Below are 41,583 nucleotides of genomic sequence, written 5' to 3' on the forward strand. Positions count from 1 at the left end.
GGCACGGAGGCGTAGGAAATCAGAATCTCCGGGATGAGACATACGATCGCAAGATAGATCGCGCCAACCACTGTGACGCGCGACAGCACATAGTCGATGTACTCCGCCGTGCGCTCGCCAGGCCGAATGCCCGGGATGAAGCCACCATGCTTCTTCAGGTTGTCGGCGGTCTCGGTCGGGTTGAACACGATCGCCGTGTAGAAGAAGGCGAAGAACACGATCAGGGCGAGGTAGAGAATCAGGAACAGCGGCCGGCCGTGGCTGAGCTGGGTGGTGATCCACTGCATCCATTCCGGGCCCTTGCCGGCATTGAAGTTCGCGACCGTGGTCGGCAGCAGCAGCAGCGAGGACGCGAAGATCGGCGGGATCACGCCGGAGGTGTTGAGCTTGAGCGGCAGATGCGAGGACTGGCCCTCGAACATCTTGTTGCCGACCTGGCGCTTCGGATACTGGATCAGGAGCCGGCGTTGCGCGCGCTCCATGAAGACAATGAAGGCGATCACGGCAACCGCCATCACGATCACGACCAGGATCAGGCCGGTCGACATCGCGCCCTGGCGGCCGAGTTCGAGCATGTTGGCGAGCGCCGCCGGCAGTTCCGCGACGATGCCGGACAGGATGATCAGCGAGATGCCGTTGCCGATGCCGCGCGAGGTGATCTGCTCACCCAGCCACATCAGGAACATGGTGCCGCCGGTCAGCGTGATCGCGGTCGAGAGACGGAAGAACATGCCGGGGTCGGTGACGACGTTACCGGCGCCCTCGAGGCCCACCGCGATGCCGTAAGACTGGAACAGGGCCAGGATCACGGTGAGGTAGCGGGTGTACTGGTTCAGCGTCTTGCGGCCGGCCTCGCCTTCCTTCTTCAGCGCCTCGAGTTGCGGCGAGACGGTGGTCAGGAGCTGGATGATGATCGATGCCGAGATGTACGGCATGATGTTCAGCGCGAAGATCGCCATGCGGTGGATGCCGCCGCCGGCGAACATATTGAACATGCCGAGGATGCCGCCGGCCTGGGAGCGGAACACCTGCTCCCACACGTTGGGGTCGATGCCGGGTAGCGGGATGTAAGTGCCGAGCCGATAAACAAGCAGCGCACCCAGCGTGAACCAGATGCGCTTCTTCAGCTCTTCGGCCTTGCCGAGCGCTGCGAAATTGAGGTTGGACGCGAGTTGTTCCGCTGCTGAGACCATGTTTCGGCTTTCTCCCGGAGCCCCCGCCGACGTCCCCCACGGGATCATCGGCGGACACCGGACATTATTTGGTGCTCGGCTTCGATAAGTCCAACGTTCTCTGCCGTCCCTGCCTGCGCGAGCCAGGCAATGACGCAGATGTTACGCCGCCTCGCCTTCGTCCTTCTTGGCGGGCGCCAGGATCTTCACCGTGCCGCCGGCCTTCTCCACCGCGGCGACCGCGGACTTGGAGGCGCCATGCACCTCGATGTTGAGCTTGGCCGTGAGCTCGCCGCGGCCGAGCAGCCGCACGCCGTCCTTGGCGCGGCGCAGCACGCCCGACTTCACCAGCGCTTCCGCGTTCACGACCGCTCCGGCGTCGAGCTGCTTGGCGTCGACCGCCTGCTGCAATCGGTCGAGATTAACTTCCGCGAAATCGAGCCTGAAGATGTTGTTGAACCCGCGCTTGGGCAGGCGGCGATGCAGCGGCATCTGGCCGCCTTCAAAGCCCTTGATGCGCACGCCGGTACGCGCGGTCTGGCCCTTGCCGCCACGGCCGCCGGTCTTGCCCTTGCCCGAACCGATACCGCGGCCGATGCGCATGCGCTTCTTGCGCGAACCGGGATTGTCGGCGATCTCGCTGAGCTTCATCGCCCTTCTCCTTGTCTGTCTTAACCCTCGCCGACGACGCGGACGAGGTGTTGAACCTTGCTGATCATGCCGCGAACCTCAGGAGTGTCCTGATGCTCGGCAACCCGGCCGATCTTGTTGAGCTTGAGGCCGATCAGCGTCGAACGCTGCGAATGATGGCGGCGAATCGGACTGCCGATCTGCTCGACCTTGATCGTCTTTGCGGCCTGGGCCATCTCTTAAAACTCCAGATAGCGCGCTGGCTTAGCGCGAGTTATTCAGCCACCACTTCGGCATCGCCACCGACGCGGCGGGCCTGCAGGGTGGACACCTTGATGTTGCGGCGCGCAGCGACCGAACGCGGCGAATCCTGGTTCTTCAGCGCGTCGAAGGTGGCGCGAACCATGTTGTAGGGATTCGACGAGCCGATCGACTTCGCAACCACGTCCTGGATGCCGAGCGTCTCGAACACCGCACGCATCGGGCCGCCGGCGATGATGCCGGTACCGGCCGGCGCGGCACGCAGGTAGACGCGGCCGGCGCCGTGACGGCCGGCGATGTCGTGATGCAGTGTGCGGCCTTCGCGCAGCGCCACGCGGGTCAGGTTGCGCTTGGCGGATTCGGTCGCCTTGCGGATCGCTTCCGGCACTTCGCGCGCCTTGCCGTGGCCGAAACCGACCCGGCCCTTCTGGTCGCCGATCACGACCAGCGCCGCAAAGCCGAAGCGCTTGCCGCCCTTCACGACCTTTGCCACGCGATTGATGTGCACGAGCTTGTCGACGAACTCGCTGTCGCGCTCCTCGCGCTCCCTGCTCCGTTCGCGTCCGCCGCGTTCGCGTTCTGCCATGGTGTTTTCCAATCTCTAGAAAGGCTTATGCCTCAGTCCTAATATCCGCTCGAAACTTGCTCAGAAGCTCAGTCCGCCTTCGCGGGCCGCATCGGCAAGCGCCTTGACGCGCCCGTGATAGAGATAGGCGCCGCGGTCGAACACGACTTCCTTGACGCCCTTCTGCGTGGCGCGCTCGGCGAGCAGCTTGCCGACGGCCTTGGCTGCATCGATATTCGCACCCGTGTTGCCGCCATCGCGCATCGACTTCTCGAGCGACGAGGCCGACGCCAGCGTCTCGCCCTTCTGATCGTCGATCACCTGGGCGTAGATGTGCTTGGACGAGCGGAACACCGACAGACGCGGACGTCCGCCCCCGGAACGGCGCAGCGCCAAGCGTACGCGTTGCTTGCGCCGGGCATTGGTAACCTTCAGTGACATGACCGGCTCCGTTACTTCTTCTTGCCTTCCTTGCGGAAGATGAATTCGTTGGCGTACTTCACGCCCTTGCCCTTGTAGGGCTCCGGCGGACGATAGGCGCGGATCTCGGCCGCAACCTGCCCCACGCGCTGCGAATCGATGCCCGAGACCGTGATTTCGGTCGGCTTCGGCACCGCGATCGAGATGCCCTCCGGGATCGGGTAGATGACATCGTGGCTGTAGCCGAGCGCGAGCTGCAGGTTCTTGCCCTGCATCGCGGCGCGGTAGCCGACGCCCGTGATCTCGAGCTTCTTCTCAAAGCCCTTGGTGACGCCTTCGACCAGGTTGGCGACCTGAGCACGCGCGGTGCCGTACATCGCCTGCGCGCGGTTGGTGTCCACCCGCGGAGCGACCTTGACCTGGCCGTTCTCGAACTTCACCTCGACGTCGTTATGCACGACGAACTGAAGCTGGCCCTTCGGCCCCTTCACCTTCACCGTCTGCCCGTCGACAGTCGCCGTCACACCAGACGGGATCGCCACAGGCCTCTTGCCAATACGTGACATGGCTCAATCCTTCCTCAGAACACCGTGAAGAGAACTTCGCCGCCCACGTTCGCGTCGCGCGCTTCGTGGTCAGCCATGATTCCCTTCGGCGTCGACAAAACGGAGATGCCGAGACCGTTGTTCACGCGCGGCAGGTTCTTCACCGACGTGTAGACCCGGCGGCCCGGCTTCGACACGCGCTCGATCTCGCGGATGACCGGCTCGCCGTCGAAATATTTCAACTCGATCTCGAGCTCGCTGCGGCCGGACGAATGCTCGACGCTGGCGTAACCGCGGATATAACCTTCCGCCTTCAGCACCTCGAGCACGTTCTGGCGCATCTTCGAGCCCGGGCTCGAGACCTTCGACTTCGAGCGCATCTGCGCGTTGCGGATGCGGGTGATGAGATCAGAGATCGGATCGTGCGTTGACATCTTCCGACCCTCCTTACCAGCTCGACTTCACGAGGCCCGGGATCAGGCCCTTGGAGCCGAGCTCGCGCAGCGCGATGCGGGACAACTTGTTCTTGCGATAGTTCGAGCGCGGGCGGCCCGTCAGCTCGCAACGATTCCGGATCCGGGTCGCCGACGAGTTGCGCGGCATTTCCGCAAGCTTCAAGGTCGCCGCGAAACGCTCTTCCATCGGCTTGGTCTTGTCGGCGATGATCGCCTTCAACCGGGCGCGGCTCGCGGCGGCGTTCTTGGCCATCCGCTTGCGCCGGTTGTTCTTCTCGACTGCACTCTTCTTTGCCATGCGTGGCTCCTTACGTTTCCGCGTTTGAGAGGCTGTTCGTCAGCGTCTCACTGCCGGAACGGGAAATTGAAAGCGGTCAACAAGGCGCGAGCCTCGTCGTCGGTCTTGGCCGTGGTACACACGGTGATGTCCATGCCCCGCGCTTCCGAGACCTTGTCGAAGTCGATCTCGGGGAAAATGATGTGCTCCTTGATGCCGAGCGAATAGTTGCCGCGGCCATCGAAGCTCTTCGGGTTCAGCCCGCGGAAGTCGCGCACGCGCGGCAGCGCGACGGTGACCAGGCGATCGATGAACTCGTACATGCGCGCCTTGCGGAGCGTGACCTTGCAGCCGATCGGCTGGTTCTCGCGCAGCTTGAAGGTCGCGATCGCAACCCGCGAATAGGTCACGATCGCCTTCTGGCCGGCAATCTGCGTCAGCTCGGCGGCAGCGGTCTCGGCCTTCTTGCGGTCGTTGACGGAATCGCCGACGCCCATGTTGAGCACGACCTTGTCCAGCCGTGGCACCTGCATCGCGTTCTCGTAACCGAACTTCTCGGTCAGCAGGCCGCGAATCTTCCTGTCATATTCCGTGCGCAAGCGCGGCACATAAGCGGTCTCAGCCATCGATCTCTGCTCCCGAGCTCTTGGCAATGCGAACCTTCTTGCCATCAGCCTGAATCTTGAACCCGATGCGGGTCGGCTTTCCGTCCTTGCCGACATACGCGACGTTGGAGAGGTGGACCGGCGCCTCCTTGGAGATGATGCCGCCCTCCTGGTTCTGGGTCTGCTTCTGGTGACGCTTCACCATGTTGACGCCGCGCACCAGCGCCGTGTTTTCGGCCGGACGCACTTCGAACACTTCGCCGGTGCGGCCCTTGTCGCGGCCGGTCAGCACGATGACCCTGTCACCTTTCCGGATCTTGGCAGCCATCACAGCACCTCCGGCGCAAGCGAGATGATCTTCATGTGGTTCTTGGCGCGCAGCTCGCGCGGCACCGGCCCGAAGATACGGGTGCCGACCGGCTCGGACTGGTTGTTGACCAGCACGGCGGCATTGCGGTCGAAGCGGATGACCGAGCCGTCGGGGCGGCGAATGTCCTTGCGGACCCGCACCACGACCGCCTTCATGACGTCGCCCTTCTTCACCTTGCCACGCGGAATGGCTTCCTTGATCGACACAACGATAATGTCGCCCACGGTGGCATAGCGGCGCTTGGAGCCTCCAAGCACCTTGATGCACATGACACGGCGTGCGCCTGAATTATCGGCCACGTCGAGGTTGGTCTGCATCTGAATCATTGATGCACCTCGTCCTCTTTCTGCGCTTCACTTGCGCTCAAAATTTTCCTGACATTCTCCGGCTTCGAAGCCGAATGCGCGTCAGGCCGTTTGCTTCTGCTCGCCCCGGATCACGATCCAGCGCTTCAACTTCGAGATCGGCTTCGATTCCTCGATCCACACCGTGTCGCCCGGCTTGAACTGGTCGCTCTCGTCGTGCGCGTGATAGTTCTTCGAACGGCGGATCGTCTTCTTGTAGATCGGATGGGTGAAGCGGCGATCGACGCGCACCACCACCGTCTTGGCTTGCTTGTCGCTGACGACCACGCCCTGCAGCGTACGTTTCGGCATGTCCGGCCTCTTACTTCTTCTTCGCGCGCTGCTGCGCGGCGATGGTCTTGATACGGGCGATGTCGCGGCGCGCTTCCTTCAGCCGCGAGGTGTTCTCGAGCTGACCGGTGGCGCGCTGGAAGCGCAGGTTGAACCGCTCCTTCTTCAGATTGAGGATCGCGTCCTCCATCTGGTCGGCGCTCATCGCGCGGATATCCTCGACTTTCATCTGGGCCATCTCGGTTACTCCGCGATGCGCGCGACGAAGCGCGTCTTGATCGGCAGCTTGGCGGCGGCCAAGGTCAGCGCCTCGCGCGCGACCTGGTTGGTGACGCCGTCGATCTCGAACAGCACACGACCGGGCTTGACGCGGGCCACCCACAATTCCGGCGCGCCCTTGCCGGAGCCCATGCGCACTTCGGCGGGCTTCTTCGACACCGGCAAATCAGGGAACACGCGGATCCAGACGCGGCCGGCGCGCTTCATGTGGCGGGTCAGCGCGCGGCGAGCGGCCTCGATCTGGCGCGCGGTGACGCGTTCCGGCTCGAGCGCCTTCAGGCCGAACTGGCCGAAGGACAACGTCGCGCCCGAAGTCGCAACGCCGTGGATGCGGCCCTTATGCGCCTTCCGGAACTTCGTTTTCTTTGGTTGCATCATGGCGTTAAGCCCTCAAACTCTCATTTGCCGTTAGGCGGCGTCGCGACGGGACCGCGGGCTATCGCCCTCGGCCATCCGCTTGTCCTGGGCCATCGGATCATGCTCGAGGATTTCGCCCTTGAAGATCCAGACCTTGACGCCGCAGGTGCCGAAGGTGGTGAACGCGGTGGCAACGCCGTAGTCGACGTCGGCGCGCAGCGTGTGCAGCGGCACCCGGCCCTCGCGGTACCATTCCATGCGCGCGATTTCAGCGCCGCCCAACCGACCCGAGCAGTTGATACGGATGCCCTCGGCGCCAAGACGCATCGCCGACTGCACCGCCCGCTTCATGGCGCGGCGGAACGCAACGCGGCGCTCGAGCTGCTGCGCGATCGATTCAGCGACCAGCGTCGCATCGAGCTCCGGCTTGCGGATTTCGACGATGTTGATGACGACGTCGGAAGCCGTGATGTCGGCAACCTTCTTGCGCAGCTTGTCGATGTCGGCGCCCTTCTTGCCGATCACGACGCCCGGCCGCGCCGAGTGGATCGTCACCCGGCACTTCTTGTGCGGACGCTCGATCACGATGCGCGCCACTGCGGCCTGCTTGAGCTCCTTGTGCAGGATCTCGCGGATCTTGACGTCCTCATGCAGCAGCTTGCCGTATTCGGCCTTGCCGGCAAACCAACGCGAATCCCAGGTCCGGTTGATGCCGAGACGCAGCCCGATCGGATTGATCTTTTGACCCATCTTATTCTCCTGCGCTTCTTCTTTAAGCGCTCGCCTCGGCCTCGACCTCACGAACCACGATCGTGAGATGCGAGAACGGTTTGTAGACACGGCCCGAGCGGCCACGGCCGCGCGGGGCAAAACGCTTCATGACGAGGCCATTGCCGACATGCGCCTCGGCGACGACGAGATCGTCGACTTCGAGGTCATGATTGTTCTCAGCATTGGCAATCGCCGATTCCAGGCACTTCTTGACGTCGACCGCGATCCGCTTGCGCGAGAACTGCAGGTCGGCGAGTGCAGCCGAAGCCTTGCGGCCACGGATCATCTGCGCGACAAGGTTCAGCTTCTGCGGGCTGACGCGCAGCATCCGGGCGACGGCCTTGGCCTCATTGTCCGCGAGGACACGTTCGCGCTTTGGTTTGCTCATCGCTTAATCCTCAAGCCCTCTTGGCTTTCTTGTCGCCAGAGTGGCCGTGGAAGGTACGTGTCGGCGAGAACTCGCCGAACTTGTGACCCACCATTTCCTCGTTCACCGAAACCGGTACGTGCTTCTGACCGTTGTAGACGCCGAAGGTCAGGCCCACGAACTGCGGCAGGATGGTCGAGCGGCGACTCCAGATCTTGATAACGTCGTGACGGCCGGACGCGCGCGCGGCATCTGCCTTCTTGAGCAGCGATGCCTCGACGAACGGGCCTTTCCAGACTGAACGAACCATGTCCGGCGTTCCTTACTTCTTCCGCTTGTGGCGGCTTAGGAGAATGAATTTGTTGGTCGACTTGTTCGAGCGCGTCTTCTTGCCCTTGGTCGGCTTGCCCCACGGTGTCACCGGGTGGCGGCCGCCCGAGGTGCGGCCTTCACCGCCGCCATGCGGGTGGTCGATCGGGTTCATGACGACACCGCGGTTGTGCGGGCGCCAGCCGAGCCAGCGGGTGCGGCCGGCCTTGCCGATCGAGATGTTCATGTGATCGGGATTCGACACCGCGCCGATCGCGCCGCGGCAACGGCCGTGCACCAGGCGCTGCTCGCCCGAGTTCAGGCGGATGATGACGTAGTCCTGGTCGCGGCCGACGATCTGGGCATAGGTGCCGGCGGAGCGCGCAAGCTGACCACCCTTGCCGATCTTCAGCTCGATGTTGTGGACGATCGTGCCGACCGGCATGTTGCCGAGCGGCATCACGTTGCCCGGCTTGACGTCGACATAGCTGCCGGCCACCACCGTGTCGCCTGCGGCGAGCCGCTGCGGCGCCAGGATGTAGGCCTGCTCGCCGTCCTGATACTTGATCAGCGCGATGAAGGCGGTGCGGTTCGGGTCATATTCCAGCCGCTCGACGATCGCCGGCACATCCACCTTGTCGCGGCGGAAGTCGACATTGCGATAGGCCTTCTTGTGGCCGCCGCCGCGGAAGCGCACGGTGATGCGGCCGGTATTGTTGCGGCCACCGTTCGATTGCTTGCCCTCGGTGAGCGCCTTGACCGGCTTGCCCTTGTAGAGCGCCGAACGATCGACCATCACCAGCTGGCGCTGGCCCGGCGTCGTTGGATTGTAGGTTTTCAATGCCATCGTCGTTACGCCCTTATAGTCCGGTAGTCACGTCGATGCGGTGGCCCTCTTCCAGGGTCACGATCGCGCGCTTGGTGTCCGACTGCGAACCGAAATTGCCGCGGAACACCTTGGTCTTGCCTTTGCGCACCAGTGTGTTCACGCTCTTGACCTTGACGTCGAAGAGCTTCTCGACCGCTTCCTTGATCTGCGGCTTGGTGGCCTTGGAGGCGACCTTGAACAGCACCTTGTTGTGCTCGGAGGCGAGCGTCGCCTTTTCGGTCACAACGGGCGCGACGATGACGTCGTAGTGGCGCGGATCGATATTCTTCATTTGAAGCGCGCCTCCAGCGCATCGACGGCCGCCTTGGTCAGGACCAGCTTCTGGCGGCGCAGGATGTCGTAGACGTTGATACCCTGGATCGGCAGCACGTCGATATTCGGAATGTTGCGGGCCGCGGTCGCGAAACCGTTGTTGAGCTCGGCGCCGTCGATGATCAGCGCATTGGTGAGCCCGAGGCCGGAGAAGTGACCGACCAGCGCCTTGGTCTTGGCTTCCTTGATATCAGCGCTGTCGAGCACGACCAGGCCGCCGTCCTTGGCCTTGGCCGACAAAGCATGCTTGAGCGCCAGCGCACGCACCTTCTTCGGCAGGTCGGTCGCATGCGAGCGAACCACCGGACCGAAGGCGCGGCCGCCACCACGGAACTGCGGCACGCGCGCCGAGCCGTGACGGGCACCGCCGGTGCCCTTCTGCTTGTACATCTTCTTGCCGGTGCGCCAGATCTCGGCGCGACCCTTGGCCTTGTGCGTGCCGGCCTGGCGCTTGTTGAGCTGCCACTGCACGCAGCGCTGAATGATGTCGGCGCGTGGCTCGAGGCCGAAAATGGCGTCGGAAAGCTGGACCGAGCCGGCTTCCTTGCCCTCAAGGGTGGTGACTTTCAGTTCCATCTCACGCACCCTCCTGCTCGGCCGGCGCCTCGGCAGCCTGCTCGCCCGCAACCTTGAACTTGCCGGGCTTCGGAGCTTCCTTCGGCAGCGGCTTCTTGATGGCGTCGCGCACCCTGATCCAGCCGCCCTTGGAGCCGGGAACGGCGCCTTCGACCAGGATCAGGCCACGCTCGACATCGGTCTGGACGACGCGAAGGTTGAGCGTGGTGATGCGATCGACACCCATGTGGCCGGGCATCTTCTTGTTCTTCCAGGTCTTGCCGGGATCCTGACGGCCGCCGGTCGAACCGATCGAACGGTGCGAGATCGACACGCCGTGGGTGGCGCGCAGACCGCCGAAATTCCAGCGCTTCATGCCGCCGGCAAAGCCCTTACCGATCGAGGTGCCGGTAACGTCGACGAACTGACCGACCACGAAGTGATCGGCCTGGATCTCGGCGCCGACCGGAATCAGCGCATCCTCGGAGACGCGGAATTCCGCGACCTTGCGCTTCGGCTCGACCTTGGCGACGGCGAACTGGCCGCGCTCGGCCTTCGGCATGTATACGGTCTTGCGCGAGCCCGAGCCGAGCTGCAGCGCAACATAACCGTTCGTTTCAGTGGTGCGGTGGCCCAGCACCTGGCAGTTGCCGAGCTTCAGCACGGTCACGGGGATATGTTCGCCGGCCTCTGTAAAGACCCGCGTCATCCCGACCTTTTGTGCGATCACTCCGGAGCGCATCGGCGTGGTTCCTGTTCTCTTTCGTCCACTCGCGCGGACTTCAATCCAAAAAACTTAGAGCTTGATCTCGACGTCGACACCGGCGGCCAGATCGAGCTTCATGAGAGCATCGACGGTCTGCGGGGTCGGATCGACGATGTCGAGAAGGCGCTTGTGGGTGCGCATCTCGAACTGTTCGCGGCTCTTCTTGTCGACGTGCGGCGAACGGTTGACGGTGAACTTCTCGATGCGGGTCGGCAGCGGAATAGGACCGCGAACCTGGGCACCGGTGCGTTTCGCCGTGTTCACGATCTCGCGGGTCGACGTATCGAGAATACGATGGTCGAACGCCTTGAGACGGATGCGGATATTCTGGCCGTTCATTGCCGTACTTTCTTTGGTGAGTGGCGAGTAGCGAGTAGCGAATAGAAATTCCTATTCGCCACTCGCCATTCCCTATTCGCTTCTTACTCGAGGATCGAGGCGACGACGCCGGCGCCGACGGTGCGGCCACCCTCGCGGATGGCGAAGCGCAGCTTTTCCTCCATCGCGATCGGCACGATCAGGTGCACTTCCATCGCGATGTTGTCGCCCGGCATCACCATCTCGGTGCCCTCAGGCAGATGCACGACACCGGTCACGTCGGTGGTGCGGAAGTAGAACTGCGGGCGGTAGTTGGTGAAGAACGGGGTGTGACGGCCGCCCTCTTCCTTGGTGAGGATGTACGCTTCGGCCTTGAACTTGGTGTGCGGCTTGACCGAACCCGGCTTGCACAGCACCTGGCCACGCTCGACTTCCTCGCGCTTGGTACCGCGGAGCAGCGCACCGATGTTGTCGCCTGCCTGGCCCTGATCGAGCAGCTTGCGGAACATTTCGACGCCGGTGACGGTGGTCTTCTGAGTGTCGCGCAGACCGACGATCTCGATTTCGTCGCCGACCTTGACGATCCCGCGCTCGACACGGCCGGTCACCACGGTGCCGCGGCCCGAGATCGAGAACACGTCTTCGACCGGCATCAGGAAGGGCTGGTCGATCGGACGCTCCGGCTGCGGAATGTACTCGTCGACATTGCGCATCAGCTCGAGAACCGCGTCATGGCCGAGCTTCTTGTCGCTGTCTTCGAGAGCGGCCAGCGCCGAACCCTTGACGATCGGGATCTTGTCGCCGGGGAAGTCGTACTTCGAGAGCAGCTCGCGCACTTCGAGCTCGACGAGCTCGAGCAGCTCCGGATCGTCGACCATGTCGCACTTGTTGAGGAACACGACGAGCGCGGGAACGCCGACCTGGCGGGCGAGCAGGATGTGCTCGCGGGTCTGCGGCATCGGGCCGTCGGCAGCCGACACGACGAGGATCGCACCGTCCATCTGAGCGGCGCCGGTGATCATGTTCTTCACGTAGTCGGCGTGGCCGGGGCAGTCGACGTGGGCGTAGTGGCGGTTCTTGGTCTCGTACTCGACGTGAGCGGTCGAGATCGTGATGCCGCGCGCCTTCTCTTCCGGGGCCTTGTCGATCTGGTCGTAGGCGGTGAACGTCGCACCGCCGGTTTCCGCCAGGATCTTGGTGATCGCGGCGGTCAGCGAGGTCTTGCCATGGTCGACGTGACCGATGGTGCCGATGTTGCAGTGCGGTTTGTTACGCTCAAATTTTGCTTTGGCCATTTGACTCTCCGTTCAATCGTTAGCTGCCAACCAACGATAATCAGGCAAACTTCTTCTGGACTTCAGCCGACACGTTCGCCGGCGCTTCGGCGTAGTGATCGAACTGCATGGTGAAGGTCGCGCGACCCTGGCTCATCGAGCGCAGGTTGTTCACGTAACCGAACATGTTCATGAGCGGCACCATCGCGTTGATGACGTTGGCATTGCCGCGCATGTCTTGGCCCTGGATCTGGCCGCGCCGGGAGTTCAGGTCGCCGATGACGGACCCGGTGTAGTCTTCCGGCGTCACCACCTCGACCTTCATGATCGGCTCGAGCAGGACGGACTTGCCCATCTGCAGCGCTTCGCGGAAGCAGGCGCGCGTTGCGATTTCGAAGGCCAGTGCCGACGAGTCGACGTCGTGATACTTGCCGTCGATGAGCTGCACCTTGACGTCGACAATCGGGAAGCCCGCGACGACGCCCGAGCCCAGCACGCTCTCGAGACCCTTCTCGACGCCGGGGATGTATTCCTTCGGCACCGCGCCACCGACGATCTTCGATTCGAACTCGTAGCCCTTGCCGGCCTCGTTCGGCTCGACGATCAGCGTCACGGCCGCGAACTGGCCGGTGCCGCCGGTCTGCTTCTTGTGGGTGTAGCTGTGCTCGACCCGCTTGGTCACGCGCTCACGGAACGCCACCTGCGGCGCACCGATGTTGGCGTCGACCTTGTAGGTGCGCTTCAGGATGTCGACCTTGATGTCGAGATGCAGTTCGCCCATGCCCTTCAGGATGGTCTGACCGGACTCGTGGTCGGTCGTCACCCGGAACGACGGATCCTCAGCGGCGAGCTTCGCGAGCGCGACGCCTAGCTTTTCCTGGTCGGCCTTCGACTTCGGCTCGATCGCGATCTCGATCACCGGGTCCGGGAATTCCATCTTTTCCAGGATCACCGGCTTGTTGGGATCGCACAGCGTGTCACCGGTGCGCGCTTCCTTGAGGCCCGCCAGCGCGACGATGTCGCCGGCATAGGCTTCCTTGATGTCCTCGCGGTTGTTCGCATGCATCAGCAACATGCGCCCGATCCGCTCCTTCTTCTCGCGGGTCGAGTTCACCACGCCGGTGCCGCTCTGCAGGATGCCCGAATAGATGCGGCAGAAGGTGATAGTGCCGACGAACGGGTCGTCCATGATCTTGAACGCGAGCAGCGCCAGCGGCTCCTTGTCGTCCGCCTTGCGCACGACTTCGTTGCCGTCCTCGTCGGTGCCCTTGATCGCGGGCACGTCGATCGGCGACGGCAGGTAGTCGACGACGGCGTCAAGCAGCGGCTGCACGCCCTTGTTCTTGAACGCGGAGCCGCACAGCACGGGATAGAACGCGCCGGTCAGCACCGCCTTGCGGATCAGCCGCTTCAGCGTCGCCTCATCCGGCTCGTTGCCATCGAGGAAGGCGGCCAATGCGTCGTCGTCGAGCTCGACGGCGGCTTCCACCATCTTCTCGCGGTATTCCTTGGCCTGGTCGACGAGGTCTTCCGGAATGTCGACATAGTCGAACTTCGCACCGAGGGATTCATCGTTCCAGACGATGCCCTTCATCTTCACGAGATCGACGAGACCCTTGAAGTTGTTCTCGGCGCCGATCGGAAGCTGGATCGCGATCGGCTTGGCACCGAGGCGGTCGACGATGTCGGACAGGCACTTGAAGAAGTCGGCGCCGGTCTTGTCCATCTTGTTGGCGAAGACGATGCGCGGAACCTTGTACTTATCACCCTGGCGCCAGACGGTCTCGGTCTGCGGCTCGACGCCCTGGTTGGAGTCGAGCACGCACACAGCGCCGTCGAGCACACGCAAGCTGCGCTCAACTTCAATGGTGAAGTCGACGTGGCCGGGGGTGTCGATGATGTTCAGCCGCTTACCGTTCCAGAACGCGGTGGTCGCAGCCGAGGTGATGGTGATGCCACGCTCCTGCTCCTGCTCCATCCAGTCCATCGTCGCGGCACCTTCGTGCACTTCGCCGATCTTGTGGCTCTTGCCGGTGTAATAGAGGATGCGCTCGGTCGTCGTGGTCTTGCCGGCGTCGATATGCGCCATGATACCGAAGTTGCGATAGTCCTCGATGGCATGTTGGCGGGGCATGGGGCTGTTCCTTAAATTCCGTAATTCGCCTTACCAGCGATAGTGCGAGAAGGCGCGGTTGGCTTCCGCCATCCGGTGCACGTCTTCACGCTTCTTGACGGCGTTCCCCCGGTTGTTCGACGCATCAAGCAGCTCCGCCGAGAGCCGCTCCGTCATGGTCTTCTCGTTGCGCTCGCGCGCGGCCGAAATCAGCCAGCGGATGCCGAGCGCCTGCCGGCGCACCGAGCGGACTTCCACCGGCACCTGATAGGTCGCACCACCGACGCGACGGGAACGCACCTCAATGGTCGGCATGACGTTCTCGAGCGCCTGCTCGAACACGCCGAGCGGATTCTGCTTGGTCTTGGCCTCGATCATGGTGAGCGCGCCATAGACGATGTTCTCGGCGACCGACTTCTTGCCGGCGTACATGACCGAGTTCATGAACTTTGTGATGATGATGTTTCCGAACTTCGGGTCCGGAAGCACTTCACGCTTTTCTGCAGAGTGACGACGCGACATCTTGCCTGTTCCCGCTTACTTCGGACGCTTGGCGCCGTACTTCGAACGACGCTGCTTACGGTTCTTGACGCCCTGGGTATCCAGCACGCCGCGGAGGATGTGGTAGCGCACGCCCGGCAAGTCCTTGACGCGGCCGCCGCGGATCATGACCACCGAGTGCTCCTGAAGGTTATGACCCTCGCCGGGGATGTAGCCGATCACCTCGAACCCGTTGGTCAGGCGCACCTTGGCGACCTTGCGAAGCGCCGAATTCGGCTTCTTCGGAGTCGTCGTGTAGACGCGCGTGCACACGCCGCGCTTCTGCGGCGACTGCTGCAGCGCCGGCACTTTCTTGCGCGACTTCTGCACTTCCCGTGGTTTTGCGATCAGCTGGTTGATCGTCGGCATGTCAGCCTTCACCCTTCAAGTTCGCGCGGAACCTCACTGGCTCCGCAAATTCTTCACGGGAACGAGCCGCCCGTCCGGCCGCCTCACACGAAAACCATTCGCGCAAAACGAAATCGCGCCTACCACTCGTTGCTGAGCGGAAAGCGCTTGACGCCACAGAGGACCGCGATCACGACCGATCAGCGTTCGCTGTCCGGTTGAGAACCGAGGTCATGCATCCGAGTTCACTCTCAAGAGAACGCGCTCAAGAGAACAAAGATCGCCCTGGCATTGCCTAGCTATCATCGACAGCGTTTGAGCGGCATTCGTCGAGGTTGGTGCCCGCCTCAGTCCCAGTGGGTCTGATAGGGTGTTCCGTTCCGACGCTGGCGTAGCTCACCGCCTGTCGTTAAGTTCGCGCCTTGTATAAGCGGTAGATAGTGAAGTCAAGCAAAACGACAATACGAGAAACGCCTCTGCCGCATATGGATTTGGCACTTTCGCGCGCTCAGCGCGAGTGAAAATGCAGGGCTCGGCGCCCTTCCTCCGGGCGAGTCGGCCGACTTTTTTACCCGGACATAAATATCCTGAAGCAGCTCTTGCGCGGCTCTCATCCAGAGATATCGCGCAAAATAAGCCTTTGTTTGCCATTGCGGGCGCAAAGAACCCGCTTGGAGACCGGGATTTCCCATGCGCTATACCGACATCGCGATCATCGGCGGGGGACTGGCCGGCTCCACGGCAGCCTCCATGCTCGGCCGTGCCGGCATTCCGACCATCCTGATCGACCCGCACGACGTCTATCCGTTCGATTTCCGCGTCGAGAAGCTGGGCGGCGGCGGGCAGATCGAGCGATTCGCGCGGACCGGATTGGCGGAGGCGGTGCTTTCGCGCGCGACTCACGCACGCGAAAACTGGATCGCCCGCTTCGGCCGACTGCTCGACAGGGCGCCGATCGACCAATACGGCATCATGTATGACGAGCTCGTCAACGCGATTCGGGCTGAGATCGCCGCCCCCGCCGAGTTCATCTACGACAAGGTCACCAATGTTGCGATCAGCGCCGAGCGGCAGGAGGTGACGCTCGGCGGCGGCGAGACGGTTTCGGCCCGGCTGGTCGTGCTTGCCAACGGGCTGAATGTCGGGCTGCGCCGCATGATCGGCATCGAACGACAGATTACCAGCCCCTGCCATTCAATCTCGCTCGGTTTCGATCTCGTCCCCGTCGGCCGGCCGGCGTTCCCCTTCCCGGCCTTGACCTATTTCTCGGAGCGGCCCAGCGACCGCATTCCCTATCTGACGCTGTTTCCGGTCGAGGAGCGCCGGATGCGTGCCAATCTGTTCGTCTATCGTGAGGCCGATGATCCCTGGCTGCGCGAGATGCGGGTGAGCCCGGTCAGAACCCTCAATGCCGCGCTGCCCAGACTTTCCCGGATCACCGGCGAGTTCGCCGTTGCCGGCGTTATCAAGGTGCGTCCGGCCGATCTTTCTGTCAGTACCAATTATCGGCGGCCGGGCATCGTCCTAGTCGGCGATGCCTTCTCGGTCACCTGCCCGGTCACCGGTACCGGCACCGACAAGGTGTTCACGGACGTCGCCCAGCTCTGCAATGTCCATATCCCGGCGTGGCTTGCCAGCGAAGGCATGGGCGTGGACAAGATCGCCGCGTACTACGACGATCCCGTCAAGAAGGCTTGCGACGCCTGGTCAATGGCCAAGGCCTTCGACTTCCGCCGGGTGTCGACGGACACCAGCCTTTACTGGCGTGCGCAGCGCGGCGGCCGCTTCCTGTCGTGGCTTGGCCGAGGCGCCCTGCGGCGGCTTGCTGGCGGAGGACGCCGGACGACGCTGCCGGAGGCGCTGCCGCAGACGCCGTAGGAAATGGTAGCCGAGCAGCCGGCCCGCTTCCATCCGGTAGCCCAGCGACTTCGTTCCGCTGACATCGAAGATCAGATCGAGCATGGTGCGGCGGCCGGCCCATAGCTGGGCCATGAAACTGTCTTCGGCGGCGCAGGAATTGATCGCCTCGATCTCGGGCTCCGCGAGCAACTGATCGGTCATCTTGTCGACGAGCAGATGCCCGGGCGAATATCGCGCGAACTGCGCATCGTATGCTGTCTTCCAGGTGTAGGCGGTCGAGCCGCCATACATCAGCACCTGCGCGGCCGCCACCTCGCCGTTCACCTGCAGCAAGGCGACGGAGCAAGCCTGACGGTCGGCCAGATTCTGCACCAACTGTCTGGTGAAGGCGGCATCGCGGACGTCCGACAGCAGCGCCGTGCCCCGCTCGCCCTTCCAACTTGCCTTTTCCATCGTCAGAAATGTCTCGAACGCCTGGCGGACCGCGCCGGGCGACCGATCGTTGACGATATCGACGGCGCCAAGCGCTGACAATCTGTTCCAGTCCTGACGCAGTTTTTTCCGCGTCGAGCCGCTACGCTTCACGCCGAATTCCGTCGTCACGAAAGGTCGGCTGCTCGTTGCAACGAGCAACGGTTCGATGCCACGCGCGCCCAGCCATTTCGACATGGCGGCATAGCTCGGGCATTCCCCGTCGAGCGACGTGAGGCTGAGGACATCAGGCAGCAGCGGGTCTTGTTCGATGGCGGCGAGGAACGCGGGAACGACCTGATCGGCGAAAGCCGGATCGACGACGGGGCTGGAGAGAAAAGCGTACTCGTAGGGCAGCGCTTCCGATACCTTTGGCCACAGCCGCACCGCCTGCCGCACCTGCAACGCCCAGATGCCCACGAGCCTGCGCCGCGCAGCGCCCTGCTCCCAGGCCAGCAACACGCGTATCTTGGCAAAGTCGGTCGCAACGACCGCCGCAAGCGCGGCCGGATTCATGAACACGTTCGACGACGCACGCCGCACCAGCTCGTCCCATTGCAGGGCGATGTCCAGCCTGGGTGAATCAATCGTTACCGTGATCATCGAAATTCGCGCTCTTCAACCGCGCCGATCGTGGTTGCGGGAGATTGCTTTTCGATTAAGCGGACGCGGGACTGACTGGATTGTGAAGCACCAATTCAGGGTTCCTTTGCGATTCTCGGCCATGCATGGAGCCTTGCGATCAGAGGCAAGACGCATGCGCTACACGGATGTTGCCATCATCGGCGGCGGGCTCGCCGGTTCGACCGCCGCGGCGATGCTCGGACGCGCGGGCATCTCGGCGTGCCTGATCGACCCGCACCTGAACTACCCGCCCGAGCTGCGCTGCGAGAAGCTCGGCGGAGACCAACTCGAGCTGTTGCGCAAGACCGGCCTCGCCGAAGAGACGCTGCGCGCCACGACGCTGGATGGCCAGGTGTGGGAGGCGCGGTTCGGCTATGTCGTCGCCAAGAAGCCCAGCGATCAGCACGGCATCCTCTACGACACGCTGGTCAACACCATGCGCGCGCAGATTCCCGGTGATGTCGAGATCATCCATGCCAAGGCCTACGCTGTTTCGAACAGCGCCGACCGGCAGAAGATCGTGCTATCGAACAACCAGGAGATCTCGGCACGGCTCGTCGTGCTCGCCAACGGCCTGAACACCGGCCTGCGCCACACGCTCGGCATGCAGCGCCGCATCACCAGCGCGTGCCATTCGATCACGCTAGGCTTCGATGTCGTGCCGGCCGGCCGCGTGATGTTCGATTTTCCAGCGCTGACCTATTGGCCGGGCCGGCCGAGCGCGCGCATGGCCTATCTTACATTGTTCCCGATCGGCGGAACGATGCGCGCCAATCTCATGGTCTACCGCGACATGACCGACCCATGGCTGCAGCAGTTCAGGGAGTCGCCGGAAGCAACCATGCTCAGCACAATGCCAGGGCTTGCGCGCATGACCGGAGGCTTCATGGTCTCCGGGCCGATCAGGATCAGGCCCGCCGATCTCTACGTCACCGAAGGATATTTGCAGCCCGGCATCGTCCTGGTCGGCGACGCGTTCTCCACCTCCTGCCCCGCCGCCGGCACCGGTAGCGACAAGGTCTTCACCGACGTCGAGCGACTGTGCAACGTCCACATCCCGGCGTGGCTTTCGAGCGACGGCATGGACGTGCGGAAGATCCAGGCGTTCTACGACGATCCGGTCAAGCAGGCCTGCGAGGCACGATCGCTTGCCAAGGCCTACCACCTTCGCTCGCTGTCGATCGACCATGGCCTGACCTGGCGCGCCGGACGCTGGGGCCGCTTCGTGGTCCGCTTCGCGCAAGGCGTCCGCTATTCCACCGCCGGCGCGTTTCGCCCAGCGCGGCAAGGCCGGATCGCGACGTCAAGCTGAGCGATCACTCCTCGTCGTCGTCTTCATCGTCGTCGTCGGCCTGCGCGGCGGCATTGTGCGCGACATGGCCCTGATCGTCCCAGAGCTTGCGGTAGATGCCGTTTGCGGCGAGCAGCTCGGCATGGGTGCCGCGCTCGATCGCCTTGCCGCCGGAGATCACGATGATCTCGTCCATGTCGACCACCGACGTCAGCCGGTGCGTCGACCAGATCATAGTGCGGCCCGCGGCGACCCTGAACAGCGTACGGTTGATCGCGGCCTCCGTGGTCTGGTCGAGGGCCGAGGTGGCTTCGTCGAGCAGCAGCACGGACGGATTGCGGATGATGGCGCGCGCGATCGCGATGCGCTGGCGCTGGCCGCCCGACAGGGTGTCGCCGCGCTCGCCGACCACGGTGTCGTATTTCTGTGGCAGGCTCATGATGAAGCGATGGATCTCGGCCTTGCGCGCGGCGTCCACGACTTCCTCGTCGCTTGCACCTTCCTTGCCGAGGCGGATGTTCTCCCGGATCGACATGTTGAACAGCATGTTCTCCTGGAACACGACCGCCATGCTCCGCCTGAGCGATTCGCGCGTCACCTTGCGGATATCGACGCCGTCGATGGTGACGCGGCCCTCGTCGGGCACGTAAAGCCGCAGGATCAGATTGAGCAGCGTGCTCTTGCCCGAGCCAGAGGGGCCGACGATCGCGATGCGCTGGCCGACCTTGAGCTTGAGGCTGAAATTATCCAGCAGCGGCTCCTGACTGCCCTCGTACTGGAAGGTCACGCGCTCGAAGGTGATGTCATTGGTGATGCGCGGCAGGTCCGGCGCGCCCGGCCGGTCGGCGCCGCGCGTCGGCTCGTCCAGGAGTTCCTGGATGTGCTGCACCGCCGCCGCCGACTGGATCGACACCGGGATGAAGTGCATCAGGTGCGCGATGTTGTAGGACACCTCCCAGAATGCGCTTTCGAAGGTGACGAAGGTGCCGATGGTGATCTGGCCCTTGGTGGCGAGATAGGCGCCGATCGCGAGCACCACGAGGTGCAACAGCAGCACCGCGATGGTGACGGTGCGCTCCACCATGGTCGACAGGAACATGGCGGAGGCCGCCTTCCGCCGCACGTCGTTGTTGCGCATCGTGAACCAGCCGAGCGCGCGGCGCTGCAGGTTGAACGCCTTCACCACGGCCTGGGCCGCGACATTCTCCTGCACGGTGCCGAGCAGCGCGGCCTCGTTCAGCTTCTGCTCGTAATTGGCCTGCACCGCTTTCGGGGTCAGGATCCGCGGCCCGATCAGGGTGATCGGAAACACGAGTAGCGCGACCACGGCGAGCTGCCAGCTCAGGAACAGCATCAGGATGATGCCGGCAATGAGCTCCAGGAACGGCAAGGCGGCGCTGTTGGCGAAGCTCTTGACCGAGCCCTCGAAGGCCGAAAGATCGATCGAGAACCGTGACAGAATCTCGCCGCGCTTGGTGCGGGCGAAATAGGCCGACGGCAGGTTCTGGACGTGCTCGAACAGTTTGGTCCGCGCGTCGGAAATGATGCAGGCGGCAAGCCGCGCGTCCCAGCGTTCGTACCAGACCGCGATGATGGAGGTGATGATCCCGGCGGCGGCGAGCACGCCGAGGATCTTGTAGAGCGCCTGAAAATCTTCCTCGCCGAGGGCATCGTCGATCAGGAACTTCAGGCTGAGCGGCATGATGACGTTGAACAACGTCTCGACCACAAGGCCGAAGCTGACGAAGACCAGCATCTGCTTGTAGTTGGCGAGATACGGCTTGACGAAGCCGTAGATCGTGGCGAGCGCGCCGGCGGCTTCCTTGGCGGTGAAGACGACGAGGTCCTCGTCCTCATCATCGTCATCGAGCTCGACTTCGTTCTCGTCGTCGGCTTCGTCATCATCATCGGGAGGCGGTGATGTCGACGAAGGCTTCCCGCCGGGCCTAGACGCAGCGGAATCGGCATTCGCCCCGAGCTTCTTTTTCAGCTCGAGTTCATCCGTCGCAACCGGATTGTGACCGTCAGATGATGGGGGCTTCGATGCCATGAAACCAACCGATACTGCACGGCCGGCATGACCGCAAATCGAGCGCGACAGCGCGATACGCGCTATGCCAACGATTCTATGCGATCAGCAAGGATTGGGCAAAGCAATTGAACCGGCCGATTGCGCCGGCCAAGCTTTGGGTCAATCCTTGGGTCAATCCTCGTCCTCGACCTTGTCGAAGAACGAATAGCGCAACGCGTCGGAGTCGCCGTACCAGTGGCCGGGCCCCTTGTTGGCGGCGCGCGCCGCGGTCCACAGCGCCTCGGTGCAGTCGCGACGGTGGGCGGCGAGATCAAAACCGTTGCCAAAGAACAGTTCCGACCATTCCCACCAGGTGGCGAGCTTCTTGACGCCACGCAACAGATCGTAGCGGTCGATCAAGCCGGGCGCGAGATCCGAGGTCACCGAGCCGAACACGAGGCCGGTCTTGACCACGCGATGCAGTGCGCGCGCCGCGCGCACCACCTGCTTTCCGCCGAGATGGCAGAGGCTGGTCTCGAACACGAAGTCGAATTCGTTGTCCTCGAACGGCAGGTCGACGACCGAGCCGAGCTTGTTGTACTTCTGCAGCGCCTTCGGCGTCTTGCCGTGGATGAAGCGGTTGTTCTCGACACCCCAGGCGTCAACCCCGCGCTCGCGCAGCGCGCCGACCAGTTCGCCGCTGGCCGAGCCCGCCACCAGGAGCTTGTAGCCCTTGGCCTCGCCCCAGACGAGCTGGATCATCTCCATCAGCAGCGCGGGATCGGTGAAGTGGCGCCACGCCTCGCTGTACGGACCCTGCCCGCGATAATTCTCGAAATAATCGCGGTCGATCTTGTCCGACAGCGGCCGCTCGGCCTGGGCGCGGGCATGGCGCAGCCGGATCATCTCGGTCAGGATGATGTCGGTCGCGGCATCGGAGGAATCGAGCAGGCCGTTCAGGGTGGAATCGAACAGATAGTCGCCGACCACGACGATGCCGGGATGGTCCTTCGGCTCGGGACGATGGTTGGTCATGACGTCGCGCGCCGGCAGGCCGCCGGGCAGCGCGTTCACCGAGCTCAGCCAGCGGTGGATCTTGCCCTCGAGGAAATGCTCGCGCGCATTGCCGAGGGAAGCCGGCAGCGACTTCAACGCAGCATCGATCAGTTCCTGGTCGGTCAGATTGGCAAAGGCCAGCGCGTCCGAACCCGCAATCAGCCAGTTCAGGACGCCGTGCCTGCCAACGTCGTGGCGCGAGCCTTCGTTGTAGACGCAGCAGCCGCCGAACGCATCCGACATGAACCAGGAGCCCGGGATCTTCTCGCCCCAGAACGGCTCGTCGAACAGGATCGAGACGCGCAGGTAGTGCGCCGGGCGGTCGAAATAGGAGATGTGCTTGACCATCGACTGGCGCAACTCCTCGCCGTCCCAGCCGAGCGTGGCGAGCCAGGAATGCGGCAGGCAGACCAGCACGAGGTCGAAGTCACGCGTCTCCGGCCCCTTCCCGTTCATCATGTTGAGGCGGTAGCGGCCGTTGCCGGCCTTGCCGACTTTCAGCACCCGGTGATTGAGCTGGATGTCGGCATCGACTTCCGAGCGCAGGCATTCGACGAGCTGCTCATTGCCGTTCTGGATCGAGTACAGGCCGATATAGCCGTCGATATCCATCACGAAATTCTTCAGCGCATTGAGCCCGTTGGTGTTGTGGCTCTCGGTCGCGATGTCGGAGCGCGCCATCACCTTGAAGAAGCGCTTGGCGGTCGGGTCCTCGACCTCCTCGTCGAGCAACTGCTCGCAGGTCTTGTGGGCCCAGGGATGCTCGTTGTCGTGCGCGCCGACGCCTTCGTAGTATTCGGCCGGCGAGATCATCTCGGTGCAGCGCTTGCGGAACGCTTCGATCGCCTCGGCGGTCTTCGCGCCGTATTTGCGGCGCATGCCCGGCACGTCGTTCAGGAACTCGCCGTCGAGCTGGACCTGCTCGGCATCCATCGGAATGGTCTGCAGGCCGAAATGCTGAATTAGTTCGCGCAGCGGATCCGGGCCCGTCATCGAATAATCGTAGATCTCGGCCACGCCGGCCTCGTAGGTCGCGGGTGCGGTATCGAATTTGCGCGTGACGATCTTGCCGCCGAGCCGGTCCGACGCCTCGTAAATGGTGACGCGGCAGAGGTCGCCGAGCTTCCTCTTCAGGTACCAGGCGCTCATCAGCCCGCCGGGGCCGCCGCCAACGATTGCGAGATCAAGCATGGGGATTCCGTTCTTCCGGGCGGGCGAAGCACCCGGCCGCGGCCGCTCTTAGCAGAAGCGCTTTTCTGTCTGAAGGAAAGATGAACAAAGCGCGTTCCTGCAGCGCAGCACAAGAGGAGAGCAGCAAAAAGGCCGGCAAAAAGCCGGCCTTTTCGTGAGTACCGTAGTTTTGCGGGGTGTTACTCCGCAGGCGGCAGCGCCAGCGGCTCCGCTTCGGGCGCGGACGGCACGATCGCCGCCTGCTTCTCGCGCTCGTCGAGGATCAGCTTGTCGCGCTTCATGGCGACTTCGCGGATCCGAGCCATCGAGGCGCCCGTGCCTGCCGGGATCAGCCGGCCGACAATGACGTTCTCCTTGAGGCCTTCCAGCGGGTCCACCTTGCCGTTGACGGCGGCTTCGGTGAGCACGCGGGTGGTCTCCTGGAACGAGGCCGCCGAGAAGAACGAGCGGGTCTGCAGGCTCGCCTTGGTGATGCCGAGCAGCACCGGGGTTCCGGTCGCGGGCTTCTTGCCCTCTTCCTTGGCCTTGGTGTTGAGCGCGTCGAACTCGATCTTGTCGACCTGCTCACCCGAGATCATGTCGGTGTCGCCCTGATCGGTGACCTCCACCTTCTGCAGCATCTGACGGACAATCACCTCGATGTGCTTGTCGTTGATGAGCACGCCCTGCAGCCGGTAGACCTCCTGGATTTCGTTGACCAGGTAGGCAGCGAGCTCCTCGATGCCCTTGATCGCCAGGATGTCGTGCGGCGCCGGATTGCCTTCGACGATGAAATCGCCCTTTTCGACGATGTCGCCGTCCTGAAGGTGGATGTGCTTGCCCTTCGGGATCAGGTACTCGCGCGGCTCCTCGGTCTTGTCGGTCGGCTCGATCGAGATGCGGCGCTTGTTCTTGTAGTCGCGGCCGAAGCGGATGGTGCCCGCCACTTCCGCGATGATCGCCGCATCCTTCGGCTTGCGCGCCTCGAACAGTTCGGCCACGCGCGGCAGACCGCCGGTGATGTCGCGGGTCTTGGCGCTCTCGGTCGAGATACGCGCCAGGATGTCGCCGGGCTTCACCTGCGCACCGACGTCAACCGACAGAATCGCGTCGACCGACAGCATGTAGCGGGCATCGCCACCACGCGCCAGCTTCATCACCTTGCCGTCCTTGCCCTTGACCACGATGGCCGGGCGCAGATCCGCGCCGCCACGCGTCGATCGCCAGTCGATGACGACGCGCTTGGCGATACCGGTGGATTCGTCCAGCGTCTCCGAGATCGACTGGCCCTCGACCAGGTCCTCGAACCCGATCGTACCCTCGACCTCGGTGAGCACCGGACGGGTGTACGGATCCCACTCGGCGATGCGCTGGCCGCGCTTGACCATATCGCCCTCGTCGACATGCATGCGCGAGCCGTACTGGATGCGATGGGTCGCACGCTCGGTGCCGTCGGCATCGACGATCGCAACCACCATGTTGCGAACCATCGCGACCAGGTGGCCTTCGCTGTTGCGGGCGATCGCCTTGTTCCTGATCACGATCTTGCCGTCGAAGTTCGACTCCACGAACGACTGCTCGTTGATCTGCGCCGCGCCGCCGATGTGGAACGTACGCATCGTCAACTGCGTGCCCGGCTCGCCGATCGACTGCGCCGCGATCACGCCGACCGCCTCGCCGTGGTTGACCGGGGTGCCGCGGGCGAGATCGCGTCCGTAGCACTTGGCGCAGATGCCGTTGATGAGCTCGCAGGTCAGCGCCGAACGGATCTTCACCTCCTGGATGCCGGCCTTCTGGACGGCGTCCACATGGGACTCCTCCATCAGCGTTCCGCGCGCGATCAGGACGTCGTTGGTCGCGGGATCGCGCACGTCATCGCAGGCCACGCGGCCCAGGATGCGCGAGCCGAGCGAGGCGACCACCGTGCCGGCATCGATGATGGCGCGCATCTTGATGCCGAGATGGGTGCCGCAGTCGCTGGACGTGATGATACAGTCCTGCGCCACGTCGACCAGGCGGCGGGTCAGGTACCCGGAGTTCGCGGTCTTCAACGCGGTGTCCGCGAGGCCCTTGCGGGCGCCGTGGGTCGAGTTGAAGTACTCGAGCACCGACAGGCCTTCCTTGAAGTTGGAAATGATCGGCGTCTCGATGATCTCGCCCGACGGCTTCGCCATCAGGCCGCGCATGCCGGCGAGCTGGCGCATCTGCGCCGGCGAACCACGCGCACCGGAATGCGCCATCATGTAGATCGAGTTGATGTCGGCATCCGCCCCGCTGGCCGTCTTCTTGGTCGAGGAGATCTCCTTCATCATCGCCTTGGCGACTTCTTCGCCAGCCTTCGACCAGGCGTCGACGACCTTGTTGTACTTCTCGCCATGGGTGATCAGGCCGTCATTGTACTGCTGCTCGAAATCCTTCGCCAGCGTACGGGTCTGGTCAACGATCTTCCACTTCGACGCCGGCACGACCATGTCGTCCTTGCCGAACGAGATGCCGGCCTTGAAGGCGTTGTAGAAGCCGAGCGCCATGATGCGGTCGCAGAAGATCACCGTCTCCTTCTGACCGCAGTGCCGGTAGACCTGGTCGATCACGCCGGAGATCTCGCGCTTGGTCATCAGCTTGTTGATGATGTCGTACGAAGTCCTCGGGTGCTTCGGCAGCAGGTTGCCGAGCATGACGCGGCCCGCGGTGGTTTCGATCCAGCGCTTGCTCTTCTTGCCTTCCTCGTCGAGGCCCTCCCACCGGTACTTGATCTTGGTGTGGAGGTGGATGACCTTCGAGTGCAGGGCATGCTCGAGCTCGGCCATGTCGCCGAACATCTTGCCCTCGCCGGGCAGGCCTTCGCGCATGATCGAGACGTAGTAGAGGCCGAGCACGATGTCCTGCGACGGCACGATGATCGGCTGGCCGTTCGCGGGGTGCAGGATGTTGTTGGTCGACATCATCAGGACGCGCGCTTCGAGCTGCGCCTCGAGCGACAGCGGAACGTGCACGGCCATCTGGTCGCCGTCGAAGTCGGCGTTGAACGCGGCGCAGACCAGCGGGTGAAGCTGGATCGCCTTGCCCTCGATCAGCACCGGCTCGAACGCCTGGATGCCCAGGCGATGCAGCGTCGGCGCGCGGTTCAAGAGCACCGGATGTTCGCGGATCACCTCGTCCAGGATATCCCAGACCTCGGGCCGCTCCTTCTCGACCAGCTTCTTCGCCTGCTTCACGGTCGTCGACAGGCCCTTGGCGTCAAGCCGCGAATAGATGAACGGCTTGAACAGTTCGAGCGCCATCTTCTTCGGCAGGCCGCACTGATGCAGGCGCAGCTCGGGACCGACCACGATCACCGAACGGCCGGAATAGTCGACGCGCTTGCCGAGCAGGTTCTGACGGAAGCGCCCCTGCTTGCCCTTGAGCATGTCGGCGAGCGACTTCAGCGGACGCTTGTTGGCGCCCGTGATGACGCGACCGCGGCGGCCGTTGTCGAACAGTGCGTCGACGGCCTCCTGCAGCATGCGCTTCTCGTTGCGGATGATGATGTCGGGCGCGCGCAGCTCCATCAGCCGCTTCAAGCGGTTGTTGCGGTTGATGACGCGGCGGTAGAGGTCGTTGAGGTCAGACGTCGCGAAGCGGCCGCCATCGAGCGGCACCAGCGGGCGCAGATCCGGCGGAATCACCGGAATGACCGTCATGATCATCCATTCCGGCTTGTTGCCGGAGACGCGGAAGGCCTCGACGATCTTCAACCGCTTGGCGAGCTTCTTGTGCTTGATGTCGGAGTCGGTCTCCTGCATCTCGGCGCGCAGCGAGAGCTCGAGCTTCTCCAGCTCGAGGCCCTTCAGCAATTCACGGATCGCCTCGGCGCCGATCATGGCGGTGAAGCTGTCCTGGCCGTATTCGTCCTGCGCCCTCAGGTACTCGTCTTCCGACAGGAGCTGACGGTCCTTGAGCGCGGTGAGACCCGGCTCGAGCACGACGTAGTACTCGAAGTACAGGATGCGCTCGAGATCCTTCAGCGTCATGTCGAGCAGAAGGCCGATGCGCGACGGCAGCGACTTCAGGAACCAGATGTGGGCGACGGGCGCTGCGAGCTCGATATGGCCCATGCGCTCGCGCCGGACGCGCGACAGCGTGACCTCGACCGAGCACTTTTCGCAGATGATGCCCTTGTACTTCATCCGCTTGTACTTGCCGCACAAGCACTCGTAGTCCTTGATCGGCCCGAAGATGCGGGCGCAGAACAGCCCGTCCCGCTCCGGCTTGAAGGTGCGGTAGTTGATGGTCTCCGGCTTCTTGATCTCGCCGTAGGACCAGGACAGAATCTTCTCCGGGGACGCGATCGAAATCCGGATCTGGTCGAAGACCTGGGCCGGCGTCGTCGGATTGAAAAGATTCATAATCTCTTGGTTCATGGTCTTCTCCGTCTGCCGACTTTCGTCGGCCCATGCATTCCTTTTCTGTCATGCCCCGCGAAGGCGGGGCATCCAGTAATCACCGCAGCCGCGGGTTACTGGATCGTCCGCCGGAGCTTGTCATCGGGCCGGCCTTTTGCCGGACCCGTTGGCGGACGATGACGGCGGCAAAGGCGGCGTCACCGCCGCCTTCACGAAATTACTCGGCCGCTTCCGACGTCGGCGCCGGTCCCACCTTGGAATTGTGCAGGTCGACGTTGAGGCCGAGCGAGCGCATTTCCTTGACCAGCACGTTGAACGACTCGGGGATACCGGCCTCGAACGTGTCGTCGCCGCGCACGATCGCCTCGTACACCTTGGTACGGCCGGCGACGTCGTCCGACTTCACGGTCAGCATCTCCTGCAGCGTGTAGGCCGCGCCATAGGCTTCCAGCGCCCACACCTCCATTTCGCCGAAGCGCTGGCCGCCGAACTGCGCCTTGCCGCCCAGCGGTTGCTGGGTGACCAGCGAGTACGGGCCGATCGAGCGGGCGTGGATCTTGTCGTCCACCAGATGGTGCAGCTTCAGCATGTAGATGTAGCCCACCGTCACCTTGCGATCGAAGGGATCGCCGGTGCGGCCGTCATAGACGGTCGACTGGCCGGAGGCGTCGAAGCCGGCAAGCTTCAGCATCTCCTCGATGTCGGCCTCCTTGGCGCCGTCGAACACCGGGGTTGCGATCGGCACGCCATGGCTCAGATTGCGGCCCAGCTCGATCAGCTCGTTGTCGTTCAGTGAGCGGATCGTTTCATCGTCGCCATAGATCCTCTTCAGGGTCTCGCGCAGCGGCTTGAGATCCTGCCTCTGGTAATAGGCGTCGATGGTCTGGCCGATGCGCCTGCCGAGGCCGGCGCAGGCCCAGCCGAGATGCGTCTCGAGGATCTGGCCGACGTTCATGCGCGAGGGCACGCCGAGCGGGTTCAGCACGATGTCCGCATGCGTACCATCCTCGAGGAACGGCATGTCCTCGATCGGCACGATCTTGGACACCACGCCCTTGTTGCCGTGGCGGCCGGCCATCTTGTCGCCGGGCTGGATCTTGCGCTTCACCGCGACGAAGACCTTGACCATCTTCATCACGCCGGGCGGCAGTTCGTCGCCGCGCTGCAGCTTTTCGACCTTGTCGAGGAAGCGCTGCTCGAGCCCCTTCTTCGACTCGTCGTACTGCTTACGCATCGCCTCGATCTCGGCCATCAGCTTGTCGTTGGGCGAGGCGAACAGCCACCACTGCGACTTCGGATACTCATCGAGCACCGCGCGGGTGATCTTGGTGTCCTTCTTGAAGCCCTTCGGACCGGAGATGCCCTGGCGGTTCTCCAGAAGCTCGGCGAGACGGTTGTAGACGTTGCGGTCCAGGATCGCCTGCTCGTCGTCGCGGTCCTTGGCGAGACGCTCGATCTCCTCCCGCTCGATCGCCAGCGCACGCTCGTCCTTGTCGACGCCGTGGCGGTTAAACACGCGGACTTCCACGATCGTGCCCTGCACGCCCGGGGGCACGCGGAGCGAGGTGTCGCGGACGTCGGAGGCCTTTTCGCCGAAGATGGCGCGGAGCAGCTTCTCTTCCGGCGTCATCGGGCTTTCGCCCTTCGGCGTGATCTTGCCGACCAGGATGTCGCCGGCGCGCACTTCCGCGCCGATATAGACGATGCCGGCTTCGTCGAGGTTCTTCAGCGCCTCTTCCGAAACGTTCGGAATGTCGCGCGTGATTTCCTCCGGACCCAGCTTGGTATCGCGGGCCATCACCTCGAACTCCTCGATGTGGATCGAGGTGAAGACGTCGTCCTTCACGATCCGCTCGGAGAGCAGGATCGAGTCTTCGAAGTTGTAGCCGTTCCACGGCATGAACGCGACCAGCACGTTGCGGCCGAGCGCGAGCTCGCCGAGATCGGTCGACGGACCGTCAGCGATGATGTCGCCCTTCTTGACGATGTCCCCCACCTTCACCAGCGGACGCTGATTGATGCAGGTCGACTGGTTGGAGCGCTGGTACTTCATCAGACGGTAGATATCGACGCCCGACTTGGTCGGATCGAGATCTTCCGTGGCGCGGATGACGACGCGGGTGGCGTCGATCTGGTCGATCACGCCCGAGCGGCGGGCCGCAATCGCGGCGCCCGAGTCCCGGGCAACCACGCCTTCCATGCCGGTGCCGACGAACGGCGCCTCGGCGCGAACCAGCGGCACCGCCTGGCGCTGCATGTTCGAGCCCATCAGCGCGCGGTTGGCGTCGTCGTTCTCAAGGAACGGAATCAGCGCGGCGGCCACCGAAACGAGCTGCTTCGGCGACACGTCCATGTAGTCGACCTTGTCAGGGGTCACCGGCAACACTTCGCCGGCGTGACGGCAGACCACGAGGTCTTCGGTGAAGCGGCCCTTCGGATCCAGCGGCACGTTGGCTTGCGCGACGCGGTAGCGGCCCTCCTCCATCGCCGACAGGTACACCACCTCGTCGGTGACGCGACCCTCCTTGATCTTTCGGTAGGGCGTCTCGACGAAGCCGTATTTGTTGACGCGCGCAAACGTCGCGAGCGAGTTGATCAGGCCGATGTTCGGACCTTCCGGCGTCTCGATCGGGCAGATACGGCCGTAATGCGTCGGGTGCACGTCGCGCACCTCGAAGCCCGCGCGCTCGCGGGTCAGACCGCCCGGGCCAAGCGCCGACAGGCGCCGCTTGTGGGTGATCTCCGAGAGCGGGTTGGTCTGGTCCATGAACTGCGAGAGCTGCGAGGAGCCGAAGAATTCACGCACGGCGGCCGCCGCCGGTTTGGCGTTGATCAGGTCCTGCGGCATGACGGTGTCGATATCGACGCTCGACATGCGCTCCTTGATCGCGCGCTCCATGCGGAGCAGGCCGATGCGGTACTGGTTCTCCATGAGTTCGCCGACCGAGCGCACGCGACGGTTGCCGAGATGGTCGATGTCGTCGATCTCGCCCTTGCCGTCGCGCAGGTCGACCAGCGTCTTGATGACGGCGAGGATGTCTTCCTTGCGCAGCGTGCGATGGGTGTCGGGCGCATCGAGCTCGAGGCGCATGTTCATCTTGACGCGGCCGACCGCGGAGAGATCGTAGCGCTCGGAATCGAAGAACAGCGACTGGAACATGGCCTGCGCCGAATCCAGCGTCGGCGGCTCGCCCGGACGCATCACGCGGTAGATGTCGAACAGCGCGTCCTCGCGCGTCATGTTCTTGTCAGCCGACAGGGTGTTGCGGATATAGGCGCCGACGTTGACGTGGTCGATGTCGAGCAGCGGCAGGTCCTTGTAGCCCTGCTCGTTGAGCGACTTCAGGAGCTTCTCGGTGATCTCCTCGCCGGCTTCGGCGTAGATCTCGCCGGTCTTCGGATTGACGAGGTCCTCGGCGAGGTAATTGCCGACCAGTTCCTCATCCGACAGACGCAACGCCTTGAGGCCCTTCTCCTGCAACAGGCGGGCTTGGCGAACGGTGAGCTTCTTGCCGGCCTCGAGCACGACCTTGCCGGTGTCGGCGTCGATCAGGTCGTTGACCGTGGAATAGCCGCGGAAACGGTTGGCGTCGAACGGCACGCGCCAGCCTTCCTTGGTACGCTTGTAGCTGATCTTCTTGTAGAAGGTCGAAAGGATCTGCTCCCCGTCGAGACCGAGCGCGTACATCAGCGAGGTCACGGGAATCTTGCGGCGGCGATCGATGCGCGCGAACACGATGTCCTTGGCGTCGAACTCGATGTCGAGCCAGGAGCCGCGATAGGGGATCACGCGCGCCGCGAACAGGAGCTTGCCCGAGGAGTGGGTCTTGCCCTTGTCGTGGTCGAAGAACACGCCCGGCGAGCGGTGCATCTGGGAGACGATGACGCGCTCGGTGCCGTTGACGACGAAGGTGCCGTTCATGGTCATGAGCGGGATGTCGCCCATGTAGACGTCCTGCTCCTTGATGTCCTTGACCGACTTGGCACCGGTCTCCTCGTCGATATCGAACACGATGAGGCGCAGCGTCACCTTGAGCGGCGCAGCGAAGGTCATGCCGCGCTGGCGGCACTCGTCGACGTCGTATTTCGGCGGCTCGAACTCGTAGCGCACGAACTCCAGCATTGAGGTGCCGGAGAAGTCCGAGATCGGGAACACGGAACGGAACACGGCCTGCAGGCCTTCGTCCGCCCGCCCGCCCTGGGGCTCATCGACCATCAGAAACTGGTCGTAGGACGCCTTCTGAACCTCAATGAGGTTCGGCATCTCCGCGACTTCCTTGATGTGACCAAAGAACTTGCGTACGCGTTTGCGACCGGTGAATGTCTGCTGCGCCATCGGGGCCTCTCATTTTCGCCGCCCTTTTGGGGCGTACCTTCCGGAGCGCGGCTGCCACCGCGCCCGGGTTGAATTTCGATTCGTTTCGAAGGAACAAGGGCCAAATTCAGGAACCAAATCCTCAATTCGTTCTTGTCACCTTCAAAACGCAAAAGGACGCGCGGGGCGCTTGACGCACCCGCCCGTCAAAACTTCTCGCTTCACGGACTGAAAAAGCCCGAAATCTGCCTGTCTCCCAACGGTTCCCGTGGAAGCCCTGCCGCCCCCGCCGCCAACCGTGTTTTCCGCTGCCACCCCGATATGGGACGGCGATCATGGAGATTCGAGGGTTAAGTCTACGAATCCCCACACTTTTTTGTGTATAACCCGTAGCGCGACAACCCGTCGCACGCCTTTTGCATGGCGGGGGCGCGCCGGGCGCACCCCCGCCTCGCGCATTACTTGAGTTCGACCTTCGCGCCAGCCTTCTCGAGCTGGGCCTTGATCTTGTCGGCTTCTTCCTTGTTGACGCCTTCCTTGACCGGCTTCGGAGCGCCTTCGACAAGGTCCTTGGCTTCCTTCAGGCCCAGGCCGGTGATGGCGCGGACTTCCTTGATAACCTCGATCTTCTTGTCGCCGGCCGCAGCCAGCACGACCGAGAACTCGGTCTTTTCTTCGGCCGGAGCGGCGGCGGCGCCACCAGCGGCGGGACCAGCCACTGCCACGGCAGCGGCGGCGGACACGCCCCACTTCTCTTCCAGGAGCTTTGCGAGTTCGGCCGCTTCGAGCACGGTGAGGCTCGAGAGGTCGTCGACGATTTTCTGCAAGTCAGCCATTGATCTGTTTCCTTAAACGTTTGGTTCGAACCAGGGTTTGAGTTTTGCGAAGGGCGTCAGGCCGCTTCGCCCTTTGAGGCATGAGCCTGAATGACGCGCGCGAGCTTGGCCGCGGGCGCATTGGAGAGCTGGGCGAGCTTGGTCGCCGGGGCCACGATGAGGCCGACGATCTTGCCGCGCAGTTCGTCCAGCGACGGCAGCGAGGCAAGCGCCTTGACGCCATCGACATTCAGGACGGTTTTACCCATCGAGCCGCCGAGGATGACGAACTTCTCGTTCGCCTTGGCGAAATCGATGGCAACCTTTGGCGCCGCAACCGGATCGTTGGAGGTAGCGATCACGGTCGGCCCCTTCAGAAGGGAGCCGATGGCAGCGACGTCCGTGCCTTCAAGAGCAATTTTGGCGAGACGGTTCTTCGAGACCTTCACCGAGGCGCCCGCCTGCTTCATCTGCATGCGCAGCTTCTGCATTTGGGCGACGGTGAGGCCGGAATAGTGAGCAACGATCGCAACGCTCGTGGTCTTGAAGACCTCGTTGAGCTGTTCGACCGCCTCTTTCTTTGCCGCTCGTTCCACAGCAAGCTCTCTCCGGTTGGCGGTCTTTCGCTCGCGCGGGACCGCCGGGTTGCACCCATCGTCCCACCCAAACCTTATGCCTCGGGACCGAAGTCCGAGGGACACGCCGGGCAAGACGACATTCTTGAAGCCTGCCCTCCCGTCGGCCTTTCGGCCGCGGGCTGTCGAGGTTCGAACCAAGTCGGCTTCTGCAAGGCCCGCTTAAGGCTCCGCGCGAAGCAAATCCGGTTTTCACCCGTCTATGCAGGCCATGCGATTAAGCCGTTGAAAAACCGAAGTTTGTCGCGGGCGCCTGCAGTCTCGGACAGGATCGAGGCCAACGGCTTAAGCCGCAGCCCCTGCCCTCATCCCAACGGGGCCGACGGGGTCGCTTCCTTTCGAGCAATCCAAGTGGATGCCTGGAAGGAAAACTCTCCTATCGAGCCAAGTTTTCGGAATGCGAGCACGAGCGTGCCAGCGACCGCCAGCACGCCCGGAGCCGGTTATTTAGCGGCTCGGCCCGCGCTTGCCAAGAGCAAAATTCGGGCCGCGGACAGATCAGGCGAGCCGAACCGGATAAGGCAGCGGTTTGCCGGCGAAAAATGCCTCGAGATTGGCCAGCACGCAGTCCTGCATCGCCACATGCGATTCCAGGGTGTGGCCGCCGATATGGGGCGTCAGTACCACGTTCGGCAACGCGGTGAGCGCGTCCGGCGCGTGCGGCTCGGTTGCGTACACGTCGAGACCAGCACCGGCGATGGCTTGGTCCGACAGTGCCGCGAGCAGCGCGGCCTCATCGATTACGGAACCGCGCGAGATGTTGACGACGAAACCGTCGCGGCCGAGCCGGCGGAGGATATCGGCATTGACGGCGTGGTTGTTGTCCGGCCCGGCCCGCACCGCGATCATCAGGACGCTGCACCAGTCGGCCAGCGCCTCGAGGCTCGAAAAATACTGATACGGCACGTCGTGCCGGCTGCGGCTGAAATAGCCGACTTCGGTCTCAAAGGCGGCGACGCGCGCGGCAATCTTGCGGCCGATCTCGCCCATGCCATAGACGCCGACCTTGCGGCCGCGCATGCCGGCCAGCGGCCGCATCATCGGCGATGGTTTTGCCCCCGCCCAGTCGCCGCCCCGCACATAATTGTCCGCGACCAGCAGCCGGCGGACCGCCGCCAGCATCAGCGTCACCGCAATGTCGGCCACCGAGGCCGCATTCGCGCCGGGACTGTTGCCGACCGCGATGTTGCGCTTCGCGGCGGCCGCAAGATCGATGCCGTCATAGCCGGTGCCGTAGCAGATGATCGCGCCGAGCTTCGGCATCATGTCCATGGCGTCGGCCCCGAGTCGCCCGCTGCCGCCGGCGGTGATCAGCGCCCGGATGTCGGCGAGTTCCGCAGCCGAGAACGCCTCGTTCAGCCGCTTGCCGGCGGCGTTCAACAGTTCGTAGCGCTCGCCGAAGCGCTGGAGCTGGGCCTTGGGAAAGCGCGAATAGATCAGGACCTTATCGGGCATTGTTGTTCTTTCCTGCAAGCTACGCCACGCCGTAAAGCGAAGGGCGGAACCGGCTGCCCGATCCCGCCCTCTTTATTCATGCGCTATGCCAGCGGTTAGCCGAGCAGCGTGCCCGGCTCGACCTTCACGCCCGGGCCCATAGTGGAGGAAACCGCCACGCGCTGGACGTAGGTGCCCTTGGCGCCGGCCGGCTTGGCCTTGACCACGGCGTCCGCGAGCGCCTTGATGTTCTCGACCAGCTTGTCCTCGGAGAACGAGGCCTTGCCGACGCCAGCCTGGATGATACCGGCCTTCTCGACGCGGAACTCGACCGAGCCGCCCTTGGCGCCCTTCACGGCGCCGGTGACGTCCATGGTCACGGTGCCGATCTTCGGGTTCGGCATCATGCCGCGCGGACCAAGCACCTTACCGAGGCGGCCGACCAGCGGCATCATGTCGGGGGTGGCGATGCAGCGGTCGAAGTCGATATTGCCGGCCTGCACCTTCTCGACCAGGTCTTCGGCGCCGACGACGTCGGCACCCGCCGCCTTGGCCTCATCCGCCTTGGCGCCGCGGGCGAACACACCGACGCGGAGCGTGCGGCCGGTGCCGTTCGGCAGGGTCACCACGCCGCGCACCATCTGGTCGGCGTGACGCGGGTCGACGCCGAGATTGATCGCGACCTCGATGGTCTCGTCGAATTTCGACTTGGCCCGCTCCTTGACCAGCTTGATGGCGTCCGCGAGCGGGTAAAGCTTTTCGCGGTCAATACCTTCGCGGGCCTTCTTCAAACGCTTTCCGATTGCCATGGCGCCTTACCCCGCAACTTCCAGACCCATCGAACGGGCAGAGCCCTCGACCATCTTCATGGCCGCTTCGACGGTGTCGCAATTGAGATCCTTCATCTTCTTCTCGGCGATCTCGCGCACCTGCGCTTTGGTCACCTGGCCGGCCTTGTCACGGCCCGGCGCCTTCGAGCCGGACTGGATCTTGGCAGCCTGCTTCAAGAAGTAAGACATCGGCGGCGTCTTCATCTCGAAGGTGAAGGAACGATCCGCATAGATGGTGATAACCACCGGGATCGGGGTGTTCTTCTCTTCCTTCTGCGTCTGGGCGTTGAACGCCTTGCAGAATTCCATGATGTTGAGACCGCGCTGACCAAGCGCGGGGCCGATCGGTGGCGACGGGTTCGCCGCACCGGCCGGGACCTGAAGCTTCAGGTATCCGGTCACTTTCTTTGCCATGTATCACTCCTGTTGTGCCGGACATTGTCCGGCGGGTTCAGGTTCCGTGGTTCGGACCGGGAGCGGCTGGCGACCGCCCCCTTCCTCCCACGTCCTCTTCAAATCAGACCTTCTCGACCTGACCGAATTCCAGTTCGACCGGGGTGGCACGGCCGAAGATCGAGACAGCGACCTTCACGCGCGAGCGCGCCTCGTCGATTTCTTCCACCACGCCCGAGAACGAGGCGAACGGCCCGTCGGCCACCCGCACATTCTCGCCGATCTCGAACGACACCGACGCCTTCGGTCTTTCCACGCCCTCCTGCACCTGGTGCAGGATCCGCATGGCCTCGGCTTCCGAGATCGGCATCGGCTTGTTTTCCGCGCCCAGGAAGCCCGTCACCTTCGGGGTATTCTTGATGAGGTGGAAGGCTTCGTCGGTGAGCTTCATCTTCACCAGCACATAGCCGGGGAAGAACTTGCGCTCGGCGTCGATCTTGCGGCCGCGGCGGACCTCGGTGACCTTCTCGGTCGGGACCAGCACCTGTTCGAACAGCTCTTCCAGCCCCCGCTGCTTGGCCTGTTCGCGGATCGATTCCGCCACCTTCTTCTCGAAGTTCGAGTAGGCGTGGACGATGTACCAGCGCTTGTCCATGGATTGCGTTAACGTGCTCATCAGTGGATGCCCAGGATGAGGGTAATAAGATAGCGGATGATCTGGTCCGCGGCGAAGAAGAAGATCGACGCCAGCGCGACCATCACGAACACCATGATCGTGGTGATCGTCGTCTCACGACGGGTCGGCCAGGTGACCTTGGCGGTCTCCGAGCGCACTTCCTGCAGGAATTTGAACGGGCTGAAAGCCATTCTTTAAAGTCCGCGTCCGTCGTCAGACGATTCAAGTGTTTCAGGAATCCGAACAGTCCTTGAGCGCCCAGCCCTCTCGCGAAGGATGAGCCGGTTAACAGGCTCGGTTGTTCGGGGGATTTAAAGCCGCGCCGGATATCCGCCTTTTAAACGCGGGCCGGCTGCAGGTGGCGGGTATGTACTGCGGGAGCGGTGAAAGGTCAAGATATGCGCATGCTGGCAGGAGTGGCAGGGCTCGAACCTGCGACCCCCGGTTTTGGAGACCGGTGCTCTACCAATTGAGCTACACTCCTAAGGAACCGAAGCGTTGCCGCCGGTTCGCGCCGTTTGAAGCACAGGGCATGCCCCGAATGCAAGGGTGAAGCGGTAAACACCCTGTTCAAGATCACACTTCTCGGCCAGACTTTAGCCGTCGCCGCGACAACAAGAAGCAACGGGAGAGACCATGACCGCGCAAACCGCCCCCAGGCCGACATCCGCCCCGCAGACGCCACCCCTGCCCTCCGCCAGGCCGGAGCAGCTTGACCTCTCCAGCGTCCGGCTGCAGCGGATGTCCGACACCTTCAAGCGCGAGGTCGACAAGGGAACCATCCCCGGCGCCACTGTGCTGGTGGCCCGCCGCGGCCAGATCGGCTGGTTCGACACCATCGGCCGGCAGGCCCCCGAGGGGGCGCCGATTGCGCATGACACCATCTTCCGCATCTTCTCGATGACCAAACCGATCGTCTCGGTCGGCATCATGATGCTGCTGGAGGACGGCCACTTCCTGCTCAGCGATCCCGTCGCGAAATTCATCCCGGAGTTCGCCGAGACCAAGGTCGGCGTCGAGCACAACGGCCAGCTCGAGCTGGTGCCGGCCAACCGCCCGATGACGATCCAGGACCTGCTCCGCCACACCTCCGGCCTGACTTACGACCACACCGGCAACGGCCTGGTGCAGCAGCTCTATCAGCAATCGCGGCTGCGCAGCCGCAAGATCACCAATGCCGAGCACGCGACCCTGCTCGCGAGCATGCCGCTGATCTGCCAGCCCGGCGCCGAGTTCAACTACAGCCGCTCCACCGACCTCCTCGGCAGCATCATCGAAGTCGTCAGCGGCAAGACGCTCAGTGCCTTCCTGACCGAACGCATCCTGGCGCCGCTGCAGATGACCGAGACCGGTTTCTACACCGGCGAGGAGAATGCCAGCCGGCTCGCCGAGGCATTCTCGACCGATCCCTGGACCGGCGAGAAGGTGCAGCTTTTCAACATGCTTGAGAAGCCGGCGATGGAATCCGGCGGCGGCGGGCTGGTCTCGACCACGATGGACTATGCCCGCTTCTCGCAGATGCTGCTCAACGGCGGCGCGCTCGACGGCACCAGGATCATCGGCCGCAAGACGCTGCAACTGATGGCGTCGGATCACCTCGGCCCGCACGTGAAGATCCAGGGCACGCTGGTCCCACCCGGCCACGGCTTCGGCCTCGGCTTTGCGGTGCGCACCCATCAGGGCATCGCGCCGTTTCCGGGCTCGGTCGGCCAGTTCTTCTGGAGCGGCGTCGCCGGCACCTTCTTCTGGATCGATCCGGTCGAGGAGCTGTTCGCGGTGTTCATGTCGCAGGGCCCGGGCCAGCGCGACTATACCCGCACGCTGGTCAGGAACGGCGTCTACGCGGCGCTGGACTGAGCCGACCGGCGCGCGATCAACTGATCGTCGCGCCGCCGTCGATCACCACCGTCTGGCCGGTCAAGAAGTCGCCGGCCTTCGATCCCATCAGCACCGCGCAGCCGGCGATCTCGTCGGGGATGCCGATGCGCTGCAGCGGCGAGCGCGCGGTCGAGGCTTTCAGGTTCTCCGGATTGTCCCACAGCGCCTTGGCAAAGTCGGTCTTGATCAGGCCGGGCGCGATGCAGTTCACGCGGATATTGTGCTTGCCGTATTCGCAGGCGAGATTGCGCGCGAGCTGCATGTCGGCGGCCTTCGAGATCGCGTAGGCGCCGAGGATGGTCGATCCCTTCAGGCCGCCGATCGAGGACACGATGATGATCGAGCCGTCCTTGCGCTCGATCATCTGCGGCACCACCATCGAGATCAGCCAGTTGTTGGCGACGATGTTGTTCTCAAGGATCTTGCGGAACTGGTCGTCGGAGATGCCGGCCAGCGGGCCGTAATAGGGATTCGACGCCGCGTTACAGACCAGCACATCGATCTCGCCGAAGGCGCGGTTGCTTTCGTCGACGAGGTTCTGAAGGTTCTCCTTGCTCGAGATGTTCGCCGCGACCGCGACTGCGGTACCCTTGCCGAACTTGCCGTTGATCTCTTTCGCCACCTCGTCGCAGACATCGGCCTTGCGCGAGGAGATCACCACCTTGGCGCCATGCTCTGCCATGCGCTCGGCAATGGCGCGGCCGATACCGCGTGTCGAGCCGGTGATGACGGCGACTTTTCCCTTCATGTCGAATAAGCTCATGTTTCTCTCCCACAAATGATGTCTTGATGTTGGTTCCGAGCTAAGCAGCGTTCGCCATCGCGGACAACTGTGCGTCAGGCGAGCTTGTTCTCCGGCACGACTTCCGGTCCGGCCGGCTGATGCATCGCGGCATGCTTTGCGTCCGCGATCCATGGCTGCTGGTTCACCATCGGCAACCGCCAGAGGCTGGTGTCCGCGCTCGCGAAATGGTCGAGCCGCGTCACCGAACAATTATCGATGTCGAAGGCAAGTCCCCTCTCCGGCTGGCCGCCGAGCGCCAGACCGACGGCAGCCTTGATCGTGCCGCCATGACCGACCGCGATCACGTCCTTGCCGGCTTCCGCGACATCGATCCGCACGATCGCACGGCAGACACGGGTATAGAGATCCATGAAGCTCTCGCCATCAGGCGCGGGCTCGTTGATATCGGCGAACCAGTGGCTGCCGACCGGGCGGCTGGCAAGGAACGCCGCGCGGTTCATGCCCTGCCACCGGCCGAGATGCTGTTCGGCGAAGGCGGCTTCCTTCGCCATGCTGGCAGGCTTCGGAAAGCCCGCAGCCCAGATCGCCTCCGCGGTCTGATGCGTGCGCATCAGGTTGCTTGCGTACCAGACCGCGGTGCGCGGCAGGATCTTCGCGACCGCGTCGAACACTTCGCGATCGCTGGTGTCGCATTCAATGTCCTTCTGGCCGTAGATGTTGCCGCCATCGCTGCGCACCGGCGCATGCCGAACCCACCACCACCGCGTCGTGACTACCTTTGACTTGTCAGCATTGGACATCACAAGACCCCTTGAATAGTGTGCACGTGTCCTACGTCAGAGCACATAACGTCTCAAGTGACTTGTCTGAAGTGACTCGGGCGTTTGAAATCTTGTTTGAATTCCGCGCAGCGGCAAGCGCCGATACGCAAAGCTATCAGGGAGAAACACATGGGCCGCCTCGAAGGCAAATCCGTCATCATTACCGGCGCGGGAAGCGGCATCGGGCGCGCTGCCTCTCTGTTGTTCACGAAGGAAGGCGCAAAACTGATCGCGGTCGACCGCGCCGAGGGCGTGAACGAGACCGCAAAGCTCGTCCGCGAGGCCGGCGGCACCGTCGAGGCCGTGATGGCGGATGCAGGCTCCGAAGCCGACGTGAAGGGCGTCATCGATAAAGCACTTTCGAAATACGGCAAGCTCGATGCGATCTGGGCCAATGCCGGTGTCAGCGGCGGCCTGGTGCCGCTCGCCGACCAGACGGTCGAGCACTGGCTGGAGGTGCTGCGCATCAACCTGATCGGACCGTTCCTCGCGATCAAGCATTCGATCCCGCATATGACCAAGCAGGGATATGGTTCGATCATCTGCACCGCGTCGGTGGCGGGGTTGAAAGCCGGTGCCAGCGGACATCCCTACGGCGCCAGCAAGGCCGGCGTCATCAGCCTGGTGCAGACCACCGCCTATTCGCTGTCCGGCACTGGCGTGCGCATCAACGCGGTCTGCCCCGGCCTGATCGAGACCGGCATGACCAAGCCGGTGTTCGACCGCGCCAAGGAGCGCGGCACCTCCGACAAGATCGGCCAACTCAATCCACTCAAGCGCGCCGGCCAGCCGCACGAGCTCGCCGCGATGGGATTGTTCCTTGCAAGCGATGAGGCGTCTTACGTCAACGGTCAGGCGATCCCGGTCGATGGCGGCCTCACGGCGTCGATGCCGTACACGGGCAAGCCGATTTAGGAATGATTGCGGAACATGACGCGCATTCTTCCCTTCTCCCCTTGTGGGAGAAGGTGTCGCGCATGAAATGCGCGACGGATGAGCGACTATCTGGATTGTCAAGTTGCATTGGCGTAAGCGGCACGCGC

General features: G+C 63.5%; 42 protein-coding genes, 1 tRNA gene and 2 pseudogenes. 4 read left to right on the forward strand and 41 right to left on the reverse strand.

Annotation, left to right across the window (positions count from 1 at the left end; genetic code table 11):
• The 26 genes from secY to rpsL all read right to left on the reverse strand — a co-directional run.
• On the reverse strand, nt 1-1,193 hold a 1,193-nt coding region (gene secY, locus OZ411_RS36700; protein ID WP_282531861.1), incomplete at its 3' end, for a preprotein translocase subunit SecY.
• A 141-nt stretch (nt 1,194-1,334) separates the two neighbouring features.
• The gene (rplO, locus tag OZ411_RS36705) at nt 1,335-1,823 is read right to left on the reverse strand and encodes a 50S ribosomal protein L15 (RefSeq protein ID WP_130577490.1); all 489 of its coding nucleotides are present in this window, start codon (nt 1,821-1,823) and stop codon (nt 1,335-1,337) included.
• A gap of 20 nt (nt 1,824-1,843) precedes the next feature.
• The gene (gene rpmD, locus OZ411_RS36710; RefSeq protein ID WP_028168147.1) at nt 1,844-2,038 is read right to left on the reverse strand and encodes a 50S ribosomal protein L30; all 195 of its coding nucleotides are present in this window, start codon (nt 2,036-2,038) and stop codon (nt 1,844-1,846) included.
• 38 nt (nt 2,039-2,076) lie between these two features.
• Nucleotides 2,077-2,649: a 30S ribosomal protein S5 gene (gene rpsE, locus OZ411_RS36715; RefSeq protein WP_027583269.1), complete on the reverse strand. Its 573-nt coding sequence runs from the start codon at nt 2,647-2,649 to the stop codon at nt 2,077-2,079.
• Nucleotides 2,650-2,709: 60 nt separating this feature from the next.
• Nucleotides 2,710-3,069 (reverse strand): 50S ribosomal protein L18, encoded by a 360-nt coding sequence (gene rplR / locus OZ411_RS36720; RefSeq protein ID WP_027583268.1) that lies wholly within the window; start codon nt 3,067-3,069, stop codon nt 2,710-2,712.
• Between the two features lie 11 nt (nt 3,070-3,080).
• A complete protein-coding gene (gene rplF / locus OZ411_RS36725; protein ID WP_130577492.1) occupies nt 3,081-3,614 on the reverse strand; it encodes a 50S ribosomal protein L6 in 534 nt (177 codons plus the stop codon).
• A gap of 14 nt (nt 3,615-3,628) precedes the next feature.
• Nucleotides 3,629-4,027 carry a 30S ribosomal protein S8 gene (gene rpsH, locus OZ411_RS36730; protein ID WP_130577493.1) on the reverse strand — a complete coding sequence of 133 codons (399 nt, stop codon included), beginning with the start codon at nt 4,025-4,027 and terminating at the stop codon, nt 3,629-3,631.
• A gap of 13 nt (nt 4,028-4,040) precedes the next feature.
• Nucleotides 4,041-4,346, reverse strand: a complete 306-nt coding sequence (gene rpsN, locus OZ411_RS36735) for a 30S ribosomal protein S14 (protein ID WP_130577494.1) — start codon at nt 4,344-4,346, stop codon at nt 4,041-4,043.
• Between the two features lie 47 nt (nt 4,347-4,393).
• A complete protein-coding gene (rplE, locus tag OZ411_RS36740; protein ID WP_130577495.1) occupies nt 4,394-4,951 on the reverse strand; it encodes a 50S ribosomal protein L5 in 558 nt (185 codons plus the stop codon).
• Complete coding sequence (gene rplX, locus OZ411_RS36745; RefSeq protein ID WP_028168154.1) at nt 4,944-5,258, reverse strand: 50S ribosomal protein L24; 315 nt, start codon at nt 5,256-5,258, stop codon at nt 4,944-4,946. Before rplX ends, rplE begins: the two co-directional genes overlap by 8 nt.
• Entirely contained in the window at nt 5,258-5,626 is a 369-nt protein-coding gene (rplN, locus tag OZ411_RS36750) for a 50S ribosomal protein L14 (RefSeq protein ID WP_028168155.1), read from the reverse strand. Before rplN ends, rplX begins: the two co-directional genes overlap by 1 nt.
• Before the next feature lie 81 nt (nt 5,627-5,707).
• Nucleotides 5,708-5,956: a 30S ribosomal protein S17 gene (rpsQ, locus tag OZ411_RS36755; RefSeq protein WP_027583261.1), complete on the reverse strand. Its 249-nt coding sequence runs from the start codon at nt 5,954-5,956 to the stop codon at nt 5,708-5,710.
• 10 nt (nt 5,957-5,966) lie between these two features.
• Entirely contained in the window at nt 5,967-6,173 is a 207-nt protein-coding gene (rpmC, locus tag OZ411_RS36760; protein WP_130577496.1) for a 50S ribosomal protein L29, read from the reverse strand.
• Nucleotides 6,174-6,178: 5 nt separating this feature from the next.
• Nucleotides 6,179-6,592: a 50S ribosomal protein L16 gene (gene rplP, locus OZ411_RS36765; RefSeq protein ID WP_028168157.1), complete on the reverse strand. Its 414-nt coding sequence runs from the start codon at nt 6,590-6,592 to the stop codon at nt 6,179-6,181.
• 30 nt (nt 6,593-6,622) lie between these two features.
• On the reverse strand, nt 6,623-7,321 hold the full coding sequence (gene rpsC, locus OZ411_RS36770; protein WP_027583258.1) for a 30S ribosomal protein S3: 699 nt from the start codon (nt 7,319-7,321) through the stop codon (nt 6,623-6,625).
• Nucleotides 7,322-7,343: 22 nt separating this feature from the next.
• Entirely contained in the window at nt 7,344-7,730 is a 387-nt protein-coding gene (gene rplV, locus OZ411_RS36775; protein ID WP_028168159.1) for a 50S ribosomal protein L22, read from the reverse strand.
• Between the two features lie 10 nt (nt 7,731-7,740).
• The gene (gene rpsS, locus OZ411_RS36780; protein ID WP_027583256.1) at nt 7,741-8,019 is read right to left on the reverse strand and encodes a 30S ribosomal protein S19; all 279 of its coding nucleotides are present in this window, start codon (nt 8,017-8,019) and stop codon (nt 7,741-7,743) included.
• Between the two features lie 12 nt (nt 8,020-8,031).
• On the reverse strand, nt 8,032-8,865 hold the full coding sequence (gene rplB, locus OZ411_RS36785; protein WP_028168160.1) for a 50S ribosomal protein L2: 834 nt from the start codon (nt 8,863-8,865) through the stop codon (nt 8,032-8,034).
• 13 nt (nt 8,866-8,878) lie between these two features.
• On the reverse strand, nt 8,879-9,178 hold the full coding sequence (locus OZ411_RS36790) for a 50S ribosomal protein L23 (RefSeq protein ID WP_028168161.1): 300 nt from the start codon (nt 9,176-9,178) through the stop codon (nt 8,879-8,881).
• The gene (rplD, locus tag OZ411_RS36795) at nt 9,175-9,795 is read right to left on the reverse strand and encodes a 50S ribosomal protein L4 (RefSeq protein ID WP_130577498.1); all 621 of its coding nucleotides are present in this window, start codon (nt 9,793-9,795) and stop codon (nt 9,175-9,177) included. The genes OZ411_RS36790 and rplD overlap by 4 nt, the downstream gene beginning before the upstream one ends.
• Nucleotide 9,796: 1 nt before the next feature.
• Complete coding sequence (rplC, locus tag OZ411_RS36800; RefSeq protein ID WP_130225562.1) at nt 9,797-10,516, reverse strand: 50S ribosomal protein L3; 720 nt, start codon at nt 10,514-10,516, stop codon at nt 9,797-9,799.
• Between the two features lie 54 nt (nt 10,517-10,570).
• A complete protein-coding gene (gene rpsJ / locus OZ411_RS36805; RefSeq protein ID WP_002712302.1) occupies nt 10,571-10,879 on the reverse strand; it encodes a 30S ribosomal protein S10 in 309 nt (102 codons plus the stop codon).
• 83 nt (nt 10,880-10,962) lie between these two features.
• Nucleotides 10,963-12,153, reverse strand: coding sequence for an elongation factor Tu (tuf, locus tag OZ411_RS36810; RefSeq protein ID WP_027583251.1), 1,191 nt, complete (start codon nt 12,151-12,153; stop codon nt 10,963-10,965).
• Between the two features lie 40 nt (nt 12,154-12,193).
• A complete protein-coding gene (fusA, locus tag OZ411_RS36815; protein ID WP_130577499.1) occupies nt 12,194-14,266 on the reverse strand; it encodes an elongation factor G in 2,073 nt (690 codons plus the stop codon).
• 30 nt (nt 14,267-14,296) lie between these two features.
• Entirely contained in the window at nt 14,297-14,767 is a 471-nt protein-coding gene (gene rpsG / locus OZ411_RS36820) for a 30S ribosomal protein S7 (protein WP_028168166.1), read from the reverse strand.
• 15 nt (nt 14,768-14,782) lie between these two features.
• Nucleotides 14,783-15,154, reverse strand: coding sequence for a 30S ribosomal protein S12 (rpsL, locus tag OZ411_RS36825; RefSeq protein WP_028168167.1), 372 nt, complete (start codon nt 15,152-15,154; stop codon nt 14,783-14,785).
• Nucleotides 15,155-15,823: 669 nt separating this feature from the next.
• On the opposite strand from rpsL, the gene OZ411_RS36830 reads away from it, so the two are divergent.
• Nucleotides 15,824-17,011, forward strand: a complete 1,188-nt coding sequence (locus tag OZ411_RS36830; protein ID WP_282531862.1) for an NAD(P)/FAD-dependent oxidoreductase — start codon at nt 15,824-15,826, stop codon at nt 17,009-17,011.
• 171 nt (nt 17,012-17,182) lie between these two features.
• Here OZ411_RS36830 and OZ411_RS36835 read toward each other — a convergent pair.
• Nucleotides 17,183-18,067, reverse strand: a pseudogene (locus tag OZ411_RS36835) (GNAT family N-acetyltransferase); the annotation flags it as partial.
• 154 nt (nt 18,068-18,221) lie between these two features.
• On the opposite strand from OZ411_RS36835, the pseudogene OZ411_RS36840 reads away from it, so the two are divergent.
• Nucleotides 18,222-19,474 (forward strand): annotated as a pseudogene (locus OZ411_RS36840) (NAD(P)/FAD-dependent oxidoreductase).
• On the opposite strand, the gene OZ411_RS36845 reads toward OZ411_RS36840, so the two are convergent.
• The 12 genes from OZ411_RS36845 to OZ411_RS36900 form a co-directional block, all read right to left on the reverse strand.
• Nucleotides 19,405-21,429 carry an ABC transporter ATP-binding protein gene (locus OZ411_RS36845; RefSeq protein ID WP_282531863.1) on the reverse strand — a complete coding sequence of 675 codons (2,025 nt, stop codon included), beginning with the start codon at nt 21,427-21,429 and terminating at the stop codon, nt 19,405-19,407. The pseudogene OZ411_RS36840 and the gene OZ411_RS36845 sit on opposite strands and share 70 nt — an antisense overlap.
• A gap of 153 nt (nt 21,430-21,582) precedes the next feature.
• Nucleotides 21,583-23,637 (reverse strand): FAD-dependent oxidoreductase, encoded by a 2,055-nt coding sequence (locus OZ411_RS36850; RefSeq protein WP_282531864.1) that lies wholly within the window; start codon nt 23,635-23,637, stop codon nt 21,583-21,585.
• 179 nt (nt 23,638-23,816) lie between these two features.
• Complete coding sequence (rpoC, locus tag OZ411_RS36855) at nt 23,817-28,016, reverse strand: DNA-directed RNA polymerase subunit beta' (protein ID WP_130577504.1); 4,200 nt, start codon at nt 28,014-28,016, stop codon at nt 23,817-23,819.
• 199 nt (nt 28,017-28,215) lie between these two features.
• A complete protein-coding gene (rpoB, locus tag OZ411_RS36860) occupies nt 28,216-32,334 on the reverse strand; it encodes a DNA-directed RNA polymerase subunit beta (RefSeq protein ID WP_130577505.1) in 4,119 nt (1,372 codons plus the stop codon).
• Nucleotides 32,335-32,771: 437 nt separating this feature from the next.
• A complete protein-coding gene (gene rplL, locus OZ411_RS36865; protein WP_130577506.1) occupies nt 32,772-33,149 on the reverse strand; it encodes a 50S ribosomal protein L7/L12 in 378 nt (125 codons plus the stop codon).
• A 56-nt stretch (nt 33,150-33,205) separates the two neighbouring features.
• Nucleotides 33,206-33,724 carry a 50S ribosomal protein L10 gene (gene rplJ, locus OZ411_RS36870; RefSeq protein ID WP_130577507.1) on the reverse strand — a complete coding sequence of 173 codons (519 nt, stop codon included), beginning with the start codon at nt 33,722-33,724 and terminating at the stop codon, nt 33,206-33,208.
• A gap of 537 nt (nt 33,725-34,261) precedes the next feature.
• On the reverse strand, nt 34,262-35,218 hold the full coding sequence (locus tag OZ411_RS36875) for a 2-hydroxyacid dehydrogenase (RefSeq protein WP_282531865.1): 957 nt from the start codon (nt 35,216-35,218) through the stop codon (nt 34,262-34,264).
• A 95-nt stretch (nt 35,219-35,313) separates the two neighbouring features.
• Nucleotides 35,314-36,006 carry a 50S ribosomal protein L1 gene (gene rplA / locus OZ411_RS36880; protein WP_130577509.1) on the reverse strand — a complete coding sequence of 231 codons (693 nt, stop codon included), beginning with the start codon at nt 36,004-36,006 and terminating at the stop codon, nt 35,314-35,316.
• Nucleotides 36,007-36,012: 6 nt separating this feature from the next.
• Complete coding sequence (gene rplK, locus OZ411_RS36885) at nt 36,013-36,441, reverse strand: 50S ribosomal protein L11 (RefSeq protein ID WP_282531866.1); 429 nt, start codon at nt 36,439-36,441, stop codon at nt 36,013-36,015.
• Between the two features lie 103 nt (nt 36,442-36,544).
• On the reverse strand, nt 36,545-37,075 hold the full coding sequence (gene nusG, locus OZ411_RS36890) for a transcription termination/antitermination protein NusG (RefSeq protein WP_130577520.1): 531 nt from the start codon (nt 37,073-37,075) through the stop codon (nt 36,545-36,547).
• A 20-nt stretch (nt 37,076-37,095) separates the two neighbouring features.
• Nucleotides 37,096-37,287, reverse strand: a complete 192-nt coding sequence (gene secE / locus OZ411_RS36895) for a preprotein translocase subunit SecE (protein ID WP_016840554.1) — start codon at nt 37,285-37,287, stop codon at nt 37,096-37,098.
• A 217-nt stretch (nt 37,288-37,504) separates the two neighbouring features.
• Nucleotides 37,505-37,580: transfer RNA gene (locus OZ411_RS36900), tRNA-Trp, on the reverse strand.
• Between the two features lie 152 nt (nt 37,581-37,732).
• Between OZ411_RS36900 and OZ411_RS36905 the strand changes: the two genes are divergently transcribed.
• Nucleotides 37,733-38,953 carry a serine hydrolase domain-containing protein gene (locus OZ411_RS36905; protein WP_282531867.1) on the forward strand — a complete coding sequence of 407 codons (1,221 nt, stop codon included), beginning with the start codon at nt 37,733-37,735 and terminating at the stop codon, nt 38,951-38,953.
• A gap of 16 nt (nt 38,954-38,969) precedes the next feature.
• Here the strand turns inward: OZ411_RS36905 and OZ411_RS36910 are convergent, their stop codons facing one another.
• Together OZ411_RS36910 and OZ411_RS36915 are read right to left on the reverse strand one after the other, a co-directional pair.
• Nucleotides 38,970-39,737, reverse strand: coding sequence for an SDR family oxidoreductase (locus tag OZ411_RS36910; protein ID WP_282531868.1), 768 nt, complete (start codon nt 39,735-39,737; stop codon nt 38,970-38,972).
• A 74-nt stretch (nt 39,738-39,811) separates the two neighbouring features.
• The gene (locus OZ411_RS36915) at nt 39,812-40,519 is read right to left on the reverse strand and encodes a histidine phosphatase family protein (protein WP_282531869.1); all 708 of its coding nucleotides are present in this window, start codon (nt 40,517-40,519) and stop codon (nt 39,812-39,814) included.
• 150 nt (nt 40,520-40,669) lie between these two features.
• Here OZ411_RS36915 and OZ411_RS36920 point away from each other — a divergent pair, with 150 nt between their 5' ends.
• The gene (locus tag OZ411_RS36920; protein ID WP_282531870.1) at nt 40,670-41,455 is read left to right on the forward strand and encodes an SDR family oxidoreductase; all 786 of its coding nucleotides are present in this window, start codon (nt 40,670-40,672) and stop codon (nt 41,453-41,455) included.
• Nucleotides 41,456-41,583: the final 128 nt, after the last annotated feature.

Source organism: Bradyrhizobium sp. Arg237L, assembly GCF_029990105.1.
Taxonomy (GTDB): domain Bacteria; phylum Pseudomonadota; class Alphaproteobacteria; order Rhizobiales; family Xanthobacteraceae; genus Bradyrhizobium.

Excerpts from the sequence above, each read along its gene's own strand:
- rplO (WP_130577490.1), bottom strand. The coding sequence starts at position 1,823 with ATGAAGCTCAGCGAGATCGCCGACAATCCCGGTTCGCGCAAGAAGCGC.
- rpmD (WP_028168147.1), bottom strand. The coding sequence starts at position 2,038 with ATGGCCCAGGCCGCAAAGACGATCAAGGTCGAGCAGATCGGCAGTCCG.
- rpsE (WP_027583269.1), bottom strand. The coding sequence starts at position 2,649 with ATGGCAGAACGCGAACGCGGCGGACGCGAACGGAGCAGGGAGCGCGAG.
- rplR (WP_027583268.1), bottom strand. The coding sequence starts at position 3,069 with ATGTCACTGAAGGTTACCAATGCCCGGCGCAAGCAACGCGTACGCTTG.
- rplF (WP_130577492.1), bottom strand. The coding sequence starts at position 3,614 with ATGTCACGTATTGGCAAGAGGCCTGTGGCGATCCCGTCTGGTGTGACG.
- rpsH (WP_130577493.1), bottom strand. The coding sequence starts at position 4,027 with ATGTCAACGCACGATCCGATCTCTGATCTCATCACCCGCATCCGCAAC.
- rpsN (WP_130577494.1), bottom strand. The coding sequence starts at position 4,346 with ATGGCAAAGAAGAGTGCAGTCGAGAAGAACAACCGGCGCAAGCGGATG.
- rplE (WP_130577495.1), bottom strand. The coding sequence starts at position 4,951 with ATGGCTGAGACCGCTTATGTGCCGCGCTTGCGCACGGAATATGACAGG.
- rplX (WP_028168154.1), bottom strand. The coding sequence starts at position 5,258 with ATGGCTGCCAAGATCCGGAAAGGTGACAGGGTCATCGTGCTGACCGGC.
- rplN (WP_028168155.1), bottom strand. The coding sequence starts at position 5,626 with ATGATTCAGATGCAGACCAACCTCGACGTGGCCGATAATTCAGGCGCA.
- rpsQ (WP_027583261.1), bottom strand. The coding sequence starts at position 5,956 with ATGCCGAAACGTACGCTGCAGGGCGTGGTCGTCAGCGACAAGCAAGCC.
- rpmC (WP_130577496.1), bottom strand. The coding sequence starts at position 6,173 with ATGGCCCAGATGAAAGTCGAGGATATCCGCGCGATGAGCGCCGACCAG.
- rplP (WP_028168157.1), bottom strand. The coding sequence starts at position 6,592 with ATGATGCAACCAAAGAAAACGAAGTTCCGGAAGGCGCATAAGGGCCGC.
- rpsC (WP_027583258.1), bottom strand. The coding sequence starts at position 7,321 with ATGGGTCAAAAGATCAATCCGATCGGGCTGCGTCTCGGCATCAACCGG.
- rplV (WP_028168159.1), bottom strand. The coding sequence starts at position 7,730 with ATGAGCAAACCAAAGCGCGAACGTGTCCTCGCGGACAATGAGGCCAAG.
- rpsS (WP_027583256.1), bottom strand. The coding sequence starts at position 8,019 with ATGGTTCGTTCAGTCTGGAAAGGCCCGTTCGTCGAGGCATCGCTGCTC.
- rplB (WP_028168160.1), bottom strand. The coding sequence starts at position 8,865 with ATGGCATTGAAAACCTACAATCCAACGACGCCGGGCCAGCGCCAGCTG.
- OZ411_RS36790 (WP_028168161.1), bottom strand. The coding sequence starts at position 9,178 with ATGAAGAATATCGATCCGCGCCACTACGACGTCATCGTCGCGCCCGTT.
- rplD (WP_130577498.1), bottom strand. The coding sequence starts at position 9,795 with ATGGAACTGAAAGTCACCACCCTTGAGGGCAAGGAAGCCGGCTCGGTC.
- rplC (WP_130225562.1), bottom strand. The coding sequence starts at position 10,516 with ATGCGCTCCGGAGTGATCGCACAAAAGGTCGGGATGACGCGGGTCTTT.
- rpsJ (WP_002712302.1), bottom strand. The coding sequence starts at position 10,879 with ATGAACGGCCAGAATATCCGCATCCGTCTCAAGGCGTTCGACCATCGT.
- tuf (WP_027583251.1), bottom strand. The coding sequence starts at position 12,153 with ATGGCCAAAGCAAAATTTGAGCGTAACAAACCGCACTGCAACATCGGC.
- fusA (WP_130577499.1), bottom strand. The coding sequence starts at position 14,266 with ATGCCCCGCCAACATGCCATCGAGGACTATCGCAACTTCGGTATCATG.
- rpsG (WP_028168166.1), bottom strand. The coding sequence starts at position 14,767 with ATGTCGCGTCGTCACTCTGCAGAAAAGCGTGAAGTGCTTCCGGACCCG.
- rpsL (WP_028168167.1), bottom strand. The coding sequence starts at position 15,154 with ATGCCGACGATCAACCAGCTGATCGCAAAACCACGGGAAGTGCAGAAG.
- OZ411_RS36830 (WP_282531862.1), top strand. The coding sequence starts at position 15,824 with ATGCGCTATACCGACATCGCGATCATCGGCGGGGGACTGGCCGGCTCC.
- OZ411_RS36845 (WP_282531863.1), bottom strand. The coding sequence starts at position 21,429 with ATGGCATCGAAGCCCCCATCATCTGACGGTCACAATCCGGTTGCGACG.
- OZ411_RS36850 (WP_282531864.1), bottom strand. The coding sequence starts at position 23,637 with ATGCTTGATCTCGCAATCGTTGGCGGCGGCCCCGGCGGGCTGATGAGC.
- rpoC (WP_130577504.1), bottom strand. The coding sequence starts at position 28,016 with ATGAACCAAGAGATTATGAATCTTTTCAATCCGACGACGCCGGCCCAG.
- rpoB (WP_130577505.1), bottom strand. The coding sequence starts at position 32,334 with ATGGCGCAGCAGACATTCACCGGTCGCAAACGCGTACGCAAGTTCTTT.
- rplL (WP_130577506.1), bottom strand. The coding sequence starts at position 33,149 with ATGGCTGACTTGCAGAAAATCGTCGACGACCTCTCGAGCCTCACCGTG.
- OZ411_RS36875 (WP_282531865.1), bottom strand. The coding sequence starts at position 35,218 with ATGCCCGATAAGGTCCTGATCTATTCGCGCTTTCCCAAGGCCCAGCTC.
- rplA (WP_130577509.1), bottom strand. The coding sequence starts at position 36,006 with ATGGCAATCGGAAAGCGTTTGAAGAAGGCCCGCGAAGGTATTGACCGC.
- rplK (WP_282531866.1), bottom strand. The coding sequence starts at position 36,441 with ATGGCAAAGAAAGTGACCGGATACCTGAAGCTTCAGGTCCCGGCCGGT.
- nusG (WP_130577520.1), bottom strand. The coding sequence starts at position 37,075 with ATGGACAAGCGCTGGTACATCGTCCACGCCTACTCGAACTTCGAGAAG.
- secE (WP_016840554.1), bottom strand. The coding sequence starts at position 37,287 with ATGGCTTTCAGCCCGTTCAAATTCCTGCAGGAAGTGCGCTCGGAGACC.
- OZ411_RS36905 (WP_282531867.1), top strand. The coding sequence starts at position 37,733 with ATGACCGCGCAAACCGCCCCCAGGCCGACATCCGCCCCGCAGACGCCA.
- OZ411_RS36910 (WP_282531868.1), bottom strand. The coding sequence starts at position 39,737 with ATGAGCTTATTCGACATGAAGGGAAAAGTCGCCGTCATCACCGGCTCG.
- OZ411_RS36915 (WP_282531869.1), bottom strand. The coding sequence starts at position 40,519 with ATGTCCAATGCTGACAAGTCAAAGGTAGTCACGACGCGGTGGTGGTGG.
- OZ411_RS36920 (WP_282531870.1), top strand. The coding sequence starts at position 40,670 with ATGGGCCGCCTCGAAGGCAAATCCGTCATCATTACCGGCGCGGGAAGC.